35 protein-coding genes, 1 other RNA gene and 1 pseudogene are annotated in these 51,595 nt (G+C 37.1%); 19 read left to right on the top strand and 18 right to left on the bottom strand.

Features of this window, described 5'->3' with window-relative positions:
• Positions 1-59 precede the first annotated feature (59 nt).
• On the bottom strand, positions 60-554 hold the full coding sequence (locus G5B32_RS10395; protein ID WP_165291474.1) for a lipocalin-like domain-containing protein: 495 nt from the start codon (positions 552-554) through the stop codon (positions 60-62).
• Positions 555-684: 130 nt separating this feature from the next.
• Between G5B32_RS10395 and G5B32_RS10390 the strand changes: the two genes are divergently transcribed.
• A complete protein-coding gene (locus G5B32_RS10390; RefSeq protein ID WP_165291473.1) occupies positions 685-1,071 on the top strand; it encodes a YchJ family protein in 387 nt (128 codons plus the stop codon).
• 306 nt (positions 1,072-1,377) lie between these two features.
• Here the strand turns inward: G5B32_RS10390 and G5B32_RS10385 are convergent, their stop codons facing one another.
• The 9 genes from G5B32_RS10385 to G5B32_RS10345 are packed head-to-tail and all read right to left on the bottom strand — an operon-like array spanning position 1,378 to position 16,003.
• Entirely contained in the window at positions 1,378-3,741 is a 2,364-nt protein-coding gene (locus tag G5B32_RS10385; RefSeq protein ID WP_165291472.1) for a GH92 family glycosyl hydrolase, read from the bottom strand.
• Positions 3,741-4,934, bottom strand: coding sequence for a glycoside hydrolase family 76 protein (locus G5B32_RS10380; protein WP_165291471.1), 1,194 nt, complete (start codon positions 4,932-4,934; stop codon positions 3,741-3,743). The genes G5B32_RS10385 and G5B32_RS10380 overlap by 1 nt, the downstream gene beginning before the upstream one ends.
• A 4-nt stretch (positions 4,935-4,938) precedes the next feature.
• Positions 4,939-6,144 carry a glycoside hydrolase family 76 protein gene (locus tag G5B32_RS10375; RefSeq protein ID WP_165291470.1) on the bottom strand — a complete coding sequence of 402 codons (1,206 nt, stop codon included), beginning with the start codon at positions 6,142-6,144 and terminating at the stop codon, positions 4,939-4,941.
• Positions 6,145-6,155: 11 nt separating this feature from the next.
• The gene (locus G5B32_RS10370) at positions 6,156-7,292 is read right to left on the bottom strand and encodes a SusE domain-containing protein (RefSeq protein WP_206366875.1); all 1,137 of its coding nucleotides are present in this window, start codon (positions 7,290-7,292) and stop codon (positions 6,156-6,158) included.
• A gap of 19 nt (positions 7,293-7,311) precedes the next feature.
• Positions 7,312-8,916: a RagB/SusD family nutrient uptake outer membrane protein gene (locus G5B32_RS10365; protein ID WP_206366874.1), complete on the bottom strand. Its 1,605-nt coding sequence runs from the start codon at positions 8,914-8,916 to the stop codon at positions 7,312-7,314.
• Between the two features lie 11 nt (positions 8,917-8,927).
• Complete coding sequence (locus G5B32_RS10360; protein ID WP_165291468.1) at positions 8,928-11,972, bottom strand: SusC/RagA family TonB-linked outer membrane protein; 3,045 nt, start codon at positions 11,970-11,972, stop codon at positions 8,928-8,930.
• A 34-nt stretch (positions 11,973-12,006) separates the two neighbouring features.
• Positions 12,007-13,101, bottom strand: a complete 1,095-nt coding sequence (locus G5B32_RS10355) for an ROK family protein (protein WP_165291467.1) — start codon at positions 13,099-13,101, stop codon at positions 12,007-12,009.
• Complete coding sequence (locus G5B32_RS10350; protein WP_262886435.1) at positions 13,098-14,222, bottom strand: MFS transporter; 1,125 nt, start codon at positions 14,220-14,222, stop codon at positions 13,098-13,100. The genes G5B32_RS10355 and G5B32_RS10350 overlap by 4 nt, the downstream gene beginning before the upstream one ends.
• 53 nt (positions 14,223-14,275) lie before the next feature.
• Positions 14,276-16,003: a class I mannose-6-phosphate isomerase gene (locus G5B32_RS10345; protein WP_165291466.1), complete on the bottom strand. Its 1,728-nt coding sequence runs from the start codon at positions 16,001-16,003 to the stop codon at positions 14,276-14,278.
• A 128-nt stretch (positions 16,004-16,131) separates the two neighbouring features.
• On the opposite strand from G5B32_RS10345, the gene G5B32_RS10340 reads away from it, so the two are divergent.
• Positions 16,132-16,860 (top strand): GntR family transcriptional regulator, encoded by a 729-nt coding sequence (locus G5B32_RS10340; RefSeq protein WP_165291465.1) that lies wholly within the window; start codon positions 16,132-16,134, stop codon positions 16,858-16,860.
• A 76-nt stretch (positions 16,861-16,936) separates the two neighbouring features.
• Here G5B32_RS10340 and G5B32_RS10335 read toward each other — a convergent pair whose 3' ends face one another.
• The gene (locus G5B32_RS10335) at positions 16,937-18,847 is read right to left on the bottom strand and encodes a class II glutamine amidotransferase (protein ID WP_165291464.1); all 1,911 of its coding nucleotides are present in this window, start codon (positions 18,845-18,847) and stop codon (positions 16,937-16,939) included.
• 172 nt (positions 18,848-19,019) lie between these two features.
• Entirely contained in the window at positions 19,020-20,339 is a 1,320-nt protein-coding gene (locus G5B32_RS10330; protein ID WP_165291463.1) for an ammonium transporter, read from the bottom strand.
• A 216-nt stretch (positions 20,340-20,555) separates the two neighbouring features.
• Here G5B32_RS10330 and G5B32_RS10325 point away from each other — a divergent pair, with 216 nt between their 5' ends.
• The 5 genes from G5B32_RS10325 to ssrA all read left to right on the top strand — a co-directional run bounded on the left by G5B32_RS10325 (position 20,556) and on the right by ssrA (position 24,228).
• Positions 20,556-21,386 (top strand): AraC family transcriptional regulator, encoded by an 831-nt coding sequence (locus G5B32_RS10325; protein ID WP_165291462.1) that lies wholly within the window; start codon positions 20,556-20,558, stop codon positions 21,384-21,386.
• An 81-nt stretch (positions 21,387-21,467) separates the two neighbouring features.
• Positions 21,468-22,364 carry a 4,5-DOPA dioxygenase extradiol gene (gene ygiD, locus G5B32_RS10320; protein ID WP_165291461.1) on the top strand — a complete coding sequence of 299 codons (897 nt, stop codon included), beginning with the start codon at positions 21,468-21,470 and terminating at the stop codon, positions 22,362-22,364.
• Between the two features lie 114 nt (positions 22,365-22,478).
• Positions 22,479-23,030, top strand: a complete 552-nt coding sequence (locus tag G5B32_RS10315) for a hypothetical protein (RefSeq protein WP_165291460.1) — start codon at positions 22,479-22,481, stop codon at positions 23,028-23,030.
• Between the two features lie 37 nt (positions 23,031-23,067).
• The gene (locus G5B32_RS10310; RefSeq protein WP_165291459.1) at positions 23,068-23,805 is read left to right on the top strand and encodes a class I SAM-dependent methyltransferase; all 738 of its coding nucleotides are present in this window, start codon (positions 23,068-23,070) and stop codon (positions 23,803-23,805) included.
• Between the two features lie 55 nt (positions 23,806-23,860).
• Positions 23,861-24,228, top strand: a transfer-messenger RNA (tmRNA) gene (gene ssrA / locus G5B32_RS10305).
• A gap of 310 nt (positions 24,229-24,538) precedes the next feature.
• Here the strand turns inward: ssrA and G5B32_RS10300 are convergent.
• Positions 24,539-25,378 carry a tyrosine-type recombinase/integrase gene (locus G5B32_RS10300; RefSeq protein ID WP_165291458.1) on the bottom strand — a complete coding sequence of 280 codons (840 nt, stop codon included), beginning with the start codon at positions 25,376-25,378 and terminating at the stop codon, positions 24,539-24,541.
• 23 nt (positions 25,379-25,401) lie between these two features.
• Here G5B32_RS10300 and G5B32_RS10295 point away from each other — a divergent pair.
• The 12 genes and pseudogenes from G5B32_RS10295 to G5B32_RS10240 all read left to right on the top strand — a co-directional run bounded on the left by G5B32_RS10295 (position 25,402) and on the right by G5B32_RS10240 (position 46,287).
• Positions 25,402-26,691 (top strand): annotated as a pseudogene (locus G5B32_RS10295) (alpha-L-fucosidase).
• Positions 26,692-27,380: 689 nt separating this feature from the next.
• Entirely contained in the window at positions 27,381-30,359 is a 2,979-nt protein-coding gene (locus G5B32_RS10290) for a SusC/RagA family TonB-linked outer membrane protein (RefSeq protein WP_165291457.1), read from the top strand.
• Positions 30,360-30,377: 18 nt separating this feature from the next.
• A complete protein-coding gene (locus G5B32_RS10285; RefSeq protein ID WP_099366013.1) occupies positions 30,378-31,976 on the top strand; it encodes a RagB/SusD family nutrient uptake outer membrane protein in 1,599 nt (532 codons plus the stop codon).
• A gap of 16 nt (positions 31,977-31,992) precedes the next feature.
• Positions 31,993-32,694 carry a fasciclin domain-containing protein gene (locus G5B32_RS10280; RefSeq protein ID WP_165291456.1) on the top strand — a complete coding sequence of 234 codons (702 nt, stop codon included), beginning with the start codon at positions 31,993-31,995 and terminating at the stop codon, positions 32,692-32,694.
• Positions 32,675-33,706, top strand: a complete 1,032-nt coding sequence (locus tag G5B32_RS10275) for a DUF5007 domain-containing protein (protein WP_134777547.1) — start codon at positions 32,675-32,677, stop codon at positions 33,704-33,706. The genes G5B32_RS10280 and G5B32_RS10275 overlap by 20 nt, the downstream gene beginning before the upstream one ends.
• Positions 33,707-33,740: 34 nt before the next feature.
• The gene (locus G5B32_RS10270; protein WP_099366010.1) at positions 33,741-36,905 is read left to right on the top strand and encodes a SusC/RagA family TonB-linked outer membrane protein; all 3,165 of its coding nucleotides are present in this window, start codon (positions 33,741-33,743) and stop codon (positions 36,903-36,905) included.
• A 17-nt stretch (positions 36,906-36,922) separates the two neighbouring features.
• Positions 36,923-38,440, top strand: coding sequence for a RagB/SusD family nutrient uptake outer membrane protein (locus G5B32_RS10265; RefSeq protein ID WP_165291455.1), 1,518 nt, complete (start codon positions 36,923-36,925; stop codon positions 38,438-38,440).
• 4 nt (positions 38,441-38,444) lie between these two features.
• A complete protein-coding gene (locus tag G5B32_RS10260) occupies positions 38,445-39,158 on the top strand; it encodes a fasciclin domain-containing protein (RefSeq protein ID WP_165291454.1) in 714 nt (237 codons plus the stop codon).
• Between the two features lie 28 nt (positions 39,159-39,186).
• The gene (locus G5B32_RS10255) at positions 39,187-40,887 is read left to right on the top strand and encodes a DUF5008 domain-containing protein (protein ID WP_165291453.1); all 1,701 of its coding nucleotides are present in this window, start codon (positions 39,187-39,189) and stop codon (positions 40,885-40,887) included.
• Between the two features lie 20 nt (positions 40,888-40,907).
• Entirely contained in the window at positions 40,908-42,644 is a 1,737-nt protein-coding gene (locus tag G5B32_RS10250; RefSeq protein ID WP_165291452.1) for a LamG-like jellyroll fold domain-containing protein, read from the top strand.
• Between the two features lie 6 nt (positions 42,645-42,650).
• Positions 42,651-44,591 (top strand): M60 family metallopeptidase, encoded by a 1,941-nt coding sequence (locus tag G5B32_RS10245; RefSeq protein ID WP_165291451.1) that lies wholly within the window; start codon positions 42,651-42,653, stop codon positions 44,589-44,591.
• Between the two features lie 7 nt (positions 44,592-44,598).
• On the top strand, positions 44,599-46,287 hold the full coding sequence (locus tag G5B32_RS10240) for an alkaline phosphatase family protein (protein WP_165291450.1): 1,689 nt from the start codon (positions 44,599-44,601) through the stop codon (positions 46,285-46,287).
• Positions 46,288-46,630: 343 nt separating this feature from the next.
• Here the strand turns inward: G5B32_RS10240 and G5B32_RS10235 are convergent, their stop codons facing one another.
• From G5B32_RS10235 to G5B32_RS10215, 5 genes are all read right to left on the bottom strand, one after another.
• A complete protein-coding gene (locus G5B32_RS10235; RefSeq protein ID WP_165291449.1) occupies positions 46,631-47,557 on the bottom strand; it encodes a toprim domain-containing protein in 927 nt (308 codons plus the stop codon).
• 141 nt (positions 47,558-47,698) lie between these two features.
• Positions 47,699-48,745, bottom strand: coding sequence for an AAA family ATPase (locus tag G5B32_RS10230; protein ID WP_165291448.1), 1,047 nt, complete (start codon positions 48,743-48,745; stop codon positions 47,699-47,701).
• Positions 48,742-49,053 (bottom strand): DUF3853 family protein, encoded by a 312-nt coding sequence (locus tag G5B32_RS10225; protein ID WP_165291447.1) that lies wholly within the window; start codon positions 49,051-49,053, stop codon positions 48,742-48,744. Before G5B32_RS10225 ends, G5B32_RS10230 begins: the two co-directional genes overlap by 4 nt.
• Positions 49,054-49,279: 226 nt before the next feature.
• Positions 49,280-50,266, bottom strand: a complete 987-nt coding sequence (locus G5B32_RS10220; RefSeq protein WP_165291446.1) for a hypothetical protein — start codon at positions 50,264-50,266, stop codon at positions 49,280-49,282.
• Between the two features lie 78 nt (positions 50,267-50,344).
• Positions 50,345-51,559: a phage integrase SAM-like domain-containing protein gene (locus G5B32_RS10215; RefSeq protein WP_240899049.1), complete on the bottom strand. Its 1,215-nt coding sequence runs from the start codon at positions 51,557-51,559 to the stop codon at positions 50,345-50,347.
• Between the last annotated feature and the right edge of the window lie 36 nt (positions 51,560-51,595).

Genomic DNA, 51,595 nt, shown 5'->3' with positions numbered 1-51,595 from the left:
TGGCCCAATATAAAAGGGGACTTTTTCAGTGCCCTCGTTTAAAACCAACCCTTTCTTTTTTAGTAGGACTCTTCTAACTCCTCACCTATTCGCTCTACATCTATTTCTTTTTGAATCCTTTGCCAAGTCATATATGCATGTACCTTTTGTCCATTAGATATAATCGGTTCTACTGATTTCTGATATAAAATATCTGCTTCAAAATCCATTTTTCGAACTTGTTTTAATCCTTCCCAATTAGGATTTAAAGAAGTTTCGATATGATAAATTACATTACAAAGCACATTATCAACCGTATATTTTCCCGTAAAACCAATATATTCTTTAGCCCGCGAGGCTATCAATTCATCAGTCACGGAATATCTATCATCAGTATTATATTTAACAGGATTTTTGACCGAAATTTGAACCGACATATAACCATCTGGACTGAATATTAAAATACCTTTTGGATTCTTACCCAAAGGAAACAGATATTCCTCTCCCCCCACTGGAATTTCTATGTAAGATAGCAACTTCCAAGAACCAATAATTTCATTTTTCAATGACGCCATATCGTATGATTTTTATAGTAGAACGCATTTTTAGTAAAAATAGTTTGTCACATTTTTATTATAAATATACTCTTATATCAGGATGTGCTTTTGAACAAGAAAATGTAAGTTTGCATGAAATTTTATGACAATGAATCAACAACAATTATGTCCCTGTGGTAGCAATAAAATTTATGAAGAATGCTGTTCTCTCATACACCAAGACTATAAAAAAGCTGAATCCGCAGAGCAACTTATGTGCGCTCGTTACGCTGCTTTTGTCGTTCATGACATTGATTTTATTTATAATACCTTTGACCCTAGCACGCGTAGATTTCAAAACAAAAAAGACATTGAATCCTGGGCAAGAGAAAGTAAATGGCTGCAATTGGAAGTAATTAAAGCCACCACGAATACTGTAGACTTCAAAGCACATTATTTGGACAGCAACATGAATGTTCAAATACATCACGAAAAGTCAAATTTCAAACAGGTTCAAAACGTTTGGTTTTACGTGGATGGAAAGATTTTAAGCTAAAAACAGGTAATCAAAACTTAACATCTAAATAACGTCAAGCTAACAATCACTTTCTATATTTGATTAATAAAAATTTTGAATATGATTAAAGATTTAGAAATCACAAATTTGGAAATCGTCCCAATTCATACCGAAGAATGGCTTTATGATGGAGATGATTATGTGGTAATCGAAGATTAATTACCTAACAAAACCTCAAACTTCTAAGTTTGAGTTAGAAAGACAATTTAGTTATCAAATATTATATAAAAAAAGCTAATCGATTAATCGATTAGCTTTCATTTTATTCAGGTAAAACATTATATATTACAATACTAAGTTATTATTAGGCTTATCACTCAATTTCAAAGCAACATTGCCTCCATCAACAATTGCAGAAAAAGGGATTGCAATAGAGTTTTGTGAATTTCCATTTAAAGAGATAGACTCTAAATACATATTATTTGCAGCGTTGTTCTCAACGTTAATAACAAATTTATCACCTTTGTAATAGTTTTTGTTTAACTGAATTTCTATACGGTCAAATAGTGGACTTGCTAATTGGAGTGTAGGATTAATAGCCGACAAACCTCCCACATCGAACAATCCCATACTAGCCATTACATACCAAGCTCCTAATTGTCCTTGATCTTCATCTTGACCATATCCATATCCGTGTAAACCATCTACACCATAGAATTCATTACATATTGCACGAACCCATTTTTGTGTAAGGTAAGGTTTTCCAGAGTAATTAAATAACCATGAAATATGAAGATTTGGTTGATTTCCATGATTATACGCAGCATGAATACCAGCGAAAGCATCTACTGTGGTACCACCTCCAAATACATTTTTTTGAGAAACAATAAATATACTATCAAGACGCGTATTGAACACGTCATAACCTACTTTCTCAATCAATTTCTTTGGATCGTGAGGTACATAGAATGTATATTGAATCGCATTGCCTTCTTGGAAGCCAGTCCATGGAGCCATTGGATCAAAATCCTTTAAGAAAGACCCATCCAATAACTTAGGTCTTATAAGCTCAGTTTCAGCATCAAATAGGTTTTCCCAATTACATGCTAATTTAGACAGTTTAATATAATCATCTTCCTTATTTAAATGTTTAGCAAATTGCGCAACAGCGTAACTACTAAAAGAATATTCCATGGTATGAGAAGCTCCAAATACAGATCCTTCATCCTGCTTAGTAATAAAATAGTCATCGCTAGGAATATAAGGACAATACCCTCTCTTTACGAAAGCATCTACATCCAATTTACCAGCCCCAGTTGGTCTATTATGCCCTTGAACTTCGTTTTTAAATGATGCCTCATATCCTAAGTTATAATCAAAATCTCTAATACCTACATTGTAAGCTGATGCGATTGCCAAACTTGTGAAGTTTGTACCAACACCTGATACATATTTCCCATTAGCCACTCCGTCTCCTAGCCAACCAGTTTCTTGATACACTAAAAGTTGACTTTTTACCCAATCTGAATAATACTCTGGATATGCTAAAGCCCACAATTGTGTTAAATTCCAAAATCCCCCCCAAATAGCATCCGTGTTGTAATAATTATGCTCTGGCTTGTTATTTTTTAAATTAATATATGCTACTTCACCATCATTCCTTGGGTAAGCACCGTTTACATCATTAACTAGTCCTCTGCCTAATAGCGCATGGTATAATCCCGTATAGAACTTCACTCGATCATTATATTCTCCACCTTCAACTTTTAATCGGCCTAGCATTTCATTCCAACGATTTAACGATTTCTCCTTGGCATCTTCGAAATTTAAATCTTGTGCTTCATATTCATAGTTGTTTTTTGCATTCTCGATAGAGGTATATGATTGACCTATTTTGACAACGACTTCTTCATTTTCTTCTGTTTCGAAGTTGACTGCTAAACATGCACCAACACCTTGTATACTGCTTTCATTAGTAATCGCTTTATCTCTAAAGAACGTATTTACACTTATAGCTGGTTTATTAATTTTAGTATAAAAAAACATTTTTATAGTTGCCTCAGGCTGATATTTCTTAACATACTCGGGCTTAGTAACGACATAGCCTTCAATCGTCGTCTCATCAACTTGTTTTATATAAGCATCTACAACTTCACCGCTTTCTCCCAATTTATTCCCTATGTCAAATAATACATATGAACTATCTGATTTTGGAAAGATATATTTTTGAAACCCTACTCTATCCGTAGCCGTTAGTTCAACTGAGGTTTTATACTTCTCCAGCATTACCTTATAAAAACCAGAAGTCGCATATTCATTTTCCTTTTTAAATGGCGATCTATAGCCCTCATCAGGTTTGTCTAATGAACCTGGATTAGTTTTTAACTCACCTACTATTGGCATTAACATTACTCCTCCAATTTGGAATTCATGAAAACAAGCAAAACCTTCTATTGATTGGTGTCCATCTTCATATCCCACAGCTTCCCATCCATTTGCATTTCCATATGATCCATTTGTTGACGGCCCGAGTTTAGCCATTCCAAACGGTACAGCACCAGGGGTGTAGAAAAACCATCTGCTATGCACACTTCCTATATTTGGATTTACATATTCATTTAATTTGAAATTGTTTTCTTTTGAACTTGTACATGCTTGCGCTAGTAATAGGACGATTAATAAGGTTAAGAATACGTTTAATTTTTTCATTATTTGCTTTTCAAATTTAGATTTTCTAAAATACCAACTCTTGTATATAATTCTATCATGCATGATGCATCTAATAACCATTTTGGATTTTTATTTTCGTTTTTATTTCGTCCAGTCCAGTCTCGATATGGTAAGCCTTCTGCATCTCTTGCATGGTCCCATGCCCAGTCTAAACATTCCCTGATGGTATTAATATATTTCGGATCTTTATCGATTAGGTACAAATCTTCAAATCCTCTGTACAACACAACTGTAAACCATGGAATATCTTTTACCAGTGGAATACCATTATCTAATCGTTCGAAAAAGAAATTATAAGCCCCTTCTGCCATCTTTTGAGCATCCCTAAGATATTTTTCATTACTAGTAACTTTATATAAATGAACTGCAGATTGAATCATAGTTCCTGTATTATAGGTATACGGATGCTTTTGAACTTGACTTGTTATTTGATCTTTTGTCAATAAAGAATTCCATATTATATGTAAAGAATCGTCAAGCAAAGTGGACATCATCCAATTGTATGATTTCAATCCATAATTTAGATACCGTGTATCTTGCGTTGAATTATATAATTTCAATGCTAATACAGTGGCCTTACCATTGGTACATGCTGGCTTTTGGTCTCTTACTCCCTCAAGCCAAGTTGCGCCTCCACCTAAATCATCTGACCATCCACTTTCTATAAAAGCCATAACTTCTTTTGCTTTAGTCAAATATTTTTCATTATTGGTTAACATATATGCATCTACATAGTCAATACCAACAAGTCCATTATCATCATAGTACCGATCTACTTTCTCAAATTGTGATGGATAAGCTTGATACCCTTTAGGAAATCGTGTAGTGTCTAAATAAAGCTCAACAGCATAAACCATAGAATCCAAATAAGGTCGATATTTAGCACTATCTACTTCCAAAAGAATATTAACAGATGAGAACACTCCACTCATAGGCCATAAAAAGGACACCTCCTTAGCTTGTTTATCCTGTTGATGAAAATATGTCAAACTAGGTTTATGAGAATTTGGGTAATATTCAGCAAAAAGCCCATATTGTGGCACACGAAACTTCTCCCAAACGATATTAAAGAGCTCCTCTCCTCGCTTTATATTAGTATTATTATTGTTTTGTTTCTGGCCGTAAAGTCCAATTGAGATTATTACAAGCAGGAATAACAAAATATTTCTCATGTTCCTAATTAATTTTATCACCCCTATAATTAGCTAAAGCACCATATGCTTCTACTACTGCTCCTTGCATTAATAATGAATAATATCGTCCTCGATTTCCACCAGTCCAATCCTCATAGAAAAACCCAATTTCTGTTCTTGCCTTTTCATAACCATGATTAATAAAGTTATAATAGGTGTTTATAAAGGTTTTCGCTTTTTGATCATACGGACTTAAATCAATATACGCCAACAGCAATTTGGTATGGAACCATGGATCAGTATCTGTATAAGACAGTACACCATTTCTATTTTTCACAAAATAGTCATAAGCTCCTTGTGCAGTAATTTTAGCCTGATTTAGATACTCATTATCCCCTGTGATATCATGCAATCTTATACCATTCTGAATCATCACAGCAGCATTATAAGTCCATAAACGTGTATTGATTGTACCATTTGCATTTTTATCATTCCAATAACATTTCGAAGATGAGTCATATAAATTTTCGCGCAACCATGCGTATAATGATTTTGCGAAACCTAAGATTTTTTCTTTTTCAGAATCTGGACATACTTCATAATATTTAAGCAAGAATAAAGTCGCATAACCATTGGAACAGGTTGGTTTATTTGCATCAGTTTGAGCAGAATTGTATCTATAATCTTCATTCCACCACAAAGCTCCTCCCAATTTGGTATCGACTCCACTTTCAAGAAAGGGAATAATTCTAGCAGCTCGCTCTAAATATATTGGATCATTGGTCAATTCATACGCATCAAGAAGATTTATACCAACTATAGAATTGTCATCATAAAAGCGAGTGCCACCACCAAAATTACCATTAGTTGATGAACCGTATGCACCTATATTATTATTGTGTGCGGTTTGTGTATAGTATTTTTCGAACCCATTTACAACATGTTTATAATTAACATTATAACCAATTTTATGTAACTGAGCTGCACCGCTTACCACAGCGTCATACGGCCATAAGAATGAATATGTCGCATCTCCTTGCTGAGCTGGATAATTTTCTTTGAACAAATCTCCTGCTTTATAATATTGATTAATTAAACCAAAGATTTCCATTGCACGCTCGGCACTATTTATCGCTATAGGAGGAAGTACACTTCCCCCTCCAGGCTCTTCAAATCTTTCAGATCCATCATCGCAAGAATACAAAATGAATAGCGAAAATAGGATTGAAATTCTCTTAAATACTCCCATAAGAATTTATATTAAGGATTTGTAATGTTAGTAAATTCATGGACCATTAAATTTTCCTTATTTGTATTGATAGATATGGTCGCTCTCTTCATATTAAGACTACCACTCATTTTCCATAGATGATCCCATTGGCTCCAATTATACTCTCCAATTTCATAAAATGACAAGGCTTCTCCTCCAGTAGGACGTTCTGGACTTATTCCATCATTTCTACCCCAGCATTTGTCTACGCCATCAATTGATGCTATGAAATAATACCTTTCCTCTATCCAAGATAACCAACTTGGTGGATTAGTAGCTGGATTACTTGGGTCAATAAATTGGATTAACCTATTAGGTGCAGAAAATTTTCCTTCGCCAATATATTCCAGATTACCAATAACCTCATATGTTGCTCCCCAAATACATCTAACATTTGAAATAATTTCAGATTTTACAGATAATGTATTAAAATCTACTGTAATACGATATGGGTTAATATTTGGGGTCAAATTTAATGAACCTACACCTTCTTTTAATTTACCATCTTCTATCATGTAATCATACGATTCTACGTCAGATTGCCCTTTTAATGAAACCACACCATTACCCGAAATTTTTGTATATATGACATACACGCCATCTTTTGCTTTACGGAATAATGAACCAGTTGCTCCTTGACTTTCATTAGCTTCACCGTGCAAATAAAGAGATTGGGGCATATTATCAATACCTTCGCCTCTCACTATTTCAATATCTCTAAATACTTTAGAAGCTTTAACTACCCCCGCTTTGGAAGATGTTACAGTCCAACTAACAACCCCACTTTCTCCCGGAGCTATTCCTGCCTTTCGAGCGACAGCATTTAATATTGCATGCGTAATAGTCAGTTTTGGAAGTGCACCCAAATCACTCTGAATGACTTCCACTGGTTCATTCATATTACCACCTTTTTTATAGAATTCAACTTCGTAAAGCACATATGATCCGTCCTCAGCGCCGCCACCTTCCCATGTCAAATCAATATGCTCAGAAGACGTCACATCAATTACAACCTTATTTGGAGAATTTAATGTCAATGGCACATTAAATGCAGTGCCCAATTCATAGTTTTTCTCACAACCTGCTGTCATAAAAACTACTAGTATACATATAAATAAGTTTTTCATAATTTTAATCATGTTAGAATTACCATTGAGGATTTTGAGTTAAATTCTTATTTAAATCTCTTTCCGATTGTGGGATAGGCCATAGGTAATGTTTTGCTGCATCAAAAGTCCTCTCTTCAACACGTACGAAACCATTATCTGTACCTACAGCATCACCAGTAAATATACCATGAGCCCACCCATTCAATACTTGATCCGCAATTTTCCAACGTATAATATCTTTGTGGCGTAATCCCTCAAATGCTAACTCACTCCTTCTTTCCTGTCTAATAATTTTGCGCAAATCAGCTGAACTTGGAAACTCAAGTGCATTCGTATCTGTAAATCCAGCTCTTACACGTAAAGCTCTAATCGTTCTATTCCATTCAGTAGCATTCATTCCTCCTGATTCTATTAAAGCCTCCGCATGCATTAATAAAATATCCGCATAACGTATTAATATAATATTTAAGCCAGAATTAAGATTTGAACGATACTTATTATCCCAATATTTTTTAAAATAATAACCCGTAGCAGAGGCGTCCGAAGAATATCCAAATCCATCTGGCGCAGCCCCTTCCCTACCGTCTACAACATGTTGAGATCCGTCTTCAAGTGTATAAGAATTCCCAGTATACATAATGGTAGCCGCTAAACGAGGATCTCTATTTTCATATGGATTTGAAGGATTATAACTTGAATTTGGTGCATCCTCAATGTCATAACCGTCTAGTGTAATGTAATTATCAACCAATGATTGAAGAGGTGACAATTGCGAATATCCACCTAACGATGGCGGCAAAAAATGATACTGCACTTGATGCTCTCTATCTACTGATTTATATTGAACGTCAAGTATAACTTCACTATTATTTTCATGTTCGATAGTGAACATGTTTTCGTAATTCGTATGCAGTATAAAGCCCCCTTCATTGATGATTTTATTCGTAAGATCTAATACTTCATTATATCTACCATCACCTTCAAACATAAGTATGCGAGCTTTTAAACTCATTGCCGCCCAACGTGTGACTCTTCCTTTATTTTGTGCATCATAATTTGCTGGTAAATAATTATTGTTGATAATTTCGTTTAAATCCTCTATAACATTATTAACAACTGTCGCTTTCGGAGTTCGGCTTATATTTTTTGACTCCTCAATCGATATCAGATTCGTGAAGTATGGTATATCGCCAAATTTGCTATACAGCTCGAAATAGTGATACGCTCTAATAAATAGAGCTTCACCTCGATATCTGTTTCTTAACTCTTCCGTTAAATCAGGTACTAAATCAATATTATTTAACAACTGATTACACTGATGGATACCATTATATCTGCTAGACCAAACGGAATGCACGTAACCATCAGCTGTAGAATATGTACCGTTGCCTATATATTGATTATAACTATTTGTGACTTTAGTATACGCATTATCTGTCATAGCATCTGCATATAGTACTTCATATGCATTATTCAAACCTTGGTAACATTTGTTTACCATATAAAATGCTGATTCCGGATTATTCCAATACTCAACATCTGTAGTTCTATCATGTGGTGTAAGATCCAACTTGTTGCATGATGATATCATGGTAGCAGACACAATTGATAGTATAGCGTAAAATATCCTTTTTCTGTTCATGATGTAGAAAATTAAAAATTAACATTTAACCCCATAGAAAATGTGCGATTGACTGGGTAAATTCTTCCTGAACCATCGGATGCTTCAGGATCCCAACCACCTTTCATTTGAGTAATAGTGAATGCATTTTGGACACTCGAATAAATTCGCAGTGATTTTAAAGATATCTTATTCGACCAGATAGTAGGAAGTGTATAACCTAGTTGAATATTTTTCAATCTCAAATAAGCAGCATTATCAATCCAAAAACTAGATTTAGTTGCATTATTTGCAGATTCAGCTCCAATTGTCAACCTAGGATAGGTTGCATTCGGATTCAGAGGAGTCCAACGATCTAAATGGAAATCAAATACAGGACCTTCATTGTTATTGTGAAACGCTTCTACTGACTCACCACGCATCCAAACATTTCTTTGTCCTACTCCTTGCCAAAACATAGAAAAATCTAATCCCTTCCAATTTGCCGCATAGTTCAAGCCATATAATATTCTCGGAAATCTATTTCCTAAAATGAATCGATCATCATCTTCTTTAATAATACCATCCCCATTTTTATCAATGTAACGAATATCTCCTGGTTTAGGTGTAACACCACTTAAATGTGGACCATTCGCTACTTCTTCATCATTTTGAAAAAATCCATTTGCACGATATGCATAGTATGAATGAATTGGATACCCCTCACGAACAATGGTATTGACATCGAAACCACTAATCCATTCTGTTCCTTTTATATCAATAACCTCGTTTCTGCTATCCGAAATATTTGCTGATACCGTATGATTTACATTTCCTGTATTAAATAAATACCTTGCAGAAAACTCCCATCCTTTATTTTGTACCTTACCTGCATTTTGAATCGGTGCTCCTGCACCGTATAGACTCGGAACCGGTATTGCGATTAATATATCATATGTATCATTTACATAATATTCAGCAGTCAAATTAAGACTGTTGTTTAATAATCCTATATCCGCACCAATATTGAACATACTCGTTGTTTCCCATCTTAAATCTGGATTTACTGCATCAAAAGATGACACTGGGAACATAGTATCTCCGAAATTATAACCTTGTACTACATTTACTGTAGCTTGATACTGATAGTCCGCTATACGATTATTTCCAACCAAACCCCAAGATGACCTCAATTTAAGAGATGGAAGGATATTTTTCAATCCTTCAGCATAAAATTTTTCTTCGGATATTCGCCATCCTGCAGACATCGAAGGAAACCATGCAGATCGGTTCCCCTTTCTGAATTTAGATGATATGTCATCTCTGATATTAAATTCGAACATATATTTGTTCGCAAAATCGTAGTTAACACGCATCAAAAATGAATATATAGACCATTCCGATTGCCATTCTTGATTCCCTGTATTCGTTGTTTGTAATCCGCCCATGATATCAAAATCATCACTATCCTTTATTCTGAATGTTTCGAAGCGATTATCTGTTCCTCCCTCATAACTAAAACCACCTAAAGCACTTAGCGTATGATTTTCCCATGATTTGGCATAATTCAATAATAAATTTGAAGTGATATTTTGGATCTTTTGAAAACTATTTGTACTTCTATTTTCTGAATCTCCAGAACCCGGTATTGCGGATCTATTTTCTTTCAGTCTATTATAATACAATTGGCTTCCCAACATTCCTTTCAACGTTAAGCCATCTAGGATTTTAAACTCAGCATTTACAATTCCAGACAAATCATCATTTGCAGTGGAACGCAATCCTCCCTTTTCTAACCTAGCTAAAGAATTAGAATTACTCCCGCTAGGGTAATTATAGCTACCATCTGGATTGACAATTGGGTAGATAGATGGCATGCGTGTAGCTTGCTCAATAATCCACTCTGTCCAATACGCATGATCCTTTATGGTATTACGTGCATAAGAAGCTAATAGGTTAATCTTGAATCTATCGCTTACTTCCGTTTCTACATTGGATCTGAAATTAGCACGATCCAATCCATAATCTGGACCTTGCATCATACTTTCTTGTTGTGTATAAGCTCCAGAAATTAAGTATGTCGTTTTGTTATTTCCTCCTAAAATAGATAGATCATGTGCTGATTGTGGTGATTTTTCTTTATAGATTTCTTTCATCCAATTTGTATTCGGATAATTTTGTTTAAAATCCATTATCTGGCCAGCACTAAATTGAACTGGACGTCCAGAATTAAATAATGCTTCATTTCTCATTTCAGCATACACCCAAGGTTCTACTATATTGGGTAAAAAAGTAGGAGTTTGACTGGCTAGGTTAAAATTATAGCGAATGGTAGAAGAATCTTTATTTCCTCGCTTCGTCGTAATCAAAATTACCCCGTTAGCTGCTCTGGATCCATAAATCGCAGCTGATGACGCATCCTTTAGTATAGAGATATTTTCGATATCAGACATATTTACATTCTGAACATCTCCTATTATACCATCAATAATTACCATTGGATCATTATTATTTAAGGTATTGATCCCCCTAACATTGATTGCAGGACGACTACCAGGCTGGGAGGTGCTTTGTTGAATAGTTAACCCTGGGGTAGTACCTTGCAATGCTTCAACCACATTGATAACTGGCTTATTCTCTAATTCCTTTACATTTACCGAAGATATTGCACCAGTGACATTTGATTTTTTCTGTGTTCCATATCCAACCACTACCACCTCATCTAATGTATTTTCGTTAGATTCTAATACTATTTGTAAAAATTTTTCTCCTTTGACATTAATAACTTTTGTGTCATAGCTAACGTGTGTGATAGTAATGCTGGAATTGCTACTTGGAAGTTCAATTCTAAAATTGCCTTTTATATCCGACACCGTGGTGATTCCATTTGATGTTTTTAATGTGGCACCACTTATCGGATCATTTACACTATTCACAATTACACCTTGCAATAAATGAGAATCCGTCTGAGCCGATAAATTCAAATTTAATAGCAGAAATGTGATACAAAATGCAATATAATATTTTACATTTTTCTGGAAGGTACAGAGATTGGGATTTCTGTACCAGTTTCGTTTAATTGGTAACAAATCTTTCATTCGATCATAATTTTATTGTTTACAATTCAATAGGCTACTGCTTCAACATATGCAGTGCATACGCATAAGCACCAAGTGATATAGATGCACTTGTACCTAATTTGGTTTTCATAATAAATGTTGTTTTTATAGGGTTGTAAGGTATCTCTTTATTCGAATGTGGTATTATAATTTTCTTTTGATTCTTTAAAAGAAAATCAAAATCACTGGTATTTTCATAATCTAAAACCTCCATTTGCAATCGAGGTGCACTCTTATTATCGTTTAGTTCTAAAGAGGAATCCAGTTCGCGCAATAATGATTGAAAAATATATTTATAGGCTTTCATAAGTCCTCCACCTAAAACGATGATACCATCAATACAGGTTATTAAATGTGCAATCGCATCCCCAGCAGCTTCCCCCAGTTTACTAAAACTCATTTTTGCAGCCTCCATATCTCCATCTAACTCGCCTTCAGCAATCAAATAAATATCTTTGGGTGTTAAATTAAAATTTTTAACAGTAGACATTTTATTGTACTCGGATATTACAGCTCGGGCACTCACACTCTCTTCTACAATTTTATTTGGAAATAATTTATTTCGAAACACCCAGACATCTCCCCCGCAGTCATTATCTCCTGTTAACAATTTTCCATCGATTACTACCCCCGATCCAAAACCTGTACCGAATGTCAAACCTATTACATTCTTATACTGCTTATTGACCTTAGCATCTCTAAGCCTCTTGTTTATAATCGGTAATGCACCACATAAGGCCTCACCATAAGCAAATAAATTTCCATCATTATTAATGTAAACTGGCACACCAAATATTGATTCTAGATATGGTCCCAATGGAATTCCTCCTTTGAATGCCTTCATATTAGGCAGGTCTCCAATTATGCCATTAGTATAATCTGCTGGACCTGGGAATGCAAAACTTATAGCTACTGGAGAATTCGGTAACATCCCCTCAATAGTTTTAAATCCCTCAACTATCTGCGCTAAACATTTCTCTAGATTTTCTGAAAATGAAGGTACCGTCACCACAGGTGTTATAACTTCATAATTTTGAATCGCAGAAAAAACAAAATTGGTTCCTCCCGCATCCAAAGTCATTACTATTCTGTCCTCTAATGGCTTCATACGTCTGTCTTTTTATATAAAAAAATTGATAAGGACAATAAGTAACATGCACATAGAAACATCAATATGAATGCTGCCCACAATCCAAATTGGGTAGATAAATATCCAGCAATTGGAGTGATAATTGCACCACCAGCCACTCCCATAATCATTAGTGATGATAGCTCATTAGCTCTGAGTTTATTATAATTAAGCACATTCGAAAAAATGATGGAAAACACATTTGCGCAACTAAACCCAATAAGTGCAGTACCAAAATAAAGTAACATTGCAGAGGATGTACCGATCAATAAAAAGAATCCAAGGAATGCTGAAAGCATACTCCATTTTAAGAAAGTTGTACTATGTATTTTTAATAAGACGAATGCTCCCACAAATGCTCCTAAGGTCTTGGCTGCAAAATAAATACTTATACCATACGCACCTTGTTGCACAGGTAAATCTAATTTTTCGCTGAGAAGAAGTGCAATATTGGTATTCATACATACATCAATACCAACAATAACTAGAATTCCAAAAAATGATAATGCAACAAATGAAGATTTTAGGAGAACAAAAGTATTTGAAAATGTAACCCGTTGATTAGTTGACAATTCTTTTTGTTCAATTATCGATGTATTATAAAGCAAAATCGAACAAGCAATAGAAAAAATTGAATATACAAACAGAACAAAAGTCCAATCACCATATTGAGAAGAGAAAAAACTAGCCAAAATAGGACCTGTAAAAGATGCAATAGCCTTCACAAATTGTCCAAAAGTCAATGTACTTGCCAAATTCTGCTCGGCAACCACATTACTTACTAAAGGATTTAAAGAAACTTGAAGAAATGTATTAGCTATCCCTACTAAAGCAAAAGAAATTAATAAAAAAGTAAAATCATACCATATATATGGTATGATTAGGGCTATAGATGTAATAATTATAGAAATTAAAACTGTATTTTTTCTTCCAATGCTATCCATAACAACGGCAGAAGGAATTGAAAAAATTGCAAACCATAAAAATACCATCATCGGTATAAGGCTTGCTGTTAAGTTGTTAAGATTAAAATCTTTCTTAATAAAATTTGTCGCGACACCAACTAAATCTACAATACCCATTGTAAAAAAGCAGAGCATCAAAACTACTAACGAAGATTTTATGGATTTTGAACTATTCATAAGCAGCAAGATTAGACACGTACAAAAGCTTTTACTGTAATACACTCTGTTCCATTTGCTACACCATATGGTCGAATGGTATATGCACCGATTGAAGCTGGAATGATAAATGTTTCACCGTAATGCACAATGTATGGTGCGAATGAATTAGTTGGACTCTCTACAATAATTTCCTCCCCTTCCACTAAATTCAAGACATTGACACTAGTACCTGTATGATGAGACACTACAGATGTGAACTTATGACGGCGCACCTCTATAAACTCACTAGGATGAAGACCAGTCTTTTCTTCTATCCATCCTTCTCCTTGCGCTATTTTTTCAATTTTGTTGATTAAATTGTTTATTGTATACTCTTCCGTACAATTTAGATTAATTACTTTTTTACCTCTATCAATGTTAATAGGTCTTGGCTTACCATCTAGCCCCAATCTCCCCCAGTCCCACAACTTAAAAGTGAATAAATTAGGTGTAGAGCTTATTTCTAACACGACTGAATCAGTTCCAGAACAATGTATAGTACCACTTGGAATTAAAAAGTGATCGTGTTTTTTGATTTTGAAAGTATTAACAAACTTTTCGGCATTAAAGACCGTATTTCCGGATTGAGCTGATTCCAATTCAGCAAACATTTCTTTGCCATCATTGACTGAATCCTTCAATCCTAAATACACTTCTGAACCAGGCTTAGCGTCAACTATATAATAACTTTCGTCTTGCGTATAATGTAAGCCAAAATGATCTTTCGAAAAATGTATTGTTGGATGCACTTGTAGACTTAGATTACCTCCACCAACAGTGTCTAAAAAATCAAATCGTATTGGAAAATCTTTCCCAAATCGAGCCTCTACAAGCTCACCCAGAAGCTCTTTACTTTTTAATAAAACAAGGTTTACAGCAGGAAATTCATATTTTACGCCATTAAAATCAAATAAAATACTATTTTCTTCAGGCACACAGTCAAACCCCCATCCATAATTTTCCTTATCTTCAGGTAATCCAAACTTTTCTTTCATCCATTGCCCTCCCCAAGGTGCAGCATCAAAAAATGGCACTACCCTAAATGGTCCTTCTATAATTTTCTCGATACCTGTTATAAAACTATTATGACTAATTGTTACTGGATATAAAGGATTGTGCGTATCCACCCAATAGCTCACACTTGAGAACAACTCTTCTTTTAATCTATCTGCAATTTTCCAATCATTAAAATATCCACGTTTATATTGAAAAGAAAAAGGTTCATCTCTAGATAAAACACCGATACCATCTGTCTCATTTCTTCTAAATCGCTGAATAATCTCCCAACGACTTAGATCAAAATACACTAGAGGTGTTCCTTTGTCCGCTACAACACTAGCTCCTGTCCCTACGATTAATTTTCTACCTTCTTTATTAATAGATTTAAATTGATTTAATTTACGCCCATCAATATAATCGTTTATAGTCAACGGACTTATATACCCGAACAAAACATCATCGGTCAAAAAAACTTCAGTCATAGCTTTAATCTCACTTTCATATTTGTATAGTGAACGTACATCAACTACATCTCCAAGATTAATTGATTTTAAAAAATCAATTACTGCAGACTCATTTACACCAGGATACAATTCAATAGCAACACTTCCGTTTGTTTGAATAAGTTCCTCTAATAATAAATGCAATGAATTCCAGCCAACATAAGCTTCAGCATCAACAATTGTACTTGGAAATCGATTATAATTCGGGATTCTCATAGATATATAATGTAAAAATTAATTGGTTACAGTATGTATGAACATATAAACTTTGTTCAAATATAAATATATAATTAAGTAATGCAAACAATTTTTCATATTTTTGAACATTCAATCATCCAATACGTATGAACTTAAAGATAGATCACAACAATCCCGTTCCATTACATTCTCAAGCGGAGAACATTTTAAGACAATTAATTAAAAAAGAGGAGTATAAAAACGGCGAACTACTTCCTAACGAAGTAGAACTATCCAAAAAACTAGGGATATCAAGAAACACACTTAGACAAGCTATTAATAAATTGGTATTCGAAGGATTGTTGGTACGTAAGAAAGGAGTTGGAACAAAGGTAGCAAATAAAAGTGTTTTAGGTGGGATAAAAAACTGGCTTAGTTTTTCACAAGAAATGAAAATGCTAGGGCTAGAGATTAAAAATTACGAACTACACGTTACTTTAAAAAAAACAAAACCTGAAATTTCTAATTTTTTTCAAATAAATGAAAACACTTCATGCTTAACACTTGAAAGAGTTCGAGGTCATGCGGACTTTCCCTTTGTGTATTTTATATCCTATTTCAACCCGATTATCCCAATGGAGTGTCAGCAAAATTTTAATCGTCCATTATATGAAATATTAGAAAAAGATTTTAATATTGTCGCTAAAACATCTAAAGAAGAAATATCTGCTTCGCTTGCTGGAGACTTTATCGCTGAAAAATTAGAAATAAAGGCAAATGATCCCATATTAATACGAAAAAGATTTGTATACGATATTAATAACCAACCCATTGAATACAATATTGGTTATTATCGAGCAGATAGCTTCACCTATACAATTGAAGCTGTCCGATAATCTTAACGAAGAAAACTCATCACAAAAAAAGCTAATCGATTACTCGATTAGCTTTCATTTTAATATATAGGATTTATTAATTACTGAAATAAGCTCTTACATTCTTTCCTTCCACCCAATTCATATACGCTCTATTCACAGTTTTATTACCACCTGGAGTAGGATAATCACCCGAGAAATACCAATCACCTTTGTGATTTGGACATGCTACATGTAAATTATCTAAAGTTTGGAAAATAACTTCCAGATCAGCTTTGAGATTGTGTGGTTTTACTATAAGTGCTATCTCTTTTGAAATTTCTTCATCCGTAAAAGGCTCATAGATTGCTTTCACATAATTTTCTACTTCATCCTTTGGTAATGTAATTGAAGCTAAACATTTTTGATAAACCTCATCAATAACATGCGACATACCATTTTTCTTCAATAAATTGATAGCCGCTTCAAAAGCCACAAACTCACCCATACGCGACATATCAATACCATAACAATCTGGATATCTAATTTGCGGAGCAGAAGAAACAATTATGATTTTTTTCGGATTAAGACGATCTAAAATTGTCAAAATAGATTGTTTCAATGTCGTACCTCGCACGATTGAGTCGTCGATAGCCACAATAGTATCTTCATGATCACGTACAATACCATACGTAGTATCATATACGTGCTGCACCATATCCTGACGATCCGCATCCTGTGTAATGAAAGTACGTAACTTTGCATCTTTGATGTTCAATTTCTCAAATCGAGGATGTAAACTTAAGATTTCGTTTAATTCTTCGTCAGAAATCTTTTCATCACGATTCAAAAGAACTTCTTTTTGATAATCACGCACATATTTATTCATTCCTTCCATCATCCCGTAGTAAGAAACTTCAGCTGTATTAGGAATAAATGAAAATACGGTGTTTTTTATGTCGTTATTGATAAGTTCTAAAACTTGAGGGCATAATAATTTACCCAATTGTTTACGTTCTTGATAAATATCCGCGTCTGATCCACGAGAAAAATAGATACGTTCGAACGAACAAGATTTTTGTTCAGTCGGTTGTCTGAACATCTCTTCCGTTACTGTACCATCTTTTTTCGCGATAAGCGCATGACCAGGTTTGATTTCTTTTACTGCTTTCAAAGGAATATTAAATGCCGTTTGAATTACAGGACGTTCTGAAGCTACCACCAACACCTCATCATCTTGATAATAGAACGCTGGACGAATACCAGATGGATCCCGCATAACAAAGGCATCACCATGTCCCATAATACCTGCGATAGTATACCCCCCATCCCATGTCTTAGCTGATCGCGTCAAAATCTTAGCTACATCAAGATTTTTAGCGATTTGAGAAGAAATCTCTACGTTAGAGTAGCCTTCTTTTTTGAATTGATCAAATAGTTCTTGATTTTCATCGTCTAAGAAGTGACCTATTTTCTCTAATACGGTAACCGTATCCGCTTGTTCTTTAGGATGTTGACCAAGATCATACAATTGTTGCAATAATTCATCCACATTAGTCATGTTGAAGTTACCAGCAACCACCAGATTTCTAGTCATCCAATTATTTTGACGAAGAAAAGGGTGGCAACTTTCAATACTATTTTTACCGTGCGTACCATAGCGCAAGTGCCCTAATAATACTTCACCTGTAAAACTAACATTGTCTTTCAACCATTGGGTATCTTTCGATTCGGCAGGATAAGCTTTTTGAACGGCAGCAAATTTCTTCTGAACGTACTCAAAAATATCGGCTACAGCGGTAGATCCCATTGCGCGATAGCGGCTGATGTACCTATTTCCAGGTTTTACATCAAATTTGATTGTAGCAATACCCGCACCATCTTGACCACGGTTATGTTGTTTCTCCATAAGAAGATACAATTTGTTGATTCCGTAGTAAGGCGTACCATATTTTTCTTGATAATATGAGAGGGGTTTTAATAATCTGATCAGTGCGATACCACACTCGTGTTTTATAGCGTCACTCATAGTTTGAATTGATGATGCAAAGGTACAAAAATTACAAACTCCAACTACTACAACGATTATTTTTATAGCAAAAAAATTACTCGGCCCTAACCAAGGCCGAGTAAAACATAATTTAGATAATATTAAGGAGGGATTCTTTATTCTATATTAATAACTTAATTAAGATTTCTAATTATAATTTTTCACCATGTTGTGAGATATCAAGACCAATTTCTTCGTCTTCTTCTTTCACACGAATTGGAGATATAGTATCTACTACTTTTAATAAGATGAAAGCAAGTACTAATGTAAATACGATTGCACCTACCAAGCCAATTAAGTGTGCTACGAACAAACCTGTCTCACCATAGTATAAACCGTTTGTAGAAACAGCACCGTTGATTGAGCTATGTGCGAAAACACCTGTCAAAATCATACCTACCATACCACCAACACCGTGACTTGGGAATACATCTAATGTATCATCTAAGTTTGATTTAGTTCTCCAAGCGATACATAATCTACTGATAACCGCAGCTACAGCACCTATAATCAAGGAATGAGGCACCGTTACGAATCCAGCCGCTGGTGTAATTGCTACAAGACCTACTACCACACCGATACACACTCCCATTGCTGATGGCTTAATACCTTTAGCTGCATCGAAGAAAATGTAAGTTAATGCTGCAGCACCTGATGCTGTAGAAGTGGTTGCTAATGCTGTAGCAGCTAATTGTGAAGCACCGAAAGCTGACCCTGCATTGAAACCATACCAACCGAACCATAGTAAGCCTGTACCTAATAATACATAAGTGATACGTGCTGGAGTATGTTCTTTAAATTCTTTACCATGCTTCATGTAAATTGCTGCTGCCAAAGCTGTCAAACCTGCGGACATGTGTACTACAGTACCACCTGCGAAGTCTAAAACTCCTAATTGACACAACAACCCATCTGGATGCCATGTAGCATGCGCTAATGGAGCGTAGATAAAGATGAAGAATAAACAAATGAATAATACGTATGATGTAAATTTAATGCGCTCAGCTACAGCACCAGTGATAAGAGCTGGAGTAATAATTGCGAATTTCAACTGATACATCGCAAATAATGTAAATGGAATTGTTGGAGCTCCTGGCCAAGGTTCGCCATCTACAACACCATTAAACATAAAGAATGTTGTAGGATTTCCGATTACACCGCCAATAGATTCTCCGAAAACAAGCGAGAAACCGAATACTACCCATAATACAGCTACAACAGCCATACAGATAAAGCTCTGCAACATGGTAGAAATAACATTCTTTTTCTTAACCATACCACCATAAAAGTAAGCTAAACCAGGTGTCATGATCAAAACTAAACCCGTAGAAGCTAACATCCATGCAATATCACCTACATTATACTCGTAAGTTTTACTCGCATCGGGCACTCCAGGGAAGAATAAACACAAAATCACTAAAATTGCTATAACAATTAGTGGAGCTGGGGATTTTTTTTGATTAGTTTGCATATTATTTTTGGTTAATTTTCAATTCTAAACCAAAGTAAATGCAAAAATTTGACAAAAACAAAAGAAAAATTATTTTTTTATCATTTTTCAGTTAATAAAAATGTTAAAAATGATATTTAAGACCAAAATTTATGAAAATTAAACATCATTTTATGTCAAAATTTCACAACAATAGATAATTTTTGATTTATTAGTCGCAAAAATCTATCTTTATATATGAACGAACTATTTAATATCTTCAAAGTGGACAAATTTTTAGTGTCAGAAATCACTAATAACCCAAATAATCCGCATCAACACGATTATGAAGAATTAATTATTGTGTTAAAGGGCAGATTAAGTCATTTCATCGATTACAAAAACCAACAAATAGATGCTCCGTGTGTAGCATTTGTGACTAAAGGCAAAATTCACAAAATACAACCTGAACTAATAGATAATAAGTTTGAAGGATGGGCAATACGTTTCAAAAGCGAATTTATTCCCGAAATCACTTTTCAACTTTATAATTATTATCACGACAAAGCCAATTTTCAACTATCGGACAACAATGCTGCATCTCGTCTTCATATTTTATGTCAACTTATTTACGATGAACACAACAGCAAGGCTCCCGAATTGTCTATTATAAAAGAATTGTTATCTGCCTTATTGACTATTGTAGAAAGTGAACGAAAAAAAACATATGTAGACGATAAAAATCTCATAAATAATCAAAATACAACCTTCAAAACATTTCTCCAGATATTGGAAGAGAATTTTAGAAGACCTGAAGGCGTAAATTTTTATGCACAAAAATTATTTATGAGTAGTAAATCCTTAAATTCAATTACTCGACATATCTTACATCTTCCAGTTTCTGAGATTATAGAAACACGTAAACTTATTGAGGCGAAAAAACTTTTGTACAGCACCGATAAAAGTATCGCTGAGATAGGTTTTGAACTTGGATATCAAGATAAAGCATATTTCACTAATGTCTTTAAGAAGAAATCTGGACAAACTCCGTCAGAATTTCGAGAAGAGATGAAAAGCTTGCTTTCCTAAAATCACAACATTTTTTCCCAAAAGTTATACCTACAACTATTCATTTATATCGAAATTTGCATTAACTACTGAGGAAGTTATATGCAAGAAGAAATAAATAGAAAACAATTTTTAGCCGCTGCGGCAGCAGCTCCTCTATCCGGTGCTGCTCATAAACTTAGTAAATTACACAACTTTTCTACTCAATTAGAAAACACCAGTAAAATGCCTGTCCTTTTCTTGGGTCATGGTAGTCCAATGAATGCGATTGAGGAAAATGAATTTGTTCAAGGATTTAGAAATATTGGTAAACAAATAGAAAAACCTAAAGCTATTTTAGTGGTATCTGCGCATTGGGAAACACGCGGCACTTATGTTACCGCAATGGATATGCCTCAAACAATTCATGATTTTGGTGGATTCCCGCAGGAACTATTTGATGTACAATATCCTGCACCAGGAAGTCCCGAACTCGCAAAATTAACTAAAGAAATTATTACTTCCACAGATGTCCACTTAGATGATAAATGGGGCCTAGATCACGGAGCATGGTCTGTTATCAAACATTTATATCCTGACGCTGATGTACCTGTGATACAAATGAGTATAGACTATACCCAACCTCCTATTTATCATTACAATTTGGCTAAAGAATTAACAGCATTACGTAGCAAGGGCGTATTGATAGTAGGAAGTGGAAACATAGTACACAACCTACGTATGGTAGCGTGGCAACATCTTAATAGTGCGGGATATGCTTACAACTGGGCGAAATACGCAGACGAAACCATGAAAAATTATATTCGCGAGGGAAACCACCACCCTTTGATTGAATATCATAAACAAGGCAAGGAGTTTGAATTAGCCATCCCTACTCCAGAGCATTATATTCCTATGCTATACGCATTAGGATTACAAGAGAAAAACGAAAATATTGACATTTTCAACGATCAAGCTATTGGAGGGTCATTAACAATGACTTCCTTCAAAATTGGTTAAAAAATATTCGAATCTATCTATCTTTAACATTACAGGTGCTTAACACAGATTAAGCACCTGTTTTTTTATTCTCACAACTTTCTTTTTAGTATATTTAAACTATAAACTTATATTATGAGAACATTGCTTTTCTTCCTTTCTCTGACAATTCTTTCCTGTCAACAAACTCCTAAATCATCCTTTAATTTAGTTTCCTCTTCTAGTTTAGATAGCACATTAATTAAGGAAAATACCCCTGTGAGCGCAATTGATACTAATAGAGCTAAAGAGTGGTTAAGGAATACGATTATTCAATTTTTTGATGGCAACAACACGGATATGCAATCCATTACAACATCGGAGTATTATGAATTCAAAATGGACGCAATGAACGTTGATTTGGACGTAGAAGGAAGTCTTACTGAAGTAGCATTCAAGAAAAAATGGAAAGATAAATTTAATCTTCAGCTACACCCTACACAGGTTGGTTTTTTGATATCTGGACAAGACTGGGGCAATATTCAAGTAGCTGAAATGATTACTAAAAATGTTGATGCTGAAAAGCAAACTATTACTTTTAAAACTCTAATTCGTGATGAAGAATTCAACGTGGAATATGATAGAGACATTGTCTTGATCGAACAAGATGGGCAATATCTGATTAAAGATGTCTTGGAATACGACTAAAAATAAGTTAACTTTATAGTAACTAAGTGATTAAACCATGAAGGACAATTTTTCAGTTTCACCTGCACAATATGCCAAATATAGACCGGACTATCCCCAAGCTATATTTGACTTTTTATACCCGCTGCTGAATGAAAAAGGTATTGCATGGGATTGCGGAACAGGCAATGGTCAATTGGCACAAGAGTTATCCAAAGATTTTGAACAAGTAGAGGCCACGGACATTAGCGAACAGCAACTGAAGTATGCTTTTCAGGCAGGCAACATTCGTTATTCTGCTCAGCCCGCTGAACAAACTACTTTTGCAGACGATTCCTTTGACCTTATTACTGTAGCACAAGCGGTACATTGGTTTGATGTAGATAAATTTAACGCAGAAGTCAAACGCGTAGGCAAGCCTAATAGTATTATTGCCATAATTGGCTACGGACTAAACAATATTACTCCAGAAATAGATGATATTATAAGGGAATTTTATAAAAATATTATTGGAGAATATTGGGATGGGGAAAATAAACATATCGAAAATAAGTATCAACAAATTCCATTTCCTTATAGAGAACTCGAAACTCCTGAAATAAACAACATCAAATTGTGGAAATTCGAACATCTTATCGGTTACCTCAATACCTGGTCTGCAGTTCAGCACTTTATCGACAAAAATAACTATAACCCCGTCTCACAAATTGAAGATGATTTGAGAGCAGCTTGGGGAAGTGTAGAAGTTCGTCGCGTAATTTTTCCTATCATCTTTCGTGTAGGACGTGTAAAATAGCTTTTAGTTGACTAAATCCATTATTTTACGTACTTTTGTAATCCATAATCATTTTGGGGTCGACCGGAATTGACAGGATAGCGATGGTTATGTAAGCATGCAGTGCGTTGTTAGTAGAGCACTTTAATCTGAACTTTCACACTTATAACTGGCGAAGAAAACTACGCCTTAGCTGCTTAAGTTAGACTTAACATAGCTATTTGTCCCGTTAAATCCTGTTCTTTGGTTTAACATTTGGGGCATCGAACAATAGAACTGGTCAGTGTGATTTTGCTAAGCACCGACGAGACTCAGCAAATACGGAGAACGGTATAGGTAAGCGACTCACCTTCCCTCTCCCGACAATCAAAGAGAAGCTAAGCATGTAGAAAGCGTAAATCATACTATGTTTGGACGAGGGTTCGAATCCCTCCGGCTCCACAAAACAACTTGAAATTCAATAATTTACAAGATTAACACCCAAAACTACACCCAGTTTTGGGTGTTGTTATATTAATACAATTCAAAATTATGTTGAAGAGTTTATTTAATAATATTCATTAATCGTATTTTGCTGTAACTCGCGAAAGGTGTATTAAAAGTTCGAGTCCTGCCACCCTGACAAAAGCCACTGATTATCAGTGGCTTTTGCTATTTTCGGACTTATTTCGGACAGAATATATTTGTTTCTCAGCTCAATATTAAGATAGAATAGGTTGTATAAAATCATGCGTGTCAAGCTTTTTTGGAGAATTTATAAAAAATCAAGTGGACTAGGGGTGCGCTTTTTATCAATATCGGTAATGTGTGTATAGATCATGGTTGTTTTTATGTGTTCATGACCGAGCAGTTCCTGAACAATTCGGACATCAATACCAGATTGAATTAAATGTGTAGCGTACGAATGACGTAATGTATGTACTGTGCCTTCTGTTTTTATTTTCGCATTAGCTAATGATTTTTTCAATACAAGTTGCACGCTACGTTCACTGTATCGATTTCCTTTTTCTCCTTCAAAAAGGTAGTTTGTAGGCTTATAAACCAAATAATAATCTCTTAAAATATCCAGTAATTTATCTGGTAAGGATACAATCCGGTCTTTGTTGCCTTTGCTTTGGTTGATTCGGATAATCTTTTCAGAAGATCGTATAACTTCTATCTTGAGGTTCAGCAATTCGCTTAGGCGTAAGCCACAGCTATAAATGGTCATTAATATCGCTCTATGCTTAATATTGTTGGTACTATCTATTAATTGTCGAATTTCTTCTTTGGAAAAGAATTTGGGCAGTTTAGAAAACGATCTTTTGGGATATAAGTAATCGAGCTGAACCTTTTGGTTAAGTGTCAATTCGTATAGCTTCTTAATAGCCCCAACTAAACCTTTCTGATAGGAAACACTGATCTGCTCTTTTTGAACTTTTTCATTGATGAAAGATTCTATAGCTCTCACAGGCACATCTTTTAAGGATGGATATTCATTGAGATGCTTCAAAAATAGGCTAGCATAGTCCATATATGACTTAATAGTATTCTTGGCATATCTCTGTGTATTCAATTTTGTTTGAAATATTTTCAATATAACTTCGCTTTCCATATTTACAATGGGGACTTTATGCCATCCCAGGCAATGAATGGGAAGGTGTATCCGCAAGAGGCGGTGCAGCCGCTTCGGAATGGATCCGTACCTGGTCGGGACCCAATGAGCCAAAATACTGGAAAGAAATCTACGACAATCTTTACAAACAGTTTAATCCTACCGCTTTCAGTGCGAAGAAATGGGCTAAACAGGCCAAGGATATGGGTGCCAAATACATGATTTTCACAACTAAACATCATGATGGTTATGCCCTATGGCCAACGAAATATTCCTCCTACAACATCAGCAACTCTCCTTATAAAAAAGATATCGTAAAAGAAGTGGTGGATGCCTATAACGCTGAAGGCATTGATGTATACCTATATTTCTCTATTTTGGAATGGAACAATCCGGATTACCTATCCAAAGCTCCTGAAACAGAAGAGGAGAAAAAAAAATATAATAGGTTTCTTCAATATACTAAGAACCAATTATTGGAACTTCTCCAGAATTATCCGACCATCAAAGGATTTTGGTTTGATGGTACTTGGGATAAATCATGGGTTCAGGCCTATGAATTCACGTACAACCTGGAAAAAGAATTGCGTGAAAAACATCCAGGTCTGATCATTTGATCAAGGTTCAGAAATGATGAACACGGAAAGCGCCATTTTGATAGCAATGGAGATATCCTCCGAGATTACGAACAAGGTTGGGAAAGAAAATTACCTCAGGAATACGAATGGTTGGATGGTAATGATTGGGATGCCGTAATGACCATACCACCTAATGGATGGGGATACATGAAAGATTGGTCTGGAATCTATACCAAAACAACGGATGATATTTTGGATATGCTGATGCATACCGTTTCGTTGAATGGAAATTTTGTGCTCAATTTTGGTCCCGATGGAAAAGGATCGATGCACCCTGGAGAAGATAAAATCGCAAAGGAACTTGGCGATTGGATGAAAGTAAATGGCGAGGCAGTTCATGGCGTAAGGCACGCGGATCTTCCAAAAACTAAGATGGGATATTTGACCCAGAAGGATTCAACCCTTTATCTAACAGTATTTAATAGGCCGGTAAATAATTTGGCTAGGTTAGCATTCCCTAAAAAATCTACTGCATTACCGATTAGTGCTAAGTTATTATTGAATAATAAAGAATTAACAATCAAACATGCTGATATCGGTTTGAATTTGGATAAGAACACCTACTTTGATATTGTGCTACCGAAAGATTTCCAAACAGATCGCGCCTTTGTTATAAAAATTAAACTCGGACAACCTAAAATAAAATCTGATAAATTGATGGATGCAAAGATGTAAGTAGACTTAAATCTCTCATCCTATACGTTATTGCGAAAGTTTTCCCGTCATTGCGAGGAGGTACGACGAAGCAATCTTTACACTAATCGAAAGATTGCTTCGTTCCTCGCAATGACGGGATGTTACTTCGTTCCTCCCAATGACGGGATGTGCTTCGTACCTACAAATAACAGATAGTTTGCTTCAAGGTAAAAGTATAGTTTAAGTGACATGTAAGTGACCCTAATTAAATAATCAAATATATTGCTCTAAACTTAATACTAAGCAACTTTAATGATAAAATGCATTTATATAATTTAATATTTTAGGAAATTGTTACAGATTATGTAATACATATTTCAGTCAAACGTTTGCGTGAATTTGGACAAACGTTTGCGTTGTTTAACCTTTATGTTATTATAAAAAAGAATATTATTATTGTTAGTAGCCTTAAGTCAAGGTGACCAATTTTGGTTTATTCCTTGATTTATTTTAAACCAGATTATTAGGAATTAATAACCAAATACCATTAATAAAAGAACCAAAAAAATCAATAAGAAATAATTTAACCGAAACACTTTTTATATTAAAATTATGAACAAACATCTACATCAAAACTTCGTCGAATAAACGAATAACATCCTAGCATTGGCCTAAAATAACCTGGTCAATAACATTCATTTTTATTAACAAAATTTAAACTGGAAATAATGGTAAAAACTTCCATAAGTCTTTCTATTGCTTTATGTTTATCCTTTGGTGGCCTCCAATTGAATACTGCGCACGCGAAAACATTTGGAGAATCTTCCTTAAAAGGATATCGCATTCCATTTGTCAAATCCCAAGTTGACACTTCGGAGTATAATGCAAAAACAGACACCATAGGCCAAATGGTAAAGGCCTTACAAAAGTTCAAAAATGCTAAGGATACAATCAACATCCGCGAAGCATCTGCTGTTCCAAACCTATCCCTTCAACAAATTGCTAAAGGGCATCTTGCTGGTCTTTATGTACAAGAACCTAACGGTGAACCAGGAACAGAACAGAGCATGATCGTTCAAGGTCCCTCAGGAATCTTGTTCTCCAAAAAAGATGTGCATGCCCTTCAACCTGCCGTTTATCTAAATGGCGTTCCTTTAGTGGCCGACAACCCTTTCGCATTTGATGTTCAGAAATACGATTACAATCGGGTGGGACCGGCGAATAACCTATTAGCACAGATCAACATCAGTAACATCGAATCAGTGGTATTGGTGAAAGATCCCTTCGAATTGGCCAAGTTAGGACCAAATGCTGCGAATGGGGCTTTATACATCACTACAAAAAATGCCAAAGCTGGAATCCGTGATATCAGCTTGAACACTTATTTTGGCTATGCCACCGCACCGAAAGTAAATACCGTCAATGGGGTTTATGAAAATAACTTCAGAAGACCTTTCTACGAGAAATATGGTAATCAGCAACGTTATGATGATTACGCCTTGTATTTAAGGGATTCGACGAACACCGCCTACTTTGGCCCTTCCAATTGGAACGACCTATATTATAAAAACACCCCAACCTATTCAGCCGATCTAGGTATTACCGGAGGAAATGAAAGAGCGAATTTCCGTTTCTTCGGTTCCGGAACCAAAAATGCCGGAAATGCCGATGAGACAAACATCAATCGTTACAACGTGTTCTTCGGAATCAATATGGCACCATTCAAATGGTTAACCGTATCCAGTAACGTGAATGCTGTTCGTTTGGATAGAAACCGTAATAAAAGTCTTCGCGACCGTTTTGCAGAGACCCGTTATATTCCCGATCTATCAACTCCCCTTTCTCCAAACAAAGACAACTTTGGTCTTTATTTATACGAGAACAAGAAAAATGTGGATAATAACAGAACCACTTCCATCAATGGTAATTTGACCCTTAGTTCCAAATTGAACAGATTCTCGCTTCAATCGAGTTTATTCTTCGATTATAACGAAGGTATCCGCGATTACTTTACGCCGTCTACCCTAATGGATGGGGTAAGTTATATTTCCACCTATTTTGGTTATAACCAACGGATGATCTGGAACAATACGATCGGTTATGATTTTGACCTGGGTGATGACCATTCCTTAGATCTAGAAGTTGGCCATGTTTACCAAGGTGACACCTATAAGTATAACTATGCTAGAGCCTATAATGGACCTAACGATTACGTAAAATTGGTTTTTGTAGATCCGGGAGCTCAAGGAGATAGTTATTTGAATGCCTTGAATGCTGGGAATTTTTACGTTTTCCGCTACATCGACAAGGAACTTAACAATTTGCTTTCCATCTATGGTTCGGCAAAATACAGCTATAAGGACATCTTTAAATTAAACGCTATGGTACGTCGTGATGGTTCATCGAATGGGCAACCAGATAGCCGTTGGATGACTACGCCAGCTGTCAGCATGACCTATAACCTCAAAGATCAATTGTTCGCTGGAAGCAGTTTCTTCAATCAATTGGAGCTATCAACAGGTTGGGGAAGAAATGTACGTATCTTCTTAGATGATCGGTATGCAGCAGGACCTCAATATCGTTCGGAGAGTGGATGGTATGAAGAACCTACCATTCCAGGATATGGAGGTGTATTAGGGATCAACCGTCCTTATGAGAGTGGATTTATTGGCTATGGAATCAAACTTCCTTATGCCGATAGGACCAATATTTCCTTAGATGGAACTTTCTTGAACAACCGCATGAATGCCGCTATTTCTGTTTATAACAGAAATGATAAAAACCAATTGGTTGGTGTACCAGTGCCGTTGGAATCCGGTTATTCCGTAAATTATAAATCAGGCCTGGAAGTCAACAACAAAGGAATTGAATTCCTATTGAACGGACAGATCATCCAAAATCCTGAAAGCTTCAACTGGCGTTCATCCATCAATTTTAATTATAACAAGAACGAAGTCACGGCACTTCCGGATGGTTATAAGGAAATCATCAATGGTGACAACAGATTAGAAGTTGGAAAACCTGTTACCTCTTATTGGATCTATAAAAACCAAGGGATCTACAACACCGATGCAGATGTACCTGCAGGCCATACCTTCAATGGAATCCCATTATTTGCGGGTGATCCACAATGGGCTGATCTGAATAACGATAACCGCATCGATACCCGTGATAAAGTAATGGAAGGTAATCGATTACCTTCATTGATCGGAGGCTGGAGCAACACCTTTGCCTACAAGAACTTCGACTTGAATTTCCATTTCTTCTTCGCGACAGGCCATAAAATCCTTAACCAATACCAGGCAACTAAGTATGATTTCATCAAACGTGAAGCCAGTAACGATATCACTTCTGTAAAAGAAGTATCCTCATGGCAATCTTTTGAAAAAGAAAAAACATACCCAATCTACAATCCTTGGTCGGATGTAAATGCTTACCGTGTTGATCAGGATCTATTCCTGGAAGATGCTTCCTACTTGAAATTAAGATCTGTTACACTAGGTTATGATTTCAAAAACGCTTCTTTCTTGAACAGCTCATCCGGCAAATTCAGAAGAGTATACCTCTATGCAACGGCATTGAACGTATTGACTTTCACCAAATTCACTGGTGTTGATCCTGAATTGAGCAATTACAACGGTTTATACGATGGAGCAAACTTAACCATCCCAAGAACATTTGTATTGGGCCTTAAATTGGATTTATAGGATTAAAACGTGTATATCATGAATTTATCGATAAGAAATATAAAAATTAAAAGAGCATTTTTTGGTCTTACCATGACGGCCGCCCTACTGGGAACTGGTGCATCGTGCAGCAAGATCGACGATGTTCCTTCTACCCGCTTAGCATCCGAGGAAACCAACTGGAAAACCTTGGAAGATGCAAAAGCCAACTTAATGTCCATTTATGGATTAATGCGTTCGGCAACGGTAGCAGATAATGGTCACTGGTTAATGGGCGATCTTCGGGAAGGTGATTTCACCATCACCAATCGATCTGACCTAAAGGCAGTCGTCAACAATCAACTAAATGCCTCCTACCCTGTTATTGAACGAGTAAGTAACTGGAGACGTTTCTATGCAGGTATCAATGCTGCAAGTTTATTCATTGAACGTTCTAGTGAAATTTTAGAGCTTGATCCCCGTTATACGGAATTGAACAATAAGGTGGATATCGCCCAAGCAAGAATGCTACGAGCATATGCTTACTTCTATATGAGTAGAATATGGGGAGATGTGCCATTGATCACTTCCTCCCACGATGGTGATTTTATCAAAACAGAGCGCACCTCCCAAGATCGTGTTTTAGGTTTTGCGACTTCAGAACTATTGGACGCAGCGCAGGTGGTTCCTTTCCGTTATGGCGGAACTGACCCGATCTATCCTGGCTTGTATTACGGTGGCGGATGGTCTTCTTGGAATGGAAACGTTTGGACGCGTTTATCAGCCTACATCATCTTAGCTCATATTGCTGCTTGGCAAGGAAACTATATCGATGCGGCTACTTATTCAAAATTCGTTTTGGACAACCAATCCACACAATATTATGTTGATGGTGCCAACCCATTGGATTACATCAATATGGATGCTTTAACAGAAAACCAGAACAACTATAGCCCATTTGCCTACAAACGTGCTACGGTAATGGTTGGTTTTCCATTTGAAGCAGGAAATGGTTTATCTACCGCGAATGGGCATATCGAGCAATTGACCTTGGCATCCCCTTTCATTCCGAAATCAAAACCGGAAATGTTCGTCAGCAAGGATAGCATTATCAATATTTTTACCGACCCTAAGGATTTAAGATTCAGTAAGGATTTGGTATCCGGCTACTACCGAACAAACTATTTCTATGGTTTCGATTCAGAACTTCCAATCTTCAATAAGATCAAAGTATTATACCCATCGCAGACTTCAGGAAATGTTACCCTGTTCAGTTCATCCATGGTGTTCAGCCGCATGGAAGAGATTACCCTTTTACGTGCAGAAGCATTAGCTGCTTTGGGTGATATCGACGGCGCCTATACTGCTTTGAATAAAGCATGTAACCTGCGCGGAATCGTTTATTCAACCCAAAACTCACCAGATGTCATCAAAGCGATTTTTGATGAAAGAAGAAAAGAGCTAATGGGTGAAGGCTGGAGATGGTATGATATCATCCGGTACCAACGATTGAAAAGATCGAACGCCCCTTTTGCAGAAAAAGATGGCAAGCAATTAACATTCAAAGAATTTGAAGATGCCGGAGGTATCTATTGGCCGGTTTCACAAGCTGTTATCAATGCCAATTCTTCGATTACACAAAACCCTTATTGGTTATAAATCTAGATTGATGAGTATGAAAACATTATTAGTAAAAACTCCAATAGCGGTATTCCTAGGAATATTATGCTTATGGTTCAGCTCTTGTTCAAAGAGTGACTCACCATATTACGATTATAAAAATGACGTACAATCTTTCAATGGTACAACCTTGGAATACCTGCAAGCCCAACCGGCAGGAACATTTGATTCCCTTTTATTGGTGCTTGACCGTCTTCCTGACCTGAAGGATTCTTTGAACAATAGCCAAGTAACCTTATTCGCCCCAGTGAATCTGAACTTTGCTGCTGCGATGAAATATTTAAACCTTGAACGTCGCCAATTAGGTGAACCTGAACTTTCTTTAAGCACGGTTGATCCGCTACAGTTGGACACCTTAGTTGCCCGATACATTATCCGTGGTGTAAAAACCACAGACGATTATATCCCTGAGTTGGATGGGCTTCTATTGACCTCGATTGCTTACGATTATCCAATGCATGTCCGTTACGTCAAACTAAGTGCTTCAGGATTCGAGAGTGGAGGCGCTAGTGCCGTTGATTTCAGCAATCCTTTCGGATCGAACATCAACAAAGATTGGATCACTACTCGTGCTACAACGGTGAACATTAAAACAACCAATGGAACCATCAATATCCTATCTGCTATCCACAGTTTTGGATTTGGTGAATTTACAGACCGTATGAACCCTATAGAAGATGATGAAGATGAAAACTAGTAAATCAATATTCAAGATTGGCATCGCGCTATGCTTGGGAGTGCTTACTTTTTCATCATGTAAAAAGAACCTTCCAGAAGAGCGTTTGTCGATTGCAAATGACTCCAAATACAATGTAACTGTATTTCAACCGGTGCTCGGAAGAAGTACCCTTTTCAACAATATTTTCCAATACGGAAATTCCAGTAGACCGCTTGATTTCAAGATTGTCAACATGCGAACTTTCGATGGTGAACCAGCTCCCGAACTAACCGAACATTATCCTGTCCTGGTTTGGAAAGGGATCTACAATGGTACTGAAAAGTCCATTGAAGAAATTGAAGCGAAAAGGACCATAGAGAACCATCCCTTATTTGATATCAGACCACATTCTGGCGATTTTATCATGTGGGCATCCGCCAATTCAAACATGATTAAAGCTCAACCAGATTCTGGATACGTGTTTGATGTGGAAATGTCGAACTCAGGTGGCCGAAAATATTTTCAGAATATGCGCTTAATGCCACTGCGAGAACGTCCGTATGAACCTTCCAATTTAGACCCAATCACCGGTCAAGGAACAAGCGTTTCGGTAAATCCCACTTCGGTATTTATGGCCGGTCAACGAGGTCAATATTTCAATACCCGTGATGATGTACAAGTATTGTTCAAGAAAACCGGAAATGGAAATAGCTTAACCATTAAGTTCATCGATTCCCTTTCCAATCCGATCGATCCGAATAATTTCGACGAAACAGATTGGGAAAACCTCGTGCATGGGTTCAACATGAAAAAAGACGATAAGCAAGTGAAATACGATGTGGCTTATCCAATTCCTTTGAGCTCCTACCCGACCAAATACACAACGGTATCAGGAGATCAGGCACATATGGTTTTTAGATATAGTAGAATGGCTTTTGGGAATGTCCTTCAAAAGAACTACCTGACCTTCAACTTTAAAATCTTCGAAAAAGCCGATTGGGAATTGACTTTCTGGTTTAAACGGGACAAGCCAAAATTCGATAATGATTAGTGGTCCTTTACATTCATTTTAAATGATTATTTCAATGAAATATATAAAATACATCATCGTATTACTGCTTTTCACCATGCAGGATGTAGCCTGGGCTCAACAGCGCATCACGGTGACTGGAACAGTATATGACGCATCCTCCGGAAAAAGAGATCCGCTTTCCAGTGTAACCATTCTAAGTAATGGCCTGTCGATCGGATCAACAGATAATAATGGTAAATTCAGTATCAATGTACCGAACAATGCGACCTTGGTATTCAGAACCATTGGTTATGACAGTAAATCGGTAAAGGTGGACAATAAAACTTCCTTAACGGTTGGTCTGACCTCTAGTAGTGAAAAAATTGCCGAAGTAACCGTAACATCGGGTTACCAAACCAAATCGAGAACCTTAAATACTGGTTCTGCAGTTACCATCTCCGGAAAAGACATCCAAGGCCAGCCAGCTGGCGACGTGATGAGCTTATTACAAGGTAAAGTGGCGGGTCTTAATATCCAAAACAATACCGGAGCCCCAGGTTTCCGTGGAAGTGTGACCATCCGTGGTATCTCTAACATCAATGTGACAGGTAATGGTAATAATGCCTTCTTAACACCTACTTCGCCTTTATATGTGATCGATGGGGTTCCTGTAGATGATAATGCCGATTATTCCTATGGTTTCCAACAAGCTGGGCCAGGTGTTTCTCCTGCATCCCAAATTCCACCTGAGGATATCGAAGATATCACCGTATTGAAAGATGCGGCTGCAACTTCCCTTTATGGTTCCAGAGGTGCTTACGGTGTTATCTTGATAACGACCAAACGTGGTAATTCTAAAGTCCCAGTAGTCCGCTATAATGGTTCTGCTTTTATGTCTGCTGTTCCCCAATTAAGATCAGTAATCGGAGGTAAAGAAGAACGTTTAATGCGTATCCGTCAAATTTTGATGAACGATACTTCAGCTATCCACGCCTTAGATTTAGTGAATAACACCCCTTTCCTTTCGGATAGTTTGAATGCGTATTATAACAACTCTACCGACTGGCAATCTTACTTCTATAAACCAACGTACAACCACAACCATAACCTGAATGTATCGGGTGGTGATGTACAGTTCAACTACAAAGTGGTTTTAGGAGCTTATGATGAAAAAGGTATTCAGGAAAACACGGGCTACTCTCGTTACAACCTGAATATGAATATGATCTATAATCCGGTTCAAAAATTCAAGATCGAAGCCTTGCTCAATAATTCCATCCAGAAGCAACGGATGGGAAGTGGTAATGGTCTACTGAATAATGGGGTAGCCACAGGAGGAGCATCTTCTTCCCTATTACCAGCACCATCTTTATATTCATCGGTAAACTCGGTGTTAGGTGCTTTAACCACAGATGATGATAATAAGGTATTGAACACCAACGCAACAGTGAACATTTTCTATGACCTGTTCAGGAATTTTAAAGCAGGTGTTTACAATAGTTATACGACCGTTTCAAGCACCAAGGACAACTTCTCTCCTGCTGCTTTGAATTCAAACCAAGCGAAATATTATACCTATAATGACAGGGCAACTACCTTGTACAACCGTGCGCAATTATCCTACGTGTTCGGCTTCCGGGAAAAACCAGGTGATGAGGAATTAGCACATAACTTCAATTTATTTGCCTTCTCTGAATTAAGGGCATCCTTTTTCAAATCCGACGCGATGTTGAATGACAAGGTGGTGAATGACCAATTGAGAGGTCCATTAACGCTAATGACCAGTTACCTGAGCTCTAAAGGTGGTACCATTGGCTATACCGATCTGAGAACAGTGGCATTCGCGGGAAACTTCTCTTATAACTACAAATCCAAATATGTTTTGGATTTCAATTACCGTGTAGATGGACTTTCCACTAACGGACCAAATGCTGGTTACAAGAAAAACCCATCCATCTCCTTAAAATGGAACTTTGACCGGGAATCATTCCTTGACGCTTGGACCTGGTTAGACTATGGTGACTTCCGTGTATCTTATGGTTCGAACATTTCTCCAAATGGAAATATCTACCAAGCTTACGGTAAGTTATATGCTGGAGGTCGTTACAATAACCAAAACACGGTTATTTCAGATTTAGGAACACTTCCAAACCTTTCCTTAGAACCAACAAAGGCAACAACATACAACTTTGGTATGGACTTCTCCATTTTCCAGAACAGATTATCCGTGATGTTTGATAGTTACTACAAACAAAACGACCATATTTTTAAGGAAAAGCAACTATCATCGTCGAACTCCTTCAATGTCATCGGTTCTACGGAAATCAGTAATGTCAATTACGGTTGGGAATTCCAAGCCACAGCAAGACCATTATCACCATCCAGTCCTTTCAAATGGAACCTTTCTGGAAACTTTGCCATCAATAGGGAGATCTTGGCAAAACTTCCTGATGGTTTGAGGGAATTTATTCAAATTGATAATTCCCTAGGGCAGTCTCTATATTACCGTTTAGGAACGAACTCCCTATCCAACTATTTATTCAATACCAAAGGAGTTTATACTTCCTTGGATCAGATTCCTGTTGATCCAGTAACTGGTTTGCCAGTTCGCGTAGGCGGAAATGGTCTTTTGAATTACTTCAAACCTGGGGATCCGATCTATACGGATTTGGATGGTAACTATATCATTGATAATTATGATCAGGTTATTGCAGGTAACTCGCAACCACAGATTACTGGTGGTTTGATGTCCCTATTGCAGTATAAGCAATGGAGTTTAGAAGTAAATACATCCTTTACTTTAAAACGTGATATCCTAAACAACAGTTTAGCTGCTCAATTTGGGTTGTTTGGAAAACCTACCGAAATGGGCGGTTTAGTTCCGATATCGCAATATAATTTCTGGCAAAACGTGGGTGATGATGCTGTTTATCCAAATCCTTTTGATTTCGTACGTTCGGCAATTTTGAACCCTTTCCGTACGAACCAGACCTTGTTCCAGGAAGATGGATCTTACTTCAAATTGAACTCCGTAAAAGTTTATTATAACGTTCCACAGACGTTGTCACAACGCTACGGTATGAACAGATTAAGTATCAATTTCACGGCTGCGAACCTAGGGTACATCACGCGTTACTCTGGTCCTAACCCGGAAAGTGTATCGGCTTTGGGTAGAGATATGTCTGGAGGTTACCCACTTCCAAAACAGTTTACCCTTGGATTAAATGTTGAATTCTAATTTGAATGAAGATGAAAATGAAAAAATTAAAATATATCCTCGTATTGGGCGCATTGATGACAGGTTTTCAAAGTTGTGATAACTTCTTAAATGTGACACCTATCGATGCTCTTTCCGGAAATAACTTCTGGAAAACCAAAGCAGATGTAGAAGGTTATATGGGAGGAATTTATACCCGTTTAAAATCAAAGCTTGGTAATAGCATGCTGATTCCAGCCTTGGATCTTCGTGGTAATTTTGTAAAGATTGTCAACAATTTGGATAATAATGGAAATGGACCAATAAATAACCTCATATCCAACAATTTAAAACCAGTTATGTCTGGTACAACCACTTATGATAACCGTTTGAAGGACATCATGAACTGGAAAGGTTGGTATGATGTGATCGCTGCAAGTAATATCTTGATTTACGAGATTGATAAAGTTCCTGCCAATCAGCTGTCGGAGACCGATCGCAAGCAATATATCGCAGAAGCTACTTTTACGAGAAACTTAAGTTATTTATTTATTTGTAAGCTTTTTGGCGATGCGATCTATTACACCGAAGCTTATCATAGTTTATCCTTACCTAGAAGACCGCAATTAGAAGTGTTAAAACTGGCTATTGCAGACATGGAGTCGGTAAAAAATGACTTGCCTGTAACTTATGCCGACAACTCCAAAGCAGGATTTAGACCTAACCGTGGAGCGGCTATTGCACTTCTCATGCATCTGAATATGTGGGCAGCGGCTTGGGAAGAGAACAATAAGGTTCCTTATTATGAGGCAATTGTAGAATTAGGAGAAGAAATTTCTTCCCATACCCAGTATCACCTTTTGCCTATTACCATCGATAATACGAAAAGTATTTTCAAAGGGAAGACGGCAGAGAATCTGTTTGGGATATTGCAGGAATACAATTACGGCGAGAGCTTTGTTGATTTTGCAAACCCTTCCTTCTTCTTCTCTCATTATCCTTTTAGAGGATCGACAACCAAAACAACCAGTCACATAACCTACGAAAAGGAATACATAGAGAAACTCTTTCCGGCTACGGAGTCGGATGAGCGTAGAACAGTTTGGTTTGAGAACATGAGCAGTGATAATGGAAATTTCCAGTTGAAGAAATTCATTAACGTATATTCCACAGGAAGTGGTTCTAACCTAACCGTTAAGAATGACGATAGCGCCATTGTTTTCAGACTTCCTGATGCACTATTATTAGCAGCAGAAGCCGCGGCGGAATTGGGAAATGATGCAATAGCTCAAGGCTATGTTAATCAAGTTAGAGCAGCAGCTGGTGCTCAGGCATTTACTACCACTGGAAACGCGCTGAAAGATGATATTTACAAGGAGAGAAAGCGGGAGCTGATCGGTGAAGGTCATTTCTATTTTGATCTAGTTCGTACGAAACGAGTGGTAAATACAGAATATTCCAATGCGGTAATGAGTGTTGGAAACTTTAATGCAGGTGCTTGGACATGGCCATTGATCATCTCAGATGCAGAAAAAGTGGCAAACCCAAGTTTAATCGGTAATATCTTTTGGAACTAATCTTATGAAAAATCAGAAACATATCGTTTGGAAATTAGCAGTGGTGATGCTCATATGTTTTACCGGCTGTAAAAAATATTACTTTGACTCCGGAATCCATGACCCTAAATTCAATGGTTCATCCATTAAGTATTTAGAATCCAAGTTGGATTTCTTCGATTCCACCTTAATGGTGATCGACCTGGCTGGGATGAAAAATGTCATCGAAAATGAAGAGGTAACTTTCTTTGCCCCTCCGAGTGGTTGTATTACCAGAGCCGTATTGGAATTGAATAGACAATTACAGTTCAATGGAAAAGATACGGTTAAGGAATTGAGCCAAATCAAACCTCAGGTGTGGAAGAATATGTTATCAAACTACATCTTCAAAGGCAAGAATTTGTTGAAGGATTATCCTCAGCGCGATACGGTATCCTACTTAGCCTATCCTGGACAAAACTATACCAGTTATGGTGGTCGCATCATGAATATCGGTGTCATCTTTAATGATGCGGGTGGTGTACAATATGCCGGATATCGTCAATTATTCTTGGCTTATATACCGGATCTATCAAACCCAATGGTATCCTTGCGAAATATTCCCATTGCTACCTCAGATATTCAAACCAATAACGGTGTGATCCATGTGTTGAATAGAACAAAACATACATTTGGTTTCTTTTCCAACACGTTTATTGATCAAGCCATTTCGGCAGGGATTGATCCCTTAACACCCTAATCGAGTATTAACATAAATGAAAAAATCAATGTTAACTAGAAAAAACTTAAAAACTGGCCTCTTTGCGGTCTCCATGGTTTTCATGTTGGGGAGTTTCCAAGCATGCACCAAGAAGACGGAACTTGCAGAAGATCCCTATGCAGGAGGTAAACAAGTACTAGATATCAATTTCGTATCCAAATCATCAGAATTAGGTATAGTTGCCGCAGGATCGGTCATGGAGCTGCAGGTAAATGGCTTGATGAAGTACAAGGATAATTTTAAATTATACGTCAATGAGATAGAAGCCAATGTTATAGACTTCACAGATACATCCATTCGTTTCGAAATCCCTGTTACCGCGAGTACAGGTAGCGTTTGGATCACAGCCAATGAACAGACATTCTTTGGTCCAGTGATCCGAGTGGGTGGCAAGGTCTCTGTGGATAACACCTTTAAGGTGGTCAATGGTGCAGGTTATCTTTCTGGTGGTGTAGGAACTATTTTTGATATCGAACAGTTACCTTCCGGACGCTTCTGGGTTGGTGGTTCCTTCAATACCTTCGAATTAAAAGGAACGGAAGCCGTTCCAAATGGAGGTATCGCACAGTTGGATCCCGATGGTGGATATATCACCAATGATATCAACTTTGGATTTGGGGCTTGGGGAAGTGGTGGAACTATTTATTCCATCAGTCGTATCAGTGCTGGACCGCAGAGTGGAAAATTCATTATTGGAGGTAGTTTCAATGCCTATAATTCCAAACGTAATAATAGACAGACCATTGGAAATGTAACCCGCTTAAATGCGAATGGCACATTGGATACCATGATGTCATCTCAACGCGATGCCGCAGGTAACTCGTTGGTTCCTATCGTAAATCCAAAACCGGAGGTAAAATGGAAAGACCAGGACACCGTTCCTTCCTTTAATGCGAGTGTAGATGGTGCGGTTAGAAAAACCTTTGCCTTTGGGGAGAAAGTGTACATCATTGGGAATTTCCAAATCTTCCGCCGTGCCTACTATCCTAACTCTACTTGGGACGAGAAGGTCTATGATGCTACCCGCATGCGTCAAATGGTTAGGGTAAATGCAGATGGTTCATTAGATTCCACTTTCCATTATATCAAAGCGACCAATCAGAGTGGCTTAGGCGGTGATGGAGCCATTATGGATGCGACGATGCAAGCCGATGGCAAACTGGTAATCGTTGGTGGTTTTCAGAACTTTAACGGCACCCCTGCTAAACGCATTGCCCGCTTAAACCTTGATGGATCCGTAGATAACAGTTTCCATACGGGTTCTGGCGCAGATGGTGATATTTATGCGATCAGGTACAACGCCACAACACAACAATATGTTGTTAGTGGAACATTTACGCATTACAATGGAAAAGCTTTACCGGGTGTAGCCTTATTAAATGCAGATGGATCGTTAGTGGATTCGTTCAACCCTCAACCGATAACAGGTGGGTCGGTTACTTATTCCGGTCAATTGAACAATGGGAAGATTCTAGTTACCGGAAATTTCACGAAATATGGCGAATATGTTCGTCAAGGATTTATGATCCTGGAAGCCGATGGTACCCTTAAACCGGAATACAATAACTCTGGGGGTTTCCAAGGCCGGGTATATGATATGATTGAAACACCTTTTGCCGGTGGAACAAAAGTGATTTTGGTGGGTAATATCCTTCGCTTCAATGCAACCATACCAAAAGGCTTAGTTAGAATTACTATTGCAAACTAACCACATTTAATTATTTAGACATGAAAAAGAATAGAAATATCTGGAGAAGGGTTAAAGTGTTTAGTGCATTAACCATACTGCTCGGATCGGTAGGTATATCCAGTTGTAATAAAGAATTTGCGAATAAGCTTCCGGAGCCTTATGAGAATGATACCTTGAATATAAACGATGGTTCCAAACGTGTACTTTACATCATTTTGGATGGTATAAAAGGAAATGTGGTGGAATCCATTGCACCTGAGACCCTAACCCTATTGACCGATAGATCCATCTTTACGTACGATGGATTAGCTGATGACCATAGGAACCAAATCTCGTTTCCTACCGCGTGGACCAATATGATGACCGGTTTGGATTATACGGTAAGTGGCGTTACTGGTAGTGACTTTTCAGGATTTAACAACGAAACATCACCTTCCATTTTTACGCGGGTAAAATCAGAGAAGAAAAATGTACAAACTGCCTCATTTAGTACTTCGGCAGCTTTTACTGATCATTTAGCAATTGATGCAACAAAGAAACAAACTTTTGCAAATGATGTGGAGGTAAAGAATGCGACTATTCAGGAACTTTCTTCGGGAACTTCATCCTTAGTAGTTGCCCACCTGCATGCTGCCGAATTAGCGGCGAATAATGATTACACGGTAGAAAACGAAGCGTATGTAAGTGCTATTCATACCATTGATCAACAGATCAAAGAAATCATGAATGCATTGGTAAACCGCTCAACTTTTGCCAAAGAAAACTGGTTAGTGGTGGTTTCTTCCAGTAAAGGTGGCGGTGTTTCCGGCGGTGCTTCAGGATCAAATATTTTTGACGATCCATCCAGAAATGCCTACATCGCTTTCTATAACCCAAAATTCAATCCTCAAGAATTCAGTAAACCGGATGTATCTGCTCTTCCATATGTTGGTACAACACCAAAATACGTAGGAGCAAACAACAATGCCACCATGGATGATCCAAATGTTGGAAATTTTGGATCTGACCAAAATGCTACGATACGATTCAATATCCGTTGGGATTATGGTGGTACTTATTACCCAAGTTTCTTAACCAAAAGGGCAGCATTCAACCCTGGTGTGGTTGGTTGGACATTTTTCAATGAAGGACCGACCTTTGGATTGAATTTCAGTCAGACTGGACAAGGAAATACACAACGATTACATACCAGAGCTATTGCGGATGGAAAATGGCATAATATCACCGCTGTATTCTATAAAGAAGGGAATACAAGATATGTGAAAGTTTTCTGTGATGGCATTCCTGCCCCAGCTGGACCATTGAACATTACCAATGTTGGTAACATCAATACGACCAGTCCATTAAGATTAGGCTCTATAGGGGATGCAAATGTGAATTGTATGATCAATGATTTGGCGATCTATAATGTAGCCCTTCCAGATGCTGAAGTGATAGCAAAAAGCCGCGTAACGCCATTAACAGCAGAAAATGATCCCTATCATGATAATTTAGTTGGTTATTGGCCAGCAAATGAAGTGACTACAGATAATAAGCTGTATGATATTACGGGCAAATCTGCACCATTCTCTTTAAAAGGATCGATCAACTGGACATCATTCGCAGATATCTCTCCGAATATTTCACCTGCCATTTCTCCTGCCGCATTCCGTGCAGTACCGAATACTGTAGATATTCCAACTATGATCTATTCTTGGATGAATATCACCGTTCCTCAGCAATGGGGTTTAATGGGCAAATATTATGTACCTAGTATTAATTTACCAAGAGACTAATTGAACATGAAGAAGCAAAAATTATTTTACAGCCTTTTATTATTCGCAGGTTTGTTGGGTGCCAGCTCTTGTGAAAAATATGGATATAATGTACCTGATGGCTATCCGGACTATACGGATCGTCCAGGAGGGGATTTAGATACCAACCTTAAACAGATCGACAAATCCATGTATGCCAAAGCTAGGGTATTCCCTGGTTTGGTGGACCAATCGGAACCCCGTGTTCAGAATGCAAAATTCACCTTGGATCTCAACTTTACCAAACAAACTGCGCAAAACCTGCGTATCAATGTTGCTCCAGAACCTCAGTTTAGTACGGGCTACTATGCTGCTCCAGGTGAATTGGTTAGGATCGTTGTTCCTGAAGGAATCGAGGGGCTAACCGTACAGATCGGTGGCCATACGGATAACCTTAATGGAAAGTATCCCCTATTACGTGATCCATTGATCTATAATCGCCAGCGTATCTATGCTGGGGTCAACTATGTAAGGAACCTGTACGGTGGAACAATTTATATCCGTGCGGATCGCGCCTATGAGAATCCAGTAGAATTTACGATAACCAATGCCGTAAAATCTCCAGATTTTGTATTGGGTGTGAGCAATGATGCGGCTTGGGTAGCCGAAGTGAAAGCTTCCAAAGTACCTTGGTTGGAACTAAGGACCAAACGGGTGGTATTCTTGATTCCTAGAGACCGCGTGATCAAAACATTCTCCTCGAATGAACCATTCATCAATCCTACGGCCGTGTTGACCAAATGGAACGAGGTTTTCGAATATGATTATAATGGTTGGATGGGTTTATCGGATGATGCCGAAAATGAAAAAGACCGCAGCCCACAAGGACAATGGCGTGGCGTTTTGGATATCCAATTGTCCGTTGGATATGGCCATAGTGGATTCCCATTCGTCGGATTGAATGACTCGGAATGGTTTGGAGCAATGACCAGTTTGAATTCCATTACTACAAGTAATGGCATGTGGGGGTCATACCACGAATTTGGCCATAACTGTCAGCAACCAAGTATCTGGTCTTGGAGTACTTTGGGCGAAACCACCAATAACCTGTTCAATTTTAAAGTAGCAAACCGAATTGGTGCAGATTATTCGGTCATGCATCCTGCTGTGAACTCAGGATTTCCACAGGCGATTGCGTATGCGAAACAAACGGGTGCTGCCAAGAATTTTGATACCGATGCGGCTATGAATGATCCGTTCAAACGAATGACCCCATTTGTTCAGATCTTTGAGAAATTTGGTTATGATGCCATGACGCATTTGTATACGGAGGCAAGACATGCCATCAGAACAAATCCTAGTGATATCACCAAACATAACTGGGTGTATGAGAAATTATCTGATTTTACAAAAACAGATCTTTCTCCTTTCTTCGATGCTTGGGGTATCACTTATAGCGATGCAGTTTCCGTAACGGTATCCAAGAAATATCCACTATTGAAAAAAGCGATCTGGGAATATAACCCATTGACAAAGACTGGTGGTGATAATGATATCGTTTACCGCACTTCTGTGGTATCGGCTAGTTCTCCTGCTCAGGAAGGTTCCTTGGCGAATTTGGTAGATGGTGATCCAAACACTTTTTACCATGCGAAGTACTCCTCACCTACCGCAGCAGAATCCTATCCACATACTATTATCTTGAATGCAGGAGCGAATATTCCGATTAAAGGAATTTATTCCTATGCTAGACCGGGAGGAAACCGTGTTGGAGATGGTAAGGATTTCGAAGTTTATTATAGCCGAAACAATGTAGATTATGAATTAGCAGGAACCGGAACAATGCCAAACAACAACAGTAGATTTGAATACATCTTCCCTAATGGTCCTGTGAATGCGAAATACTTCAAAATCATTATCAAGAATGGCTATGGCGGTTCTGGTGTGCCTTATGTAGTATTCGGAGAATTGAATTTACTTAAACCTTAATTAGACGATGAAATTATATAACAAAATACTTTCCATGCTTTGCATACTGTCAGCAATGACAGTTGCAAGCTGTACAAAATACGACAACCCTCCTCCTGTGTTTGAGGAGCTAAAAGACCTTACTACCAACCAAAGGAAAGTGATGGTCATCAGTATTGATGGTTTGGGCGGAACCTCCTTAGAGAAAATTGCTCCGCCGCAGATTATGGCCTTACAGAAAAACTCAAAGTTTGCCTATAACACCCTGAAAACAGAAACCGGAGCAGCGGGCTGGGCATCCATGTTGACAGGTACGGGTTATGCAAAGCATAAGATTTCTAATGATGATTTTGAAGCTGACCAAAACGATGATAACCATCAACATGAAAATATCACTTCCTATCGTAATGTTCTGGATTATGTAACGCAATATCGATCCGTGAAAACGGCGATCGTTACGCCTTGGGAAGACTTGAGAAATTTTGTGAAAATTGCAGATTTTGCCCCTGTGGTAAGCAATGACGTACAGGTAAAGGATAGTACGTTGAATATCCTTAATCAATCCCGCGCTTTGGGAACCATCATTGTGAATTTTAAGGATGTGGAAAAAGCGGGTGAAAATGGCGGATTTAACGAGGGGAATGCAAATTTCAAGAATGCGGTCCTAAAAACAGATGAATATGTTGGGAATATTGTAAACGCCATAAAAGGACGTGAGAATTATGAAAAAGAAGACTGGTTGATCATTATTACCACCAACCATGGTGGTGGAGCAGATGAAACCGATTTCGGATTTACCATGGCTTACAATCCTGCCTTCCAGGAATTCAAATTACAAAAATCAGGATTTAATCCGGTTAGATTTGATAATAAGACAGGTAGAGCAACGTTTCATGATGAGACTGGAAGGTTTGATGTAGGGGAAAATAAAAGTTTCACCGTGCAGATGGATGTGAAATTCAATAATGTACCAGGTGGATATTCCAGTTTCTTCGGAAAAAGTACAAACTTGAGTGGACAGAATATTACGGGTTGGCAATGGGCCCATTATCCAGGTGGAAAATGGGTGGTAACTGTCGGCGGAACGTTGAACGGCGGTAGTGGAAAGCAGGAAGTTTCTTCGGAAGAAGCACCTGGAACCGGTGTATGGAGAAACCTGATCATGACCGTGGAATATGTAAACTCATCTACAAGGACATTAAGTATGTACATGGATGGGAAATTTCAGAAATCCATCAATATTTCTGCGCGTAAGAGCTTGAATATTGGTGAGGATTTAAGGGTCGGACACCGTGCTGGGGATAATGATGTTGCAGGTTCTTTTTCACCGGCGAACTTGGTTTATTATAACACGGCATTGAGCGCAAGTACTATTACGAATAATTATGGCCTGAAGGATTTGACCAAGCACCCTAACTATGCGGATATCATTGGTTATTGGCCAATGGATGAAGGAACTGGGGGTATGTATTTTGGAGGGTATCCAGGCACGCCTAACATGTCCTTATCCGGAAGTTATGTTTGGTTGAATATGGGAGATAGCTACCCTTCGGCCTCTACTGTTATGCCAGTTACTTCTTCGCTATCCATCCCAACGAATGCTACGGATATTGCAGCATTGACGCTTTACTGGATGAATATTGAGATCCTTGCCGATTTCGGAATGGATGGAAACCCATATCTGGAGAACTTTGAAATTGAGTTCTTGAAAGATTAATTCCTTTGATGAAATTATAAATTTCATATATTAGCTGTGGCCTCCTTGGATTTATCCAAGGGGGCTTTTTTTGTTAAAGGGAGTTTTTCTTGGGGGGTGGAGTGAAACCGTCATTGAGAGGGTTTGTCCCTTCATTGAGAGGGTTTGACCCGTCATTGCGAAGGGTTTGTCCCGGCATTGCGAAGGTCTGTCCCGGCATTGCGAGGAGGCACGACGAAGCAATCTTTCTCATTGTTTTCTCCTTGTTTTCTCATTGTTCATTTGTGAGGGCCCTCTTTGTCATCCTGAGAATTAAAAATTTGAATTAAATTTATCGGAAGGTGATGACATTTAGTAACTTAGTTCATTGACCATTCTGCAGTTTGACCGGACTATCGTATAGTGCATCTTGCCTGTCCCTGAGCTTTCTCCCTGATTGGATATTATTGGTTTGTTCTTCGGACGATGTGAAAATCAGGTAGTCATTGACATCCTTTATATTGCAATTCTTTTTCTGCAATTCCTCCATTCCGTTTTTAAGGACGTGTGTTTTTTCGAAGTGACTTCGTAAAGTATTGTAAGATTTTACACCGCTGCCATCTATGTCCAGATAACTTGTTATACCGTTATGTTGTTGTAAGAATGGAAATGATTTTTCCAGATTTGCCGTAGTATTCAGGATGCAGTAATTAGCATTTAAATAAGGCTTACCAGCATTCTTTTTTAAAGTCATATAGGAAAGCCAGTCGGTAAAGCCCTCAAGCAGTACAACCTCCTTATAGCCGTTATTTATCGAAGTAATGTCCTTGGTCAATAAAGAACGTTTGTCATAGCTGTTTCGCAATTCAAATCCACCAGAATCATTCTTAAAACATATAGCAAAGAATGTCTGTCCTTTTGCCGTCCGATAATAGATTTCCTGGCAGTAAGCTTTGGCAATTTCAATATCTATTTTTCGTGAATCGGTCAGATAGTCGGTTAATGCTTTGTTCTCAAGTAGTTTTACAGAAAGTATGGTGTAACCACGTTCATTTTCATATAGCATTGCTGGCGCTTTGTCTAATATGGTCAGCTGGTGAAAAGAAAGGACATTTTTTCTTTCATCAGCCCAATCCAGTACAATAGATAGATTGTCTGTTTCCAGAAACTTCAACAAAAAATCAATGTTGTTACCTCCGAAGCCTTCTGAATGTGAATACCAAATGTTTCTATGGATATCGACTTTTGTCGAAGCCGTTTTTTCTTTCCCGCCATTGAATGGATTTCTAAACCATGCTTCACGACTGTTCATTCTGGCACATGGAATCCGAAGATAATCTAATATTGATATGAGCGGTATACGCTTTAATTCAGTGCATGTCATAATCATAATTTTAAATAGGTTTAGTTTAGTCTATTACTATATAGGGGCAGACTAAACTAAACCTGTTTTTTAATAGTAAAATTCAGGGTTGAACCGATAGGTTTTATCAGTCTTGATGATCATCCGTTTGTTCTCCAAAAAGGTCTTTAGCTGTTTCGATTTATTAATTCCAAAATTGAAACCTTTTGCCAAATAAACGTCCTTTAGTCTTGCGACAAAATCATCATAAGTACAGGTAATTTCTGAATCATTAAACAATTCCTGCAATACCTCTCGATGGTTCTCTTCTGATAATTCCTGATAGCTGAAACCTTTTTTAGCTTTCGGACTTGTTAAGTCGAAATTTTCGTCAAGTACAGGTATACCATCGTCAATAAAGAAGCTGAATGGTTCAAATTCGACATCTCTGATGAATTTTGGTGCCACGGTGCTGTAGTTGGCATCCAGATCACTTTTAGTTATTTGGAGAATGGATTCGGCTTTGTTGTTCAATTCTGTTCCTAAGTGCCCCCGAGTATTATCATCTCCTTTGTTTAAGTGTAGTACAGTATGAATATGGATATTGAGTTCCTGCGACCACTTCATAAGTTTGTTCGTGATTTCAGTCGCTTCGGTAGCGTTATTAATATCGTAAACCAAATCCCTGATTCCATCTATGATGACCAGTCCGATCCTGTCTGCATATTTGAAAAGTGCATATTCAATGATATTGATACGTTCCTTAGTGGGGTATTCTCTTAAAGAGATAAACTTTAAATTATCGTGGACTTCTGAAGTTGGATAATCAATGAGCTTGTATATTCTGGAAAGTAATCTATGGCAATGAAACTTACTCTGTTCCGTGTCACAATAAAGTATCACTGGACGGGTTGGAGGAACTTTAACCTTATATTGTAATACTTGTTTACCACTCAATGCAGAAGCGACCATTGAGATCACGTTGAATGTCTTCCTGCTCTTCGCCTTTCCCGTGGATGCGCTGAAATTCCCAAGGGTTCCGATAACGGAATCCGAATTGCTGATCGTTATCATTATAGGAGGTTCTTTAAATTCATCTGTTATTTTAACTGTAGACTTTTTAAGAGCTTCGACAATATTCTGATTAAATGGAATCATATGAACCTCCTTTTCTTTTGATTGGTATACTCCTTAAACAATTTTAAAGCAAGCCGAGTATCAACAATAATTGTCCTTTGATCTTGTTGAATCGCACCAGTGATTACACCACTGTTTTTTATTTTCTGTGCTTTCGATTTGCTACAATTAAACAATTGCATGATACCCGAAATACCGTATACGAATTCAGGTAATGTGCTTGTAGCTTCTTCTTTAGGTATTTCTGCGATTGCTTCTCGTTGAATAGCAAGTAATTCCTCACCAGTCATCATAGCGACTGGCTTTGATAGTAATTCACGAATGTTCATGTTCTTATTAATTGAAATTAAACAATAGCCGTGCGCATCGGCATTTAATGTTCGAACATGAGCTAAGGTATGAGGTTAATATCGTGGTAAATATGTGGTAGAATAAAATATAACTATAATTATTCAATTTATTATCAGTCAGTTATACAATTGCAGGTGATTTTCTTTGTGGTTCGATTGTAACCTAAATCTTTAAAAGTATTCATAAACTCATTTAAGCGGATTGTTAAATGTTTGAATGGTTGAATAAGTCTTCTAAACGTTTATATAGCTTCTTCCATTTTCTACTACTTTGGATTTGTCGATAGTGTGCTTTATACGATGATAGTTTGATTTTTTGCATATTATGGATTTTTTCTAACCACTTATTTCTGGCACTGTCATCAAGACGTTTGGAAAAAGAATCTACAAGAAAGTACAATATAAAATCTGGTGAAATTTTTAGATTGTTTTCTTTATTCAGGTTGATTACTGTGTGAAAAGTTTGAGCATCTACTTCGATAACCTTATTCTCTATTAAAGCTTCATATACAGCTCCTACCAAAGACATTGGAAAATATTCATAATATTCGTCGTTTTGGAAATTTTCTCTGTATATATCAAAGAGTGGCTTTATCCTCACTTTCAACACATTAGTCACCTCTTCAAGGATAGATTTTGTTAATTGAAAATCATTCTCGAAAAATTGTTGTAATTCAAGGATTTTGGCTTCGTAATCCTGTAATTTAGATTGAAAGATTGGTTCAATCCGGTCAATTTCCAATTCGGTCCTTCTCCTACGGGAATCATCACCTCCGTAGAAACAACTATCCAACGATCTTTCAAGTGCTTCTTTTTCCTTTCTAACTTCTGTAAATTTCTTTGTATATTCTTTGACTTCAAGTTCAAAAATTTCATATTCCCGACGAAATGCTTCTATGGATGAATTGGCTTCAATCTCAAAATTTCTGGTATTAACCAGTCCAGCTAATCCATTATAAACGGCATCAAAATTTCTGGTTAGTCCAAAGATTTTTTCACGACTAGAATTGAAAAAAAGATAATTTATAACTTCTTCAACAGATGGGGAATCCAAACGCTCTAATAAAGTTCGCTTTATTTCGGCTAACTTATTCCAGTCACAATACTGATTACTTATCTGTTGATGTAGAACCTCCTCATACCGACGTAATAATGTTAGAAAAGATATTAACTCTTTTTCTTCTTTTTGCATAATCCTTACATTTTATTAAACATTTCCATAGCTTCGCTACGCATTTCGTCCACGGTATCGATATAGGGTTGCATAGATTTATAATCTGAGTGTCCAGTCCATTTCATCATTAATATGGACAGGTATTCCAAGAAACAAACCGTTGCATATAAAAGAACGTCTTCCAATGTGAGAAGTTAATAACATGTACTTCGTGACAACCTCTTCTATACGCTTGTTCCCCTTATAATAGGTTGTTATAAGCGATTCATCAAGTCCAACTAATTCGCCAAGTTCCTTTAGGTATTCATTATATTTCTGATTAGAAATCACCGGTAGAGCCTTGTTGTTCGGAAATCTTTCGTCCTTATATTTATTTAAAATTGCTTTTGTGTGGTTATTAAGGTCGATGATGAGTTTATCATCTGTTTTGATCGTCACTATTTCTATATACCTCTCTTTCACGGCATCTTTTGTTAATGCATATACATCTGAGTGTCTCAATCCTGAATAACAAGTGAAAATCAGTATATCACGAACACGGTGTAAGTATGATTTTTCTTTCGGAATATCGAAAGCCTTAATATGATCAATCTCTTGCCCTGTAAGAAAAACGACTTTTTTTTCTATTTTCTTAATTTTCGGACGGTACGATAGGAATGCTGAATTCGTTACTATTCCCTTTCTATTTCCCCAACGAAGAAACCATTTTAAGAACTTTAAATGTTTTTCAAGTGTTGAGTTTTTAAATCCTCGGCGCTTCAAAAGGAAATCCATATACTTATCAAGCGTGGCATTATCAAAATCGTTAATGCCGATGTTTGGTTTAAACTCTTGGAGATGATTTCTGACCGTTCTGAGTTTCTTTAGTGTTCCTTCAGTCCAATTGTTAAGTTTACGATTCTCTTGAATAAATTGGTCATAGTAATCGAAGAATTTACTTTGTGCTGGTGCTTTCGAAGAAGTTTCATTTTTTGGTTTTATCTTATCATTTATCTCATTCCGCAATGTCGGTTTTGAAGGAACTGCCCCTGCGATCTCATAACTTTTGAAGATATCCTGAATGATGCTTTCAATCTTTAGGAGTGATGTATTTATTTCACTTGCAGACTGTTTAATTTTATTTGTTTTACCATTTTTTACACGTTGCTTTTTATCATCCCATTTAGAAATGTCAACCCGAAAACCACTGGATAAATCCAGTCTGTCCCCATCATAGTTGATTCGGACTCTGATAGGAACATTTTCTATGATCTCTATACCATCCTTTTTACGCTTTTCAAGTGAGAAAATAATATTTCTTTTGATGTTCATTTTTGGGTGTAAGTAAAATATGTACACCCAAATTTA

The organism is Sphingobacterium sp. SGL-16 (genome assembly GCF_011043515.1).
Lineage (GTDB): Bacteria > Bacteroidota > Bacteroidia > Sphingobacteriales > Sphingobacteriaceae > Sphingobacterium > Sphingobacterium litopenaei.
This window is presented reverse-complemented; position numbering and strand designations above follow the sequence as displayed.

Bases quoted from the DNA above. Each gene is read 5' to 3' on its own strand.
- G5B32_RS10395 (WP_165291474.1), bottom strand. From the start codon at position 554: ATGGCGTCATTGAAAAATGAAATTATTGGTTCTTGGAAGTTGCTATCT.
- G5B32_RS10390 (WP_165291473.1), top strand. From the start codon at position 685: ATGAATCAACAACAATTATGTCCCTGTGGTAGCAATAAAATTTATGAA.
- G5B32_RS10385 (WP_165291472.1), bottom strand. From the start codon at position 3,741: ATGAAAAAATTAAACGTATTCTTAACCTTATTAATCGTCCTATTACTA.
- G5B32_RS10380 (WP_165291471.1), bottom strand. From the start codon at position 4,934: ATGAGAAATATTTTGTTATTCCTGCTTGTAATAATCTCAATTGGACTT.
- G5B32_RS10375 (WP_165291470.1), bottom strand. From the start codon at position 6,144: ATGGGAGTATTTAAGAGAATTTCAATCCTATTTTCGCTATTCATTTTG.
- G5B32_RS10370 (WP_206366875.1), bottom strand. From the start codon at position 7,292: ATGAAAAACTTATTTATATGTATACTAGTAGTTTTTATGACAGCAGGT.
- G5B32_RS10365 (WP_206366874.1), bottom strand. From the start codon at position 8,916: ATGAACAGAAAAAGGATATTTTACGCTATACTATCAATTGTGTCTGCT.
- G5B32_RS10360 (WP_165291468.1), bottom strand. From the start codon at position 11,972: ATGAAAGATTTGTTACCAATTAAACGAAACTGGTACAGAAATCCCAAT.
- G5B32_RS10355 (WP_165291467.1), bottom strand. From the start codon at position 13,101: ATGAAGCCATTAGAGGACAGAATAGTAATGACTTTGGATGCGGGAGGA.
- G5B32_RS10350 (WP_262886435.1), bottom strand. From the start codon at position 14,222: ATGCTCTGCTTTTTTACAATGGGTATTGTAGATTTAGTTGGTGTCGCG.
- G5B32_RS10345 (WP_165291466.1), bottom strand. From the start codon at position 16,003: ATGAGAATCCCGAATTATAATCGATTTCCAAGTACAATTGTTGATGCT.
- G5B32_RS10340 (WP_165291465.1), top strand. From the start codon at position 16,132: ATGAACTTAAAGATAGATCACAACAATCCCGTTCCATTACATTCTCAA.
- G5B32_RS10335 (WP_165291464.1), bottom strand. From the start codon at position 18,847: ATGAGTGACGCTATAAAACACGAGTGTGGTATCGCACTGATCAGATTA.
- G5B32_RS10330 (WP_165291463.1), bottom strand. From the start codon at position 20,339: ATGCAAACTAATCAAAAAAAATCCCCAGCTCCACTAATTGTTATAGCA.
- G5B32_RS10325 (WP_165291462.1), top strand. From the start codon at position 20,556: ATGAACGAACTATTTAATATCTTCAAAGTGGACAAATTTTTAGTGTCA.
- ygiD (WP_165291461.1), top strand. From the start codon at position 21,468: ATGCAAGAAGAAATAAATAGAAAACAATTTTTAGCCGCTGCGGCAGCA.
- G5B32_RS10315 (WP_165291460.1), top strand. From the start codon at position 22,479: ATGAGAACATTGCTTTTCTTCCTTTCTCTGACAATTCTTTCCTGTCAA.
- G5B32_RS10310 (WP_165291459.1), top strand. From the start codon at position 23,068: ATGAAGGACAATTTTTCAGTTTCACCTGCACAATATGCCAAATATAGA.
- G5B32_RS10300 (WP_165291458.1), bottom strand. From the start codon at position 25,378: ATGGAAAGCGAAGTTATATTGAAAATATTTCAAACAAAATTGAATACA.
- G5B32_RS10290 (WP_165291457.1), top strand. From the start codon at position 27,381: ATGGTAAAAACTTCCATAAGTCTTTCTATTGCTTTATGTTTATCCTTT.
- G5B32_RS10285 (WP_099366013.1), top strand. From the start codon at position 30,378: ATGAATTTATCGATAAGAAATATAAAAATTAAAAGAGCATTTTTTGGT.
- G5B32_RS10280 (WP_165291456.1), top strand. From the start codon at position 31,993: ATGAAAACATTATTAGTAAAAACTCCAATAGCGGTATTCCTAGGAATA.
- G5B32_RS10275 (WP_134777547.1), top strand. From the start codon at position 32,675: ATGATGAAGATGAAAACTAGTAAATCAATATTCAAGATTGGCATCGCG.
- G5B32_RS10270 (WP_099366010.1), top strand. From the start codon at position 33,741: ATGAAATATATAAAATACATCATCGTATTACTGCTTTTCACCATGCAG.
- G5B32_RS10265 (WP_165291455.1), top strand. From the start codon at position 36,923: ATGAAAAAATTAAAATATATCCTCGTATTGGGCGCATTGATGACAGGT.
- G5B32_RS10260 (WP_165291454.1), top strand. From the start codon at position 38,445: ATGAAAAATCAGAAACATATCGTTTGGAAATTAGCAGTGGTGATGCTC.
- G5B32_RS10255 (WP_165291453.1), top strand. From the start codon at position 39,187: ATGTTAACTAGAAAAAACTTAAAAACTGGCCTCTTTGCGGTCTCCATG.
- G5B32_RS10250 (WP_165291452.1), top strand. From the start codon at position 40,908: ATGAAAAAGAATAGAAATATCTGGAGAAGGGTTAAAGTGTTTAGTGCA.
- G5B32_RS10245 (WP_165291451.1), top strand. From the start codon at position 42,651: ATGAAGAAGCAAAAATTATTTTACAGCCTTTTATTATTCGCAGGTTTG.
- G5B32_RS10240 (WP_165291450.1), top strand. From the start codon at position 44,599: ATGAAATTATATAACAAAATACTTTCCATGCTTTGCATACTGTCAGCA.
- G5B32_RS10235 (WP_165291449.1), bottom strand. From the start codon at position 47,557: ATGAACAGTCGTGAAGCATGGTTTAGAAATCCATTCAATGGCGGGAAA.
- G5B32_RS10230 (WP_165291448.1), bottom strand. From the start codon at position 48,745: ATGATTCCATTTAATCAGAATATTGTCGAAGCTCTTAAAAAGTCTACA.
- G5B32_RS10225 (WP_165291447.1), bottom strand. From the start codon at position 49,053: ATGAACATTCGTGAATTACTATCAAAGCCAGTCGCTATGATGACTGGT.
- G5B32_RS10220 (WP_165291446.1), bottom strand. From the start codon at position 50,266: ATGCAAAAAGAAGAAAAAGAGTTAATATCTTTTCTAACATTATTACGT.
- G5B32_RS10215 (WP_240899049.1), bottom strand. From the start codon at position 51,559: ATGAACATCAAAAGAAATATTATTTTCTCACTTGAAAAGCGTAAAAAG.